Genomic DNA, 57,293 nt, shown 5'->3' with positions numbered 1-57,293 from the left:
CGCTCAGGCGTTCGCGAAGGTCCATTCGATACTGCAGGCCGACCCGTCCTGCGAATTCGATCTCTGAATGGTCGACGTTGCCTGGCTGTAGCCGGATTTCCTCCAGATCGTGGTTCATGGAGAAGGATATGGAGTAGTAGTACCAGGCATCTCCAGAGGGCCCATCCCAGCTGCAGATCTGCCAGCCCGGCGTTGTCAGTCCGTTGCCCGCTCCAGCGCTTCGCGTTGCAGGATCTAGACCGGCCGCGGCGATGGCGTCGTCGGGGATGCTGCAGGGGTCGAATTGCTTTGCTGCCGTCGAAGGTTCGCGGTTTGCTGTGCCGTCGGCGGGTTGATTGCATCCGACGACAAGGGTGAGTGCGGCCATCCAGGTACCGAGCTGCCTGGCTCGCATGGGGCTCCCGTCGTCGGAAATTTCGGGTCGACAGGTTAGACGCGGGCGGCAACCGATCGGTTCCGTCTGGAGCAGCGCCGTATTCCTGTCTGGCCGATTGTCGATGGAACCGTTCGAGTTCCGTTCTCGTCCAATCGATTGACGGAACGCCACGTCGATTAACCGGGCTGGTCGATACGCATTGAGGTAACTTTGAGCCATGACGATGATTCGAGCGATAGGTCGCGGTTACAGCACGATCGCTCTGAACAACGGCGCAGTCAGGACCAAGCAAGCCGCAGCCGTGGCGAGGCGCAACTCTCCGACGCGGACCGCGAGAGGGTGGGCGACGGTCGGCCAGGCCTTGCGCAGCGAGATGTCCAAGCGTCCGAGGTAACACGAACCGAGGTTGTGCCACCAGAGCAGATGGAGCTGCCGTTCGATGGTGGTTCCCTCTCATTCGCTACTTCGTATAGAAGCGCACCTCTGCCCTCGCCGTCGGAACTTGCTGAATACGACAGGGTGCTTCCCGGGCTAGCGCGCGAAATTGTCGAACAGGCGCATGCCAACATGGACTCCGACCGACGGGTCAACGAGCTTGCCGTCGAGACCGCAGCGAGGCTCGATCGGAACGGGCAACGGTGGGCGGCGATTTTCGCGTTGTTGTGTCTGATCGGGGTGGCGTCCTCACTTTTCTTGGTCGACGACACCTGGTTGGCTGCGGCTGGAGCCGGAATATTCGGTCTGGGTGCGGCTGCGCCGGTGATCAACAGCTTCCTGCAGCGCCGGGGCGAACCCCACGGATGAGTACGGACCTGTGTGGGCCCGGCGCGTGGTGCGCGAATGACGCATTCGGTCACTTGGAGTGACCAAATGTCACCCTCGCTCCGAATTGGGGGTCGGTGGTCAGTTTCGGCTCTCGGCGCGTGGTGAGCGAATGACGCATTTGGTCACTTGGAGTGACTGAATGTCGCCCTCGCTCCGAATTGGGGGTCGGTGGTCAGTTTCGACTCTCGGCGCGTGGTGAGCGAATGACGCATTTGGTCACTTGGAGTGACCGAATGTCACCCTCGCTCCGGATTGGGGGGGGTCGGCGGAACGGGGGGTCGGCGGAAAGGGGGTCGGCGGAACGCCGAGGCTGCGAAGAGGGCGAACGGTCCGCTAGTGGCCCATTTCCTACAAAAGTGGTAGGAATTAAGCCACGCCCGTCGAAGGAGATCAGCTGTGCACATTACCGCCAAGGCGGACTATGCCGTGCGCACATTGCTCGAGCTTGCGTCCACGGAAGGTGCTCCGGGCAAGGCCGAGGCCCTGGCGGGCGCGCAGAACATTCCGCACAAGTTCCTGGAGTCGGTGTTGTCGGATCTCCGGCGGGCGGATCTGGTGCGCAGTCGACGCGGCCCCGATGGTGGATATTGGCTGGCCCGTCCGCCTGCGGAGATTTCGGTCGCGGATGTCGTGAGGGCGGTGGAAGGCCCGTTGGCCTCGGTGCGTGGCCAGCGTCCCGAAGATATCGACTATCCGGGTCCTGCTCAGCCGCTGCAGCTGGTCTGGCTCGCTGTGCGGGCGAACATGCGCGCTGTGCTGGAGGAAGTATCGCTGGCCGACATCGTCGACGAGCATCTGCCGACCTTCGTGCACGAGTTGACCAGCGACCCGGGTGCCTGGGCGCGTAGATGACCTGCGTCACAGTCGGACCTCGGCTGTGGCACACCAGTCATAAATGCACATTCCTGCAATATTGCAGAACTCTGCACATTCCGTACTTTGGAGTACGTGACTAATCCGGCACCCGGCCTTCGTGATCTGAAGAAGGCGGCCACGCGCGACGCTCTCGGCCTTGCCGCCGTGAACCTCGCGAAAGTTCGTGGTCTGGATGCCGTCACCGCCGACGCCATTGCCGCCGAGGCGGGGGTGTCCACGCGTACGTTCCACAACTATTTCGCCAACAAAGAAGAAGCCGTTCTGCATCACATCGAGGCTTCTGCGCTCGAGTGGTTCGAGATGCTGCGCGATCGACCGTCGGATGAGCCGCTCTGGGATTCGCTGAGGCACGTTGCCGTGTCGGTAGTGACCGATCCCGACAAGGACCTGGCCGAAACCTTCGCCGTCGCACAGCTCGTCGAGGCCAACCCCAGCGTGATGGCACGGAAGTTGGAAGTTCATCACTCGCTGACCCGGGTACTCGGGGAAGCGATTGCCGAACGCTCCGGGACCGATGTGGACCACGACCTCTATCCGAACCTGGTGCAAATGGCGGTAGGTGGAGCCGTCGCGGCAGCTCTGACCATCTGGACCAACAACCCCACAGGAGCTCTGTCGCCCAGACAGCTAGTCGAGGACGCATTCGACCAACTGCAGGCCGGACTCCCGGACCCGCGCGAACCGAAAACCAACTGAGGAGCCGTCACGTGGCCACCTATCTCTATCGAATCGGAAAGTTCGCCTACCGGCGAAAAGGCATCGTCCTTGCTCTGTGGCTCGCGATTCTCGTACTCGCGGGCGTCGGCGCAGCCACGCTGTCCGGGCCGACCGCCAACTCGTTCAACATCCCCGGCACGCCCGCCCAGGAAGCGCTCGACCTGCAGAGTGAGCGCTTCGGCCAGGCAGAGGACCCGCTGAGCGCGGTATCCGCCCAATACGTCTTCGCCGCTCCCGACGGCCAGTCGCTCGACACCCCCGAATACACCGCGGCGATGGATGCGACGATTGCCGAAATCGACAAGATCACCGAGGTCGACGCATCGGCCAAGCCCGATGGCCCTCAGCCGCTGGCCAATCCCGTCGTCGGAAACACGGGAATCGTCGAGCAGTACAACCAGCTCGCCGAGCAGGACGGAACACCTGCAGACGTCGCCGCAGCCAACGCCGCCGCGCTGTCGCCGCTCAGTCCGAACGGGCAGATCGGCACCCTCGACGTCCCGATCTCCGTCGAACTTGCCGACGTCACCGAGGAGTTGCGCACCGAACTCGACGAGGCAGCTCAGCCTGCACGCGATGCCGGATTGACCGTCGAGCTCGGCGGAACCGTCGCGCAGGACGCGTCGCCGCCGGGTGGGACGTCGGAGCTGGTCGGCCTGGCCGTCGCAGCCGTCGTACTGCTCATCATGTTCGGTTCGGCTGCAGCCGCAGGTCTTCCGCTCATCACCGCGATCGTCGGTATCGGCATCAGCAGCCTGACCATCACGACGGCCTCCGGCTTCGCGGATCTGTCGACGTTCACGCCGATCCTGGCGATCATGATCGGTCTCGCGGTCGCGATCGACTATTCGTTGTTCATCCTCGCTCGATACCGACACGAGCTGACGCTGACCGACAACCGCGAAGAAGCCGTCGGACGCTCGGTCGGAACCGCCGGTTCCGCTGTCGTGTTCGCCGGTGCCACCGTGCTCATCGCCCTCGTCGCGCTGCGCGTCGTCGGGATTCCGTTCCTGTCTCAGATGGGTTACGCGGCCGGCTTCGCAGTCTTCGTCGCAGTGCTCATCGCGCTGACGTTCCTGCCCGCGCTGCTGGGTCTGTTCAAGGGCAAGGCGTTCGCCGGCAGGATCAAGGGCGTCAACACTGCCGATCCCGAAGACCCGAACGCACCCGCGACCAACGGTTTGCGCTGGGCCCGCGCGCTGGTCAAGCGACCCGCGATCGGCCTCATCGGCGGCGTCGTACTGCTCGGTGTCATCGCCGGACCTGCAACCGGACTGTCGCTCGCACTGCCGAGCATCGCCACGTCCGACCCGTCGACGTCGGTCCGCAAGGCCTACGACCTCGTCGAGGAAGGCTTCGGTCCCGGCAAGAACGGCCCACTGCTCGTCATCGCCGACGCCAGCCAGGCGCCCGAGGCGGACCGGACAGCAGGGTTCGCGAAGGTCGTCGAGTCGATCTACGAAGAAGACGACGTCACCAACGCGCAGATCATCGCCGTCAACGAGGCCGGTGACACCGCACAGATCCTGGTGACGCCGTCCAGCGAACCGAACAGCGACGCCACCAAGGACCTCGTCGCCAACCTGCGTGCGGCAGAGCCCGGCTTCGCCGAATCCGACGGCGTCTCCTACGGCGTGACCGGTCAGACCGCACTCGAACTCGACGTGTCCGAGCGACTGCAGGATGCACTCGTGCCGTACCTCGCCGTCGTCGTGGGTCTCGCGTTCATCCTGTTGATGGTGGTGTTCCGGTCGATCCTCGTGCCACTGACCGCGACCATCGGCTTCCTGCTGAGCGTGCTCGCCACCTTCGGCGCGACCGTGTTCATCTTCCAGGAAGGTGGACTCGGGCTGATCAGCAATCCACAGCCCATCGTCAGCTTCATGCCGATCTTCCTCATCGGTGTGGTGTTCGGACTCGCGATGGACTACCAGGTGTTCCTGGTCTCGCGCATGCGTGAGGAATACGTGCACGGCACGCCTGCCAAGGAAGCCGTCGTCAACGGGTTCAAGTACGGCGCCCGCGTCGTGACGTCGGCCGCGGTCATCATGATCTCCGTGTTCGCCGCGTTCATGGCCGAGCCGGACTCGTTCATCAAGTCGATCGGATTCGCGCTCGCGGCCGCGGTGTTCTTCGACGCCTTCGTCGTGCGCATGATCATCATCCCGTCGGTCATGGCTCTCATGGGCGACAAGGCATGGTGGCTGCCGAAGTGGCTGGACAAGATCCTGCCCGACGTCGACATCGAAGGCGCCAAGCTCGCCAAGGCGGAACCGAAGCGGGACGAGGAAGAAGCGGTTCACGCTTAGAACGCGCGATGGCCGGGGATTCTCGTTCACCGACAAAAAAGTGGAGACTGTTGGATATGTGTACGAGTAATCTTCGGCCATCATGCTGATCCCGCTTCTGAAGACCTATCTGGCTCCCTACAAGCGGGCGATCGCAGCATTGATCGCACTGCAGTTGGTGGCCACCGCGGCGGCGTTGTATCTGCCGAGCCTCAACGCCGACATCATCGACAACGGTGTGACGCGCGGTGACACCAACTACATCCTGACCACCGGCGGCTGGATGCTTCTGGTGTCGCTCGTGCAGATCGTCTGCTCCGTCTCCGCGGTGCTGATCGGCGCCAAGTCCGCGATGGGGGCCGGGCGCGATCTGCGTAAGGCGATCCTGCACCGGGTCGGAACGTTCTCGGCGCGTGAAGTCGGACAATTCGGTGCGCCGTCGCTGATCACTCGAAACACCAACGACGTCCAACAGGTTCAGTTGCTGATCGTCATGGGCTTCACCATCGTCGTGATGGCGCCGATCATGTGCATCGGCGGAGTGGTCATGGCGCTGCGCGAGGACATCAACCTGTCCTGGATTCTCATTCTCGCGGTGCCCGGTCTCGCAATCGCCATGGGACTCATCATCGTTCGTATGGTCCCGGGGTTCCGCGCCATGCAGGTTCGTATCGACGCGGTCAACCGCGTTCTGCGCGAACAGATCACCGGCATCCGCGTCGTACGTGCTTTCGTTCGTGAGCGTTTCGAGATCGACCGCTTCGGCGTCGCGAATGCGTCGTTGACGGAAGCGGCGTTGCGCGTCGGTCGCCTGATGGCCCTGATGTTCCCGACGGTCATGCTCATCAGCAACGTGACCAGCGTGGCCGTGATCTGGTTCGGCGGGCATGCGATCAACAACGGCACGATGGAAATCGGTTCGCTCACGGCGCTTCTCAGCTACATCATGCTGATTCTGATGTCGGTGATGATGGCGTCGTTCATCGCGATGATGGTTCCGCGTGCGTCGGTCTGCGCCGACCGTATCAGCCAGGTGCTGGCCACCGAGTCGTCGGTGGTGCTGCCGTCGTCGCCCAAGTCCTTCGTGACGACGCCCGGAATCGTCGAGCTTCGCGACGCCGAATTTTCGTTCCCCGGAGCCGAATTCCCGGTGCTGCGCGGTGTGAACTTCCGTGCGGAGCCGGGCAAGGTCACCGCCATCATCGGCGGTACCGGATCCGGAAAGTCGACACTGATCAACCTGATTCCTCGGTTGATCGACGTCACCGCCGGCCAGGTGCTCGTCGGCGGTACGGACATCCGCGATCTCGACATCGAGGAACTTCGACGGAACATCGGGCTCATCCCGCAGAAGCCGTACTTGTTCTCCGGCACCATCGCCAGCAACCTGCGCTACGGCAAGACCGACGCAACCGACGACGAACTCTGGGAGGCGCTCGAGATCGCCCAAGCTGCGGACTTCGTGCGCAAGATGCCCGACGGCCTGGACACGGCTGTCTCGCAGGGCGGTACGACGGTATCGGGAGGCCAGCGTCAGCGTCTGTCCATCGCGCGGGCACTTGTTAGGCGTCCGAGCATCTACCTGTTCGACGACTCCTTCTCCGCGCTCGACCTGACCACCGACGCCCGACTCCGCGCGGCGCTGAGGCCCGTCATCGAGGAATCCTGCATGATCGTTGTTGCTCAACGTGTTTCGACCATCGTCGACGCCGATCAGATTCTCGTCCTCGACGACGGTGAACCCGTCGGGCTCGGGACGCACGACTATCTGGTCGCGACGTGCCCGACGTACGCCGAGATCGTCGACTCCCAGCACGCGGTGGCCGCATCATGACCAAGGCCGTAACCAAACCGTCGGACACTCCCTCTGCACCAGCGGCACCCGGTCCCGCGGGCCGTCCCGGTGCCGTGGCACCGGGCACGAAAGCACTGAATTTCAAGGCGTCGTTCACGCGTTTGATCAAGATGTTGGCGCCCGAGCGTCTGCGCATCTCGATCGTGCTGGTTGCCGCAGTCGCGAGTGTGGTGCTGTCCGTGGCCGCGCCGAACATTCTCGGACACGCGACCAACCTGATCTTCAACGGCGTCGTGGGAAATCAGCTGCCGGAGGGTATCTCGAAGCAGCAGGCCGTCGACGGTCTCCGTTCGGACGGGCAGAACACCTTCGCGGACATGGTTGCCGGAATGGACGTCACCCCGGGAGTCGGGATCGACTTCTCGGCCGTCGGGAATGTGCTGTTGTTCGTCCTCGGGCTGTACGTGGTGTCGTCGTTGCTCGCGTGGGGGCAGGGCTACCTGCTGAACATCGCGCTGCAGCGATCCATTCGACGGTTGCGCGGCGAGATCGAAGGCAAGATCCATCGACTTCCGTTGAGCTACTTCGACTCTCGCACACGAGGTGAGCTGCTGTCCCGCGTCACCAACGACGTCGACAACGTCTCGACGAGCTTGCAGCAGACGCTGAGCCAGCTCGTCACAGGCGTTCTGACGGTGCTCGGCATTCTCGGCATGATGATCTGGATCTCACCGCTGCTCGCGTTGGTCGCAGTGCTGACGGTTCCGGCGTCGCTGCTCGTCACGGCATTGATCGCCAAGAGGTCTCAGCCGCACTTCATCAACCAGTGGAAGCACACCGGCCGACTCAACGGGCAGATCGAAGAGGCATACACCGGGCACGAGATCGTCAAGGCATTCGGACGCCAAGCCGAGGTCGAGCGTGAGTTCGGCGAACGGAACGACAGCTTGTTCGAGTCCAGCTTCCGCGCGCAGTTCATCTCCGGCATGATCATGCCCACCATTCAGTTCCTGGGGAACATCAACTACGTGATCATCGCGGTCGTCGGTGGTCTGCGGGTTGCGTCGGGCACACTGAGTCTCGGTGAGGTGCAGGCGTTCATCCAGTACTCGCGTCAGTTCACGCAACCGCTGACTCAGGTCGGGTCGATGGTCAACCTCGTGCAATCCGGCGTCGCGTCGGCCGAGCGGATCTTCGAGCTGCTCGACGCGGACGAGGAGGATCCGGATCCAGCGAAGCCGATTCTGCCCGTCGCCAACCTCGGTCGCGTGGAGTTCGAGAACGTCTCGTTCCGATACCGCGAGGGCCAACCGCTGATCGAGAACCTGTCGCTCGTCGCCAAGCCCGGCCACCTCGTCGCCATCGTCGGACCCACCGGCGCAGGCAAGACGACGCTGGTGAACCTCATCATGCGGTTCTACGACATCGATTCCGGGCGAATCACCGTCGACAACGAGGACATCCGGGACATGACGCGCGACGAACTGCGCGAACGCACCGGCATGGTGCTGCAGGACACCTGGCTGTTCGGCGGCACGATTCGCGACAACATCGCGTACGGCGACCCGGAGGCGACCGAGGAGGAGATCCACGAAGCCGCCCGCGTCAGCTACGTCGACAAGTTCGTGCACTCGCTGCCCGACGGCTACGACACCATCATCGACGAGGAAGGCAACAACGTCAGCGCCGGTGAGAAGCAGCTCATCACCATTGCGCGCGCGTTCCTCGCGAAGCCGTTGATCCTGATCCTCGACGAGGCGACCAGTTCCGTCGACACCCGTACCGAGCTGCTGGTTCAGCAGGCCACTGCGGCCTTGCGCAGCGACCGGACGAGTTTCGTCATCGCTCACCGACTCTCGACCATCCGCGATGCCGACCTGATCGTCGTCATGGAGGAGGGCCACATCGTCGAGCAGGGCGATCACGATTCGCTCGTCGCAGCGGGTGGGGCGTACCACCGGCTGTACGCGTCGCAGTTCAGTTAGGCGCATGTGTCTGGAAATACATAGCAGGCTATGTATTTCCGGACACATGGGGGGAGCGCCTAAGGTTGGGCCGGTGAGCGCTCCGAACGACCCCTTCTTCACCATCGGCACCCGGCTCGACGATCGCCTGGGCCGCACGGGCACCATCCACACCCCGCACGGCGACATCGCCACCCCGGCGTTCATCGCCGTCGGAACCAAGGCGACGGTCAAAGCGGTGCTGCCCGAGGCGATGAAGGAACTCGGCGCCCAGGCCGTTCTCGCCAACGCCTATCACCTGTACCTGCAGCCCGGCCCCGACATCGTCGACGAGGCCGGTGGCCTCGGCAAGTTCATGAACTGGGACGGCCCGACGTTCACCGACAGCGGCGGCTTTCAGGTGATGTCGCTCGGAGTCGGGTTCAAGAAAGTCATCTCGATGGACGCCACCCGCGTCGAATCCGACGACGTCATCGCCGAGGGCAAGGAAAGACTCGCGCATGTCGACGACGACGGGGTCACCTTCAAATCGCATCTCGACGGCTCTCGCCATCGCTTCACCCCCGAGGTGTCGATGCAGATCCAGCATCAGCTCGGCGCCGACATCATGTTCGCGTTCGACGAGTTGACGACACTCATGAACACCCGCGGCTACCAGGAGCTGTCGGTCGATCGGACACAGGCATGGGCGAGGAGGTGCGTGCTCGAGCACGAGCGGCTCACGGCAGAACGCGTCGGGAAGCCGTATCAGGCTCTTTTCGGAGTCGTTCAGGGTGCGCAGTACGAGGATCTACGGCGCAAGGCCGCACACGACCTCGAGACGATCGAAGGCGAGACCGGACGGGGATTCGACGGCTACGGCATCGGCGGGGCGCTCGAGAAGCAGAACCTCGGCACGATCACACGGTGGGTGAACGAGGAACTGCCGGAACACAAGCCGCGTCACATGCTCGGTATCAGTGAGCCCGACGACTTCTTCACGGCCATCGAGAACGGCGCCGACACGTTCGACTGTGTCAATCCCTCACGCGTGGCACGTAATGCGGCGATCTACGTCCCGACGGGACGATTCAACATCAACACTGCCAAGCATCGGCGGGACTTCACACCGATCGACGAGAACTGCGATTGCTACACGTGCGCGAACTACACCCGGGCGTACATCCATCACCTGTTCAAGGCGAAAGAGATGCTCGCGTCGACGCTGTGCACCATCCACAACGAACGGTTCACCGTGAAACTCGTCGACGATATTCGTGCGTCGATCGAGCAGCACAGGTTCCACGAGTTCAAGGAAGAGTTTCTGGGGCGCTTCTATTCCGCACAGCGGTCGTGAGGTAGTCACCGAGTTCCCGTTGCAGATTGTCGTCCAGTGTCCGCGCGAGTACGGCATTGACCGAATGGACCGCAAGAGAGCGCATTTCGGTCAACATCGCAGCCGTCGAGGAGACTTCGTCGGCACCCGGAAGCCAGCCTTCGCCGTGTCGGTCGACGATGTGCCGCTCGGCCGTACGGATCATGTCCTTGGCGATACCGTCGACAGCGGCGTGAATACGCTCGTGGACATCGAGAAGCTGCCCGACGCTGAATCCGTGACCCGTCAGCGACGAAAAGCCGCGTAGCAGTTCGGGATCCGTGAAGACACACGTGTCACCCTCGATGCGTGCAAGACCCAGTGACTGCAGCCTGGGCAGCTCGCCACCGATGTGCTCGTCGACGAGGGACAAAGGGATCTCCACTGCGTCGCTCGTCGCCCATTGCTCGGTGACGGCGTTCTGCAGTCCGAGAACTTCGGCGAGATCCTTGCCGTTCTCCCAGCCGGAGATGAAGTCGCCTATGTGCGACGTCGTGAAGCCACGTTGCAGCAGAAGATCGATCAACCTCAGCCGCGCGAGATGCGAGTCGTCGTAGATCCCGACGCGTCCGCGCTTCTCCGGTGGAGGAAGCAGGCCGCGTTCGCGATAGGCGCGAACATTGCGCGTGGTGGTCCCGGCGGCGTGCGCTAGCTCGTCGATCCGATACTCCACCTCGCCGCGCCCCTTTCGTCGTTGGCTACACCGTAACGGGTGAGCGTGAACGACTGGTGGAGTAGTCATCGAGGTCGACCGATTTCAGTTGGCGGACGTATTGCGTAGCGAAGCCGGGAAACATGGTGGCGTTGAATCCGTCCTCGGTGAGATACCAGCTCGAACATCCGGAATTCCACGTCGTCTTCTGCAGGCGGCGCTGAATGTCCTCGTTGTACACACGCTGCCGGTCGGCCCTGACGTCCAGGACGACGTCCCGCGACAGGGAGTAGGAGATCGCGTCGACGAGATAGTCGATCTGCGCTTCCATGTAGACGAGCGCCGAGCTGTGGCCCGGCCCGGAATTGGGGCCGAACGTGAAGAACATGTTCGGGTACCCCGAGACCGTGATGGACTTGTATGCCTGTGCGCCGCTGCGCCATTCGTCGGCCAGAACACGTCCGCAGCGACCGGTGATCGGCACGGGGGTGCCGGTCTTGGAGACGTCGAAACCGGTGGCGAACACGATCACGTCGACCTGATGTTCGATGCCCTCCACCGTTCGAATCCCCTTGGGCGACAGGGTTGCGATCGGCCACGTGACCAGCGTGCAGTTGTCCTTCTGCAACGCTGGATAGAAGTCGCTCGTCATCAACAGACGCTTGCAGCCGGCCCTGAAATTCGGGGTGAGTTGGCGTCGTAACCTGGGGTCGGCGACCTGGCGTCGTAGATGGAGCTTGCCGACGGCTTCGACGACGCGAGTGAGCGGCGAGTTCCACACCACGCCGAGCGCGACGGACTCGTGTCCCCAGAACCAGGCGTTGCGCGCGAGTGTCTGCGCGGCCGGCAGTCGACGGTACAACTCCTTGGTGGTCTTGCTCGTCGCGACGTTGGCGCGGGGGAGCACCCAGCCCGGCGTTCGTTGAAAGACTTTGACAGACTTGGCCTTCTCGACCAACTCTGGCACTATCTGCACGCCCGACGCGCCTGTTCCGATGACGGCGACCTTCTTGCCGGTGAAGTCGTACCCGTGGTCCCAGCGAGCGCTGTGGATCTTGCGCCCCTCATACGTGTCGAGTCCGCGGATCGCCGGAAAGCTGACATTGGCAAGGGGTCCCGACGCCATCACGACGGACCTGGCGGTGACCGAAGGCTGGTCGTCGAACGTGATCTCCCACAACGACGTTGCGTCGTTCCACGTGATTCCGGTGACGTTGTGGCCGAACCGGAAGAAGGGGCGGATGCCGAAGTCGTCGACCATGCGTTGGATGTAGCCGAGGATCTCGACGCTGCCCGAGTAGGTGTGAGACCACTCGGGATTCGGGGCGAAGCTGTACGAGTACAAGCGGGACGGGATGTCGCACGCGGCACCGGGGTAGGTGTTGTCGCGCCACGTCCCGCCGGGTTCGGTGCCGCGTTCGAAGATTGCGATGTTGCGTATTCGCCTCTGCTTCAGACGAATTGCCGCACCGATGCCGGCGAACCCGCCACCGATGATCGCTACGCTCAGGCTCATGCGACGGGCTCGTACGTGAGTTCCTTGGACCATGCAGGCTGCGGCCGGAGAAGCTTCCTGGGGTACTTGGCAGTGATCTTCACGAGGGTGTCGGCGAGCTTGTGGTACGGATGCGCCCGGTTGATCACGACGCTCGCGTGCCAGCTGATGAAGCGGTACATGGGAAGGCGTTTCGCGAATTCGCTTCTCTCGCCTACCTTGTCGAATCGACGCATCGCTGTGTACAGCTTCTGCTCGTCGACGCCCATCGCGACGATGTTGTCGCGCATCTTGTTCAGCAGCGGAATGTAGCGCAAGGTTCCGATGATCAGCGACGGCTTCAGCCATGCCCCGACGGTCTCGACGAGGATCCTGCGCATCGTCGCGTGGCCGAGCAGTTCGATGACCTGGAAGTCGACTGCCAGGTGCCGTGACTCGTCGGAGTTGATGCGTTTGAACGCTTCCTGGCACACCGGGTCGTCGATCTCGTCGACGATGAATTTGACGAGCGCACCGTCGAGCGCGACCTCGAGCATCGGGATGACCGTGCCGAGTACGGACAGCGACGTCTGATCGGAGTACTTGTCCAGCCAGTCGATGACGAGTTTGACGTTGACGTTGGGCTCGGGGATCTCGTCGCCGTCGAGCATGCCCCACCTGCGCATCAGGGCGAGTTCGGCATTGGCGTGCTTCTGTTCCTCGGCGTGGAAGTAGGTGTAGATCTCCGCGAGCGTGTCCGTCGGAGCCTTCTTCGCCATGGCGGCGAAACCGCGGGCTCCGACGTTCTCGATCCACACCAGGTCGGACATGAACGGTTTGAGTCTCGTCCACAGCTCGGGCCCGATCGTGTCGGCGCCCGGCGCATCCCAGTCGATGTCGGCCAGCGCCCACTGCTTGTCCTTGATCTTGACGAGCATCTCGTCGAAATCGAATGCCATGTCGAAGTCCCGTCGTCGGCGTGCAATCAGACTCACGCGCATTGAGCCATTTGTCAATGGCTCGATTGAAGCAAGAAGAAAGGCCCGGTCGACGATGTCGGCCGGGCCTTCGGGCGTGAGGGGTCTAGGCGGAGACGGGTTCCTGGTAGCTGGGCTCGCGCTTCTTGATGTACGCGATGACCCGGTAGGTGATCGGCATGACCAGAATCTCGACGAGCGTCTTCCAGATGAAGCCGACGATGACGTAGTTGATGAAGTCCTCCCACGTCGAGATGCCGATGACTCCGGCGGCGATCGAGCAGAAGATCAGCGTGTCGAAGAATTCACCGACGATCGTCGACCCGATCAGACGGGCCCACAGGTGCTTCTCCTTCGTGCGTTCCTTGATGGCAACCAGCACGAGCGAGTTGAGCATCTGCCCGACGAAGTAGCCGGCAAGACCTGCGATGACCAGGCGAGGAACGACACCGACGACGGTTTCGAGCGACTCCTGATTCTCGTAGAAACTCGCCGCAGGCAGTTCGATCGCGATCCAGAAGCACACGGCCGCGAGGATTATCGAGCCGAAGCCGAGGTAGATCGCGCGCCTGGTGGCCTTGAAGCCGTACACCTCGCTGAGCACGTCGCCGAGGATGTACGCGAGCGGGAAGAGGAAGAATGCGCCGTCGGTATTGATCGGTAGCACCTGGAAGGGGCCGATGAAAAGATCGCTCCCACCGAAGAAGGCGACGCCTTTGCTCGCCGTCACATTCGAGATGATCAGGGTCGCGGCGAACAGGGCCACGATAGTCGGATAGTAACCACGGCTGACGTGCGCGAACTGCGCCACGGCGTCGGGTCTGTCTTCGGAATTCTGAGCTGTCACGTGGTTCATCCAAACACGGGAAATGTCCAGGTCCGAATTGTCGTGGCCGGTAAATCCCTTATGTCTCGAATATCCACGGGGTGGTGGGTAGTCTCGCCGGGTCGAAGTTGCTCAGCAGGTCCTTCGCCGTGACGTGGTCGTTCGGGCCCACGAGTTCCAGAGATCGGGCGAGTAGGTCGAGGACATCGTGGGGTCCGAGTCCCATCGCAGCCTGGTCCTCCAGCGTCACCGCTCCGTCTCGTTTCGCGAGCCGCTTGCCCTGCGCGTTGAGTGCCAGCGGCACGTGTGCGTAAGTGGGAGTGGGTAATTCGAGCAACGATGCGAGGTACGCCTGTCGAGGTGCCGACGTCAGTAGATCGTCTCCGCGGATCACCTGGTCGATTCCCTGTTCGCCGTCGTCGACGACTACTGCGAGGTTGTACGCCGCCACACCGTCGACGCGTCGCAGCACGAAATCGTCGACCTGACCGTGGAACCGTCCGTGCAGAACGTCGTCGACAGAGAAATCGGTCACGTCGGCGCGTAGTCGGAGCGCAGGCGGCCTTGTTTTCGACGCCTTCTCCTCGGCCGACAGGTTCCGGCAGGTCCCTGGGTATGCGCCGTCGGGTGCGTGTGGGGCGGAGGCAGCCTCGAGGATTTCCCGACGCGTGCAGAAACACTCGTAGGTCATTCCGGCTGCGGTGAGGCGGGCGATGGCGTCGTCGTACAGGGCGGTGCGCTGCGATTGCCTGGTGACAGGACCGTCCCAGTCGAGGCCGATGGCCTGCAGGTCGGCAAGTTGCCTGGCCTCGGCGCCCTCGCGGACACGGTCCAGGTCCTCGACGCGCATCAGGAAGCGTCGACCGGAGGATCGAGCGAACAGCCAGGCGAGCAGAGCAGTCCGGAGATTCCCTAGATGCAGGTCGCCCGACGGGCTGGGTGCGAATCGGCCGGCGCTCATCGAAAGAAGCCTATACAGATCAGGTCCTCGTTGTGATCCCGTCGAGAATGATGTCGATTCCGGCGAGGAACTGCGTACGGTCGTCGTGGTCGGTCAGCTGTGTCGAAACCCGGTGCACGAAGGGGTATTCGCCGGGATCGGTGTGCGTCCACTGGCCTGCGATCGTGGCCAGGAAATCCGACCGATCCGTTTCGCGGGCCAGCAGCCGCGCACCGGCCGCATACTGAGCGGCGAGGCCGAGGATGTAGCTCAACAGCGCTGTCGCCGAATCGAATTGATCCTCCTCTGGAACGCCGAGAGCATCGAGTTGGCCGCCGATCCCCTCGAAGATCCGCATGATCGCCATCTGCCACGGCTGACGCGACAGCTGCGTCCCGACCCACGGATGCGCGTCGATCGCGTCGAACACTCCCATCGCAACCGCCCGCACTGTTTCACGTGGTTCGGAGCTGTCGACGGCCACGCCTCGGGCGATGACGTCGTCGGCCGCCGTCGTGAGTAGTTCGTCCTTGTTCGCGACGTGGTGGTAGATCGCACCACTGCCCGTGTCGAGTCGTGTGGCGAGGGCGCGGAAGGTCAGCGCTGCTTCGCCGTCGGCGTCGAGGATGTCGATCGCCGCTTCGACGATGCGTTCCTTCGACAGTGCGTCGGCCCTTCTCTTCGTTGCCATGACAGACATCTTGACATATTTGGAACGTTGTTCCAAACTAGTGGAACAACGTTCCAATGCTCAGAAGGAGATCGACATGACACCCCACATCACCATCATCGGAGCAGGCCTCGGCGGCCTCGTCCTTGCTCGCGTTCTGCACGTCAACGGCATCGAATCCACGATCTACGAGGCGGAGGCGTCGCCGATGGCCCGCACGCAGGGCGGGCAGCTCGACATTCACGAGGGCGACGGCCAGGTCGCACTGGAACTGGCAGGCCTCACCGAGGAGTTCCGCGCGATCATTCACGAGGGGGCCGAGGCGTCGCGCATCCTCGATCCGCAGGGCGAGATGCTGCACGACGTGCCCGACGACGGCACATCGCGTCGCCCGGAGGTGCTTCGTGGCGATCTGCGACGGATCCTCATCGAGTCGCTGCCCGACGGCACGATCGAGTGGGGCCGCAAGGTCAGCGGCGTCGAGGCCTTGGGCGACGGCCGTAGCAGGATCGACTTCGCCGACGGTTCGGCTGTCACCACCGACCTTCTCGTCGGCGCGGACGGTGCGTGGTCGAAGGTTCGCCCGCTGCTGTCCGACGCGAAGCCCGAGTACTTCGGCACCGTCTTCGTCGAGACGTACCTGCACGACGTGGACAATCGCCATTCCGCGACGGCAGACCTCGTCGGACCCGGCGGAATGTTCGCGCTCACTCCGGGTAAAGGCATCACCGCGCACCGCGAGGCCGGCGAAATTCTGCATACCTACGTGCAGCTGAACCGTCCCGCAGATTTCGACATCACGAAGACTGCGGCCGAATTCGACGGCTGGGCACCGGAACTCGTCGCTTTGATCACAGACAGTGACACCGAACCCGTCGCGCGTCTGATTCATTCGTTGCCCGCCGGGCATCGATGGGACCGGGTCGCCGGGGTGACGCTCGTCGGCGATGCAGCTCATCTCATGCCGCCTGCAGGGGACGGTGCCAACCTCGCGATGCTCGACGGCGCCGAGCTCGGGCGGGCAATCGTCGCACATCCCGGCGACATCGAAGCAGCGCTGAAGGAGTACGAGGACGCCCTGTTTCCGCGCAGCGCGACTGCTGCGGTGGAAGCGCAGGAGCTGATCGACCTGTGCCTCGGTGATCGCGCGCCGTACGGTCTGATCGACTTCTTCGCGGGTATGGCCTAGGCCCCAGCGCATGCGACGTTATCTCTCCGTGACCATGTTGTGTCCCGTACGTGATGAAAGCGTCGGTCGATCGGAGATATTGCGCTGAAAGAGTTGCCTTCGTCGGAGCAGTAACGAAGGGGCTCGTGCGTGTCGTCAGAGTTGGATGCAGTGATCGAATCGATGCGCGAAAGGCATTCGTACACAGTCGAAGTGGAGCTCTACTCGGACGAGTACGTCATCGTCCGGTGCTCCGGTGAACTCGAGGTGAGTTCACGCGCGGAGCTCAGCAGCACTCTCGATCGTTTCTTGCGGCCAGGAACTGCCATCGACGTGGACTTCTCCGCAGTGACCTTCATCTATTCGGGTGCTGCGAACGTGGTGATCGACGCGGCCGAACGTGCAGACGGAAGACTGCGTGTGCTGGCAACCACTCGACCGGTCCGGATGGTCTTCCACGCGCTGGGTGCCGACGGCCTACTCGTCGACGACCTGCAGACGCTGTGACTGTCGGTACTTGCTGATAGACAGAAGCAATGCCCACTCGTGCACCGTTGCTGCAGGTCGAGCGCATCTGGGCTGAGCCCGACGCTATCGCAGACCTGCGTGGGCAGCAGATTCTCGCCCGGTTCCCCGATGCCGAGGTCATCGACGTCGCGTCGCACTGGCAGATTCCGGAACTGCACGGCAACGAGGGAAACATCGACCGCTGGGTTCGCGTCAAGACCGAGGATCTGGTCCTCGGTGTCAAGAAGTCGCTCAGTGCTCGGCCGAACGGCAGGTCGGCCGACTGGATCGCGCCGTCCACCGCGAACGGGTGCGCCATGGCGTGTGCGTACTGCTACGTTCCGCGGCGTAAGGGGTACGCAAATCCGATCACGGTGTTCACCAACATCGACCAGATCATCGGATACCTCGGGCGACACATCCGGCGTCAAGGACCGAAACTCGAAGCCAATCAATGCGATCCGTTCGACTGGGTGTACGACATCGGGGAGAACAGCGACTGCAGCGTCGATGCAACCGTGAGCGACAACGTCAGCGATCTGATCGGCGCGTTCGCGGGGTGGGACGGCGCCAAGGCGTCGTTCGCGACCAAGTACGTCAACCGTGAACTGCTCGAATTGAATCCCCGTGGCGGCACACGAATTCGGTTCTCGCTCATGCCGAAACCGGAGGCGAGGTTGCTCGACATCAGAACGTCGTCCATCGACGAGCGTCTTGCCGCGCTCGACGACTTCGTCGAGGCCGGGTACGAAGTGCACCTCAACTTCTCGCCCGTCGTCATCTCCGACGGGTGGCTCGGCCGGTGGAGCGAATTACTCGACCTACTCGACGCGACAGCCGGCGAGGCGTTCAAGAAGCAGGCTGCCGTCGAGATCATCATGCTGACGCACAACGAGGGTCTGCACGAGGTCAACCTCGGCTGGCATCCGCGCGCTGAACGTGTGCTGTGGACGCCCGAGATCCAGCAGCCGAAGCGTTCGCAGAACGGCGGCATCAACGTGCGCTATCGCAACGGTGTCAAAGCCCAGGCCGTGGCGGAACTGACCGATCTCGTCGCGACGAAGACACCGTGGCTCACGGTCAGATACGCGTTCTAACGCTTGCCCAGCAATGCGTCCTTCTGCTCGACGACCGACGTACGGATCGCGTCGACGACGCGGGCCACCTCGGGGCGTCGGAGAGTCTCGGCGCGGGAGACGAGCCAGTAGTCGAGCCTGATGGAGACGTCGTCAGGAAGAAGTCGGACCAGGTCCTCGTGACGGTCGGCCATGAAGCAGGGGAGTAGCCCGATGCCTGCGTCGGCGCGTGTGGCCTCGACGTGGACGAACACGTTGGTCGACGTGACCGATTCACGCATCAGGGGAGCGAATCCGGGTGCGATGTCCAGGTCGTCGACCTGCAGCATCGAGTCGATGAAGTAGACGAGCGGATGCGCCTGAAGATCGGGGACGGACGTGGGTTCCCCGTGTTCCTGCAGGTAGGACCGTGATGCGTACAGCCCGAGGTGGTAGTCGCTGAGTTTGATCGCCTCCGCGCGATGCACCTGGGGTTCGCCGACGACGATTTCGACATCCATCCCGGAACGCTGCTGCGACGCCCGCCTCGTCGTCGCGACGATCTCGACGGCAATGCCCGGGTGACGTCGCCTCACCTGCGCGACGGCAGGTGCGACGACGTATGCGCTGAATCCGTCGGTCGCCGAGACCCGGACGACGCCCTCGGCTTCGTCGTCGGGACCGATCAATGATCGGACCGCAGCCTCGATGTTCTCCGCAGCGGCCAGTGCGTCCTTACCGCGCGCGGTGAGTTCCCAACCGCTGCCGGACTTCGTCAACACCCGCCCGCCCAAGGTGGCCTCGAGCGCGGCGATGCGCCTGGAGATCGTGGTGTGGTTGACGCCCAGGTCGTCGGCCGCGGTGTTGTACCGGCCGGTTCGGCCGACCGCGAGAAGGATCAACAGGTCGTCGGCGCTGGGCAGTCGACCGTGTTCGGGATGACCGAGTGGCACGTCTGCATTCTTGCAGATCACAGTTGCGTACTTGGTCATTGCGGGCGCAACTTTCTGCATCGATACTCAGCCGTACCAAGTATGTGTGGGAGCGGTCACAATCTGCCTTCCACACGTGCCGTCTCACACGAGGAGAAGCAATGAGCGTCGAAGAACGCACACAGCCCGATCCGGACGCGACGCCGTCGGGCCTGAAGAAGGTCGTCGGCGCGTCGATGGCAGGCACGATCGTCGAGTGGTACGAGTTCTTCCTCTACGGAACCGCCGCGACCCTGGTCTTCTCCAAGATCTTCTTCGCCGCCGGAACGAGCGAACTCGACGCCATCCTCGCCGCGTTCGTCACCTATGCGGTCGGCTTCGTGGCTCGTCCGCTCGGTGGCATCGTGTTCGGTCACTTCGGCGACAAGTACGGCCGAAAGAAGTTGCTGCAGTTCAGCCTCGTGCTCGTCGGTGGTGCGACGTTCCTGATGGGATGTCTGCCGACGTTCAACCAGATCGGCTACTGGGCGCCCGCATTGCTGGTTGCCCTCCGCTTCATCCAGGGCTTCGCCGTCGGCGGTGAGTGGGGCGGCGCAGTTCTCCTCGTCGCAGAACACAGCCCCAACAAGAGCCGTGGCTTCTGGGCCAGCTGGCCGCAGGCAGGTGTGCCCGCCGGTAACCTGCTCGCGACCGTCGTGCTGCTCATCCTGACGACCGTGCTGAACGAGGACGACTTCCTCAGCTGGGGCTGGCGAATCGCGTTCTGGCTCTCCGCCGTCATCGTCTTCGTCGGCTACTACATCCGCACCAAGGTCACCGATGCCCCGATCTTCGTCGAGGCGCAGAAGCAGGCCGAGGTCATCAAGGCCGCGTCGTACGGTGTGTTCGAGGTTCTGAAGCGTTACCCGCGTGGCGTGTTCACCGCCATGGGACTTCGCTTCGGTGAGAACGTCATGTACTACCTCGTCGTCACGTTCACCATCACGTACTTGAAGGTCGAGGTCGGCACCGACACTCAGACCATCCTGTGGTGGATGCTCGCCGCGCACGCCGTGCACTTCTGCGTCATTCCGTTGGTGGGCAAGCTCGCCGACCGCATCGGCCGTCGTCCGGTCTATTTGATCGGTGCCGTCACCGCAGGCACATGGGGCTTCTTCGCCTTCCCGATGTTCAACAGCGGGCACAATGCCGTCATCATGCTCGCGATCATCATCGGCCTGGTGTTCCACGCGTTCATGTACGCCACACAGCCGGCGATCATGGCAGAGATGTTCCCGACGCGTATGCGCTACTCCGGCGTGTCCCTCGGCTACCAGGTCACGTCGATCGTCGCCGGTTCGCTCGCCCCGATCATCGCGGTTGCGCTGCTGGACAATTTCGGTTCCAGCGTGCCGATCGCCTGGTACCTCGCCGCGTCGTGTGCCGTCACCCTGGTGGCCGTGATCGCCGCACGTGAGACCAAGGGCCTCGCACTGGAGACCATCGACATCGCCGACGCCAAGAACCTCGCCACCGAGGCGGAGCTGCTGAAGGCGGGTCTGAAGTGAGTGGCCTGACCGGACGCACAGCCCTGGTCACGGGTGGTGCATCCGGAATCGGCGCGGCATGTGCTCGTTCCCTTGCTGCCAGCGGTGCGTCGGTAACCATTGCCGACGTCGACGAGGTCGCCGCGAAGGAGTTGGCCGCCGAACTTCACGGCGAGGCGTGGGCGGTCGATCTGCTCGATGTTTCCGCGCTGGAGAACCTGCAGTTGGACGTGGACATCCTCGTCAACAATGCGGGAATCCAAACCGTCGCTCCCATCGTCGATTTCGATCCCGCAGCGTTCCGGCGTATCCAGACGCTGATGGTGGAAGCGCCGTTCCTGCTGATCCGAGCGGCGTTGCCGGGCATGTACTCCCGCTCGTTCGGCCGGATCGTGAACATCTCGTCGGTCCACGGTATCCGGGCATCGGAGTACAAGGTGGCATACGTCACCGCGAAACATGCGTTGGAGGGTCTGTCGAAGGTGACAGCGCTCGAAGGTGGCGCGCACGGCGTGACCAGCAACTGCGTCAACCCGGGATATGTACGAACCCCGTTGGTGGAGAAGCAGATCGCCGACCAGGCGGCAGCGCACGGCATCGCCGAGAACGAGGTGCTCGAGAAGGTCATGCTGACCGAGAGCGCCGTCAAACGGCTCGTCGAACCGGCCGAAGTGGGATCTCTGGTGGGATGGCTCGCTTCGGCCGACGCCGGCATGGTCACGGGGGCGTCGTACCTCATGGACGGTGGTTGGTCGGCGAGTTAGTTTCGGTGTCTCCCTTCACCGCTTGAATGGTCCATTCATGTTGTCTGCCAACATGAATGGACCATACAAGCGATGGGGGGTTCACGCTTGAATGTGACCGTCACGCTATCTGTTCGTATGAATGGACCATTCAAGCGATAGGGGTCAGACCGCTGGGTAAGGATGCCTGCGAGTCGACGGCAGCCGCGGAGGTTCTTACAACAGAAATATCTGTTTACAACGCACGAGCGTGCTGTGAACGAACGGTGGTGTTGTAAGAGTCCTCGGGTACCGTCCTGCCAGATGTCAGCGAGCAACGGCGGGGGCCTGAAAATGTCAGCGAGCACGGCTGCGAATCGCGTCGCGAAGGTTGCGTTCCTGCTGATTGCCGCGCAGCTGGTGGTTCGCGGGTATGTACTGGCGTCGGGGAACTTCTACTGGGACGACCTGATTCTCATCGGGCGCGGTAGTGCCTTCCCTCTCTTCTCGACCGACCTGTTGTTCTACGACCACGACGGTCACTTCATGCCGGGTGCATTCTTCGTCGCCGGAATCACGACCGCCCTCGCGCCGCTGCAGTGGTGGCTACCGGCCGTGACTGTGCTCGTCATGCAGGCGGCAGCGTCGTACGCGGTGTTGCGGTTGTTGCGCACGATCCTGGGATCGAACCCGATCCTGTTGCTGCCGTTGACCTTCTACCTGTTCTCGCCCTTGACGTTGCCGTCGTTCGCGTGGTGGGCGGCGGCGCTCAATTCGCTGCCCCTGCAGTTCGCGCTTGCCTGGGTCGCGGGTGATGCGCTCCACTACGCACGGACGGGGCGTCGGCGATATGTCGTGACGGGCACGGTCGTCACGGCGGTCGCGCTGTTGTTCTTCGAGAAGTCGGTCCTCGTTCCGCTCTTCGCGTTCGGTGTCGTCGCGGTGATGTTCGGTGTGCGTGAAGCATGGAAACAGGCTGCTGCTCTGTGGCTTTCGTGCGCTGGCGTCGGGGTCGTCTGGGCTGTTGCTTTTCTGCTCGTCACGCAGACCGGCTTCGCGTTCCACGGTTGGCGGACGACGGCGGAACTGGTGAACCACGGGGTGTCACTCGGGTTGATCCCGACGCTGGTGGGCGGTCCGTGGGCGTGGGAACGCTGGCCGCCGTCGGGGCCGTGGGCTGCGCCGCCGATCGTGCTCGTCGTCGCAGCTTGGGTAGTAGTGCTTGCGGCACTGTACTTTTCGATCAGGCGGCATCGCATGGTCTGGGCGGGACTCCTAGGCTACGTCGCCTTGTCGGTCGCGGTCATGGTGCTGTCCAGGTCAGGCCCGGATACTGCGAACGAATTGGCGCAGACTTTGAGGTACGTCGCGGACAGTTCCGTAGTCATCGCCGTCGGAGCCGCGCTGATCTTGCGGAGCGCGACTCCGAGTCGCGGATGGATCGCTGTAGCAACGGTATTCGTCGTCAGCTGCCTCGTGTCCACGTACACGTTTGTCTCGACGTGGCAGGACGATCCGGCCGGGGACTACCTCGCGAATGCCACGGCGTCGCTCGCAGACCGCGACGTACCGCTGCTGGACCAGCCCGTCTCACCCTGGGTTCTGACGCCCCTGGCCTATCCCGAGAACTCGGCCGCACGGATATTCGGCAGCCTCGACCCGAACTTCGCGCCGTCGACGCCCGTGCTGCGGTACCTCGACGACGCCGGGCACGTGCGGCCTGCCGTCGTCAGCCCGTCGCGCAGCATCACGCAGGGGCCGGAACCGGACTGCGGCTTTTCCGTCGGGAATCGGACGCGCATGCCACTCGACGCCGCTGTCCCCGAATGGGACTGGACCGTGCAGCTGAACTATTTCTCCGACGGCGACAGCGTCGTGGATCTCGAGCTCGATACCGGAGATGCAGTGTCCGTGCCGCTGAGGAGCTGACTGAACACCGTCTACGTCCGACTCAGCGGATCGGGCAGTGCGGTGACGGCGACGACTGCCGGGCGGGTGTGCATCGGAAGCGGCCCGCTGGGCGTCGTGATGCTCGAATGACGGAAAAAGCCCCCGCACACGAGGTGCGGGGGCTTTCCCTTCGGCGGAGGATAGGGGATTTGAACCCCTGAGGGCGTTAACCCAACCCGCGTTCCAGGCGAGCGCCATAGGCCACTAGGCGAATCCTCCGTGGGGAAGCATACCGGGTAACCCCCCGCAGATCCCAAACGGGCCGGTCCGGCCCTACGCGGACCGTTGATCGACGTCGTCGACGAGGCTTGGATGGCGCACCGAAGCTGTCTGTTCGTATGAAAGGACCATTCAAGCGATCGCGGGGGCATGCACAGTGCGGTCCGCAGTACGGCTACACTCTTCACTGGATCCCGCGCGGCGCGCATCCTGTGAACTCCCCCAGGGCCGGAAGGCAGCAAGGGTCAACGGGCTCTGCCGGGTGCGCGGGGTCCCCTTAACTTCTGAGGACCAGCACCACGAGAGGCCGCTCCACATGTCAGCGCAGACCCAGTTCGGGTTGATGAACCATGAGGAGCTCGTTTCCGAGCACGACCGGCAGAGCGCCAGGTACGAGCAGCTCAAGGCTGAGAACCTCGCCCTCGATCTGACCCGAGGCAAGCCGTCGCCCGCGCAGCTCGATCTGTCTGCAGCGCTGCTGACCCTTCCCGGAGACGATTTTCGCGACGGTAACGGCACGGACTGCCGCAACTACGGCGGCCTCGCGGGCCTGCCCGAGCTGCGTGCCATCTTCGGTGAGCTGCTGAACATTCCGGTATCGAATCTTCTCGCCGGCAACAACGCGAGCCTCGAGATCATGCAGGACCTCGTCGTATGGTCGCTGTTGCACGGGCTTCCCGACTCGCCGCGTCCCTGGTCCGCCGAGCCGAACATCCGGTTCCTGTGCCCGGCCCCCGGCTACGACCGGCATTTCGCGATCACCGAGAGCTTCGGCATCGACATGATCCCGATCCCGATGCTCGACGACGGTCCCGACGTTGCAGAGATCGCCAGGCTGGTCGCGTCGGATCCCCAGATCAAGGGCATGTGGGCGGTTCCGAACTACTCGAACCCCACGGGCGCCGTCTTCTCCGAAGAGGTCGTCAGGGCATTGGCCTCGATGCCGACGGCGGCTCCCGACTTCCGACTGTTCTGGGACAACGCCTACGCCGTGCACCCGCTCGTCGAGGAATTCGCGCCGTCGCACGACATCCTCGGTTGGGCTGCGGAAGCCGGCAATCCGAATCGGCCGTTCGTGTTCGCGTCGACGTCGAAGATCACGTTCGCCGGGGCAGGTGTCAGCTTCTTCGGCAGCTCGACGACCAACCTCGACTGGTACCAGAAGCACCTCGGCACCAAGAGCATCGGCCCGGACAAGCTGAACCAGTTGCGCCATCTGCGTTTCTTCGGTGACGCCGAGGGTGTTCGCGCTCACATGGCCAAGCATCGCGAGATCCTGGCGCCGAAGTTCGCGCTCGTCCGGCAGATTCTCGACGACCGTCTCGGCGCGTCGAAGATCGCGTCCTGGACCGAACCGAAGGGCGGATACTTCATCTCGCTCGACGTGCTCGAAGGAACAGCAGCCCGGGCCATCTCGCTGGCGAAGGACGCGGGTATCGCGTTGACGGGGGCAGGTTCGGCCTTCCCGTACAAGAAGGATCCAGAGGATCGCAACATCCGTCTGGCCCCGAGTTTCCCGTCGCTCGATGAGCTCGAGAAGTCGATGGACGGCGTCGCGACCTGCGTTCTGCTGGCCGCGACGGAGAAGCTCCTACGTACCTCGTAAAACGCCTACGTGCACGGAAATACATACGGGAGTATGTATTTCCGTGCACATGCGCAGCGCCTAGTGGCCTAGTGGCCTAGTGGCCTACGACTACCGCACCCTCGGGAGCAGCGGGAAGCAGTCCCGGCTTGACCACGATCGCCGAGATGACCGCGCCGAGCAGGAAGATGCCGGTCGCCCACCAGAACGTCGTGGTGTAGCTGGCGATCTCCGCGTGTGCCTGCAGTGACAGCGGATCCGTCGCGGACGCCATGTTGTCGGTGACGTAGCTGGTCGCTGCGGTGGCGGCGATCGTGCTCAGCAGCGCGGTTCCGATCGAACCACCCACCTGCTGCATCGTGTTGACCGTCGCCGACGCGACACCCGAATCGTCGGGGTTCACACCCGAGATCGCCCCTTGCATGGCCGGGGCCATCGTGGCGCCGAGGCCGAGGCCCATGACGATCAGGCCGGGCAAGATGTGCGTGACGTAGCTGGAGTCGACGTCGATCTGCGTGAGTAGACCCATGCCGACCGCCGCGACGAGGAGTCCGGTGGTCATGAGGACACGCGGCCCGAAGCGGGGCAGCACGATGGCGGTCGACAGCGTCGCGGTGACGATGAGCGAGGCGATCATCGGCATGAACGCGAATCCGGTGGTGATCGGGGTGAAGCCGAGTGTGTTCTGCAAGTAGTAGGTCAGGAACAGGAACACTGCGAACATGCCCGCGCCCGTGACGAAGACTGCGAGGAACGATCCGGCCCGAGTGCGGTCGAGGATGATGCGCAGCGGCAGCAACGGGTGCGCGACGCGCTGCTGAATGCTGAAGAACACTCCGAGCAGACCGACGCCCGCGACCAGGAAAGCGATCGTGACGGTGTTGCCCCAGCCGTCGGACTCTGCATGTGCGAAGCCGTAGACGATGGCGAACAGTGCAGCCGACACCGTCAATGTGCCGGGGATGTCGAGGCGAGGACGGACATCTGCCTTGTGCTTGGCCAGAAGGATGAATCCTGCGACGAACGCCAGCGCGGCGAAGACGAGGTTGATGTAGAGGCTCCAGCGCCAGTTGGCCCACTCGGTCAACATGCCACCGAGCAGCAGGCCGAGAGCGCCGCCGCCGCCTGCGATCGCGCCGAAGATGCCGAACGCCTTGGCGCGTTCCTTCGGATCGGTGAATGTGGTGGCGAGAAGTGACAGGGCAGCCGGTGCGAGCAGAGCCCCGAAGACACCCTGACCTGCACGTGCGGCGACCAGCATGCCGAAGTTCACGGCAGCGCCTCCGACGGCCGACATGACGGCGAAGCCGACGAGGCCGACCAAGAAGGTGTTGCGACGGCCGAACAAGTCACTCAATCGGCCACCGAGCAACAGCAAGCTGCCGAATGCGAGGGCGTAGGACGTGACGACCCACGAGCGGTTCGCGTTGTCGAAGCCCAAGTCGAGCTGGGCGGCGGGGAGAGCGATGTTCACGACGGTGGCGTCGAGCACCACCATGAGCTGGGCGAGACCCAGCGTGGCCAGAATCAGCCAGCGATTGCGATGGGCCTTGGCATCGGTGACTTCCTCCGTTGCCAGCCCCGACGACGAGACGTCGTCCGAAGACAGTGCAGTCATGGTGTTCCTCTGATCGACTATGCGGAGGTGTATCCTCCGGTTATTGGAACAAGGTAGCAGCTAAGTGGAGGAATGTCCTCCGCTTATCGGGTGAAACGGACATCGAATGAGTGTGAGAGCCGACACAGCGGCCAAGAAGCCGCTGCGTGCCGACGCCGAACGGAATCGTCGACGCATCATCGACGCAGCTCGAGAGTTGTTCGCGTCGCGCGGTATCGACATCACGCTCGACGACGTCGCCGCCCACGCCAAGGTGGGCGTCGGCACCGTCTACAGGCGGTTCTCGTGCAAGGAAGAATTGATCGACGGCGTATTCGAGCAGCGTCTCGAAGAGATGCTCGGGCATGCGGAAGAAGCTCTGAAGGCGGACGACGCGTGGGACGGGCTCGTCATGTTCCTCGAAAGTCTCTGTGAGGGCATCTCCGCCGACCGAGGGCTGAACGATGTCGTCATGGGTACCGACGAGGGCTGCAACGGAATCGCCCAGGTGCGCGAGAAGATCGATCCGTTCGTGGACGAGATCGTTCGGCGCGCACGTGACTCGGGTCAACTGCGCGCGGACGTCGAGGTCAACGACTTCTTTCCGCTGATCGGAATGGTCGGAGCCGCATCGGAATTCACCTGTGCGGTCGAGCCGGCGAACTGGAAGCGATACTTCGCACTCGTGCTCGACGGCCTACGCGCCGAGCCCGGCGCCGCGACCGCTCTTCCGGGTCGAGCCTTCACGTCCGACGAGATTCTCGCTGCGAAAACGGCCATGCATCGACGTCGTCGGTGACTGTTACTCGACACCAACGCCGCCGATTTCTCGCTGGCCCCACCTGATCGCGCGTTGTGACGTCTCATAGTCGTAGTGACGTTGCAGAACTCATGCTTCCGAAATGTGTCCCCCATCACGTACTGTCCGTCGGGAGTGTTACTACCGCTGAGTAAGAAGCGGTCGGCACAGAAACCTACGGGGGTAGTTACATGCGTGTGTCACGGTTGTTCGGATCGGCTGTCGGCCTGGCCGTCGTGGCTGCCGCGGCGTTGACGCCGCTGGCGACGGCGGCGCCTTCCACCGGGTCGACGGTGGAATCCGACTTCTACGTACCGCCCAACCCGCTGCCCGACGGCTCTCCTGGCGACCTGATTCGCACGGAACCGTCGCACCTCGCGTTGTCCGTTCCCGGTATCGGCGGCACACTTCCAGGGGAGGCCACGCGAATCCTGTACCGCAGCACCGATTCCAACGGCGACGCGAACGCGGTGTCCGGCACGTACATCGATCCCGCAGCCGAGTGGACCGGCCCCGGTGAGCGTCCGCTCGTCGTACTCGCTCCCGGTACGCAGGGCCAGGGTGATCAGTGTGCCCCGTCGAAGATGTTGAACAACGTCATCACGTACACGCCTCCGCTCGGGTTCATGGTCGAATACGAAGTGCTGGCGGCGTATTCGCTGCTGTCGCAGGGTTACGGCGTCGTCATCACCGATTACGAGGGCCTCGGTACACCGGGAGCGCACACGTACGTCAACCGCGCGGCCGAGGCGCATGCGGTGCTCGACGCGGCCCGCGCGGCCCGAAAGATCCAGGGCACCAAGCTTTCCGCCGAAGGCCCGGTCGGCCTGTACGGCTACTCGCAAGGTGGAGGCGCGGCCGCGGCCGGTGCCGAACTCGCCGAGGAGTATGCACCCGAGTTGAACATCGTCGGGACGTACGCAGGCGCGCCACCGGCCGATCTGAAGCAGACGCTCGATCAGGTCGACGGCACGGTTCTCACCGGTGTCATCGGCTACACGCTCAACGGCCTACTCGAATCCGATCCGGGTCTGCGGCCGATCATCGACGAGAACATCAACGACGCAGGCAAGGCGATGCTGAATCTGGTCGCGAATCAGTGTGTCGGAGAGACGATTCTGACCGTCGGACTGCACCGGACGCAGGAGTACACCAAGACCGGTGAGCCGATGTCGGTAGTGCTGAACAGGTTGCCTGTGGCGCAGGAGATTCTGGCCAAGAACAAGATCGGCGAGCGTACGCCGAACGCGCCGGTACTCATTCAATCGGGTACGTCGGACGACATCGTGCCGCACGGCCAGGCCGTCGAATTGGCAGGCAACTGGTGTGGCAAGGGTGCGACGGTTCAGCTGAGCAGTGCACAGCTACCGGCCGTCGTTCCGGGTTCTGCTGCAGGGCATGTCATTCCGGACCTTCTCGGCCTGGGTGAAGCACAGAACTGGATCAAGGACCGCTTCTACGGCGTTCCGGCTCCGACCAACTGCTGATCGGCACTCAGCGTGGGCCGTACATGATCACCGCGACACCGACGAGACAGACCACGGCGCCCGTCACATCCCAACGATCGGGTCGGAAACCGTCGGCGATCATGGCCCACGCAAGTGATCCTGCGACGAAGACGCCGCCGTACGCCGCGAGAATGCGTCCGAAATTCGCGTCCGGCTGCATCGTCGCGACAAAACCGTAGGCGCCGAGCGCGACGACGCCCGCACCGATCCAGATCCAGCCGCGGTGTTCGCGCACTCCTTGCCATATGAGCCACGCACCGCCGATCTCGAACAACGCAGCAATACCGAACAGAAGAACCGACTTCACGACCGTCACAGACCAGACAATTCCATACATGTGCCAGGGTGTAGGAAGATCGGTTCCGTCCAGGGAAGGGCACAGAGAACCGCGACGGTGAGGACACGGGACATGAATCTGGTTTCGGAGCACGACGGTGCGTGAAAATTACAACAATCGACTCGACACGTTGTCGGCCGATCTCGCGGAGATCTGCAGGCTGGCGGAAGACGCGATGGCGTCGGCGACCAAGGCGCTTCTGACCGCCGACCTGGGACTTGCAGAGACGACCATCAGCAGCCGCGAGCAGATCGATGCGCTCGCTGCGCAGTGGGAGCAGAACGCGTTCTCGGTGCTCGCGTTGCAATCACCTGTGGCGCTCGACCTGCGGATCATGGTCAGCGGAATCCACATCGTCGCGGATCTGCAGCGAATGGGCGGCTTGGCGATTCACATCGCCGAACTCGTGCGCAGGCGTCATCCGGCGCACGTCCTTCCGGCCGAGGTGGAAGGCGTTTTTGCCGACATGGGCCGCGTCGCGGTCGAACAAGCAGATGCGACGCGTGAGGTATTGCTGACGCGCGATGCCGACCTCGCGTCGGAGCTTCGACTCAAGGACGAGGCGATGGACGAGCTCCATCGCAGCCTGTTCACGCTGACGGCCGCACCGGACTGGCCGCACGGCGTGCCGACGGCTGTCGACGTCACGCTGCTCGGGCGGTTCTACGAGCGCTTCTCCGACCACACCGTCGAGGTCGCCAAGCGTGTGATCTTCCTCGTCACCGGAGAATTCCGACGCGACGAAGCTTGATCTGCAGAAGTCCGCCGACGGTGGCAGGATCAGCACGATGAAACGTGACGTCTCTGCCTACCTCGACGTGGATGTCACCGAGGCCAGCACCCTCGAATTCCAGATCGCCGTCGCGCCGCACCCCGGAACCGATGTGTGGGAAGCGCTGTCGTTCACTCTGGACGGGCAACCCGTCGAGGTCCAGGAGATCAGCGGCGCGCACGGCACCCGAATTCACAAGCTGCACGCGGGCGTCGGAAAGCTGGAGGTGTCGTACTCGGCGACCATCTACGGCAACACCGAGCCTGCTCCGGTGTCCGATTACGATCTGTCGCTGTATCTCCGCCCCAGCCGCTACGCCGAGGCCGACAAGTTCTTCGGGTTCGCTGCAACGGAATTCGGCTCGTTCGAACCGTCGGAGAAGTTGCTCGCGGCGGTGTCGTCGTGGGTCGGTTCACGGCTGAGTTACGTCCCGGGCAGCAGCGACCCGATCGACGGTGCAGCCGACACGCTGCTCGCGGGCGCAGGCGTCTGCCGCGACTACACCCACCTCGTGGTGGCGCTGCTCCGCGCGGTGAACGTGCCCGCCCGGCTCGTCGCGGTGTACGCCCCTGGCTGTGAACCGATGGATTTTCACGCGGTGGCCGAAGCCTTCGTCGACGGGAGTTGGCGCGTCGTCGACGCGACGTGTCTGGCACCGAGATCGACGCTCGTGCGAATCGCAACGGGTCGAGATGCGGCGGACACCGCCTTCCTCGACAATCACGGCGGATCGATCACCCTGAACAACACGATCGTCGGCGCAATCGTGGACGGACCGCTGCCGTTCGACGACATCACGCAGTTGGTCTCCATCACCTAGCGGCTGCGTGAGAAGATCGAGGTCATGTCTCCCACGTTGCACCTGACCGGCGATGCCGACGCCGATGCATTGCTGGCCGAGGATCCTTTTGCGTTGCTCATCGGGATGCTTCTCGATCAGCAGGTCCCGATGGAGTCCGCGTTCGCCGGACCGAAGAAGCTCGTAGACCGCCTCGGTGACCTGAAGGTCGACGCCATCGCCCAGGCCGATCCCGACGAGTTCGCTGCGGTGTGCGCGACAACACCTGCAGTACACCGCTTTCCGGGATCGATGGCCGAGCGAATCCAAGGGCTGGCCGAGTACATCGTCGAGAATTACGATGGCAAGCCAGACGAGATCTGGCGTCGCGACGACCCCAACGGCGCCGAGGTACTGAAGCGGCTGAAGGCACTCCCCGGATACGGCGATCAGAAGGCGCGAATCTTCCTGGCGTTGCTCGGGAAACAGATGGGTGTCACTCCCGACGGGTGGCGCAAGGCCGCGGGTGCCTATGGCGACGAGGGGTCGCGCAGGTCGATTGCCGACGTCGTCGACGAGAAGTCACTGCTCGAGGTGCGTGAATTCAAGAAGGCCGCGAAGGCGGCAGCGAAGAAGAAATGACCACTCAGGAGGAGTGGCTTGCGGGTCTCGACGGTGATCGGCTGACGCGGCTGCTCGACGTCCGTTCCGACATCGCGACCGACCTTCCTCCTCGCACATTCGCCGCGCTGTCCCAGTTGTTGCAGACGTCCCGGTCGGTGGCGCGGGCTGTGACCGAACTCGACGCAAGTGCACTGAGCGTGCTCGCGGCGATGAACGGGCACAGAACGAGAGCCGAGCTCGCGGAGCATTTCGCTAGCGCCGCCGCGGAAGATATCGATCGAGCGCTCGACGTGCTCGTCGGCTTCGGTCTGGTCTGGCCGAGCGGTGACGGATATCGGCCTTCGGCGCTGCACGGTCACGTCTCCGAGGCGGAAGCGAAGCCGAGTCTGGCGCGACCGTGGCCGGGTGAGGCCACGAGCATCGACGTCGGGGTGCAGCAACTTGCCGCGGCTCGATTCTGCGAGACCGCCGATGGGGTGCTGAAAGCTGTCGACTCGGGGTCGATCAAGACGCTCGCATCCGGTGGTGTCGGTGTACGTGAGCTCACTATCGTTTCCAAAACTGTTGGCGCGGAAAATGTTCTGGTCGTGGAGCTGATTCTGGAGCTCGCCCGCGCGATGGGACTGGTCGATCCTTACGGTAAAGAGCTGCGCGGTACGACGACGCTTCCGAAGTTCCTGAAGCTCGGCAGAGCGGAGAAACTGAGCAGGTTCGTCGCGACGTGGTGGTGTATCGAGGCTTCACCGACACACAGACCACCGTTCAAAGGGAAACCGTCTGCGTTGCTGCGGTTTTCGCCGCACGCCACGTACTACCCGGGGTTCAGGAAGAAGTTTCTCGCCTCGATCCCGGACCGAGGAATCGTCGACGACTCCCGCGCCGTCGACTACCTCGAATGGTCATGTCCGCGATTCGTTTTCATCTCCGAGCCGGGCGCAGTGCTCGCATTGTGGCGCGAAGCGACGTGGCTCGGACTGCTTGCCGGGAACGCTCCGTCGGCCCTGACGCGCGCACTCGTCGAGGTAGGCTTGGCCGGGCCCGAAGCCACCCAGGCCGCGATCGATCCGATTGTCGCGGAACTCGTCGAAAGCTCCTCCTGCACAGTTCATCTGCTTCCCGACCTGACGGCGGTGGTGTCCGGCCCTGTCTCGGAGAGCGTGTGGTCGGTTCTGGCGGCTGCGGCGGAGTCCGAAACGAAGGATGCGGCGTCGACGTGGCGGTTCACGCCGACGTCCATCAGGCGATATCTCGACGACGGCGGCTCGACCGATCGGTTGATCTCCGATCTCGCCGACATCTCGGACACCGAGATCCCGCAGAATCTGCAGTACCTCATCGAGGACTGCGGGCGTAGACACGGCCATCTCGCGGTGCATTCGGCGTCGAGCATCGTCGTCAGCGAGGACGAATCGCTGGTTCGGGAGATCGCCACCATCGCGGAGTTGAAGGGCCGTGTCGTCGCGCCGACGGTGCTGGCGTCCTCGGTCGGGCCGAAGCGAGTCCTCGACATTCTGCGCGGTGCCGGCTATTCGCCCCGAGACGACGGCGGGCACAGTCAGGTGAAAGTGTCCCGAACGAAAGCCGACGAGACCGGTGACGTGCCGCTGTTCCGTCAGCGGCTCAGGACGCCTGCTGCAGTATTGGCCCGGGCATTGGCGTCGGGAGACCCGGTGCCGATCGATCCGGAGGCCGCGGCGGCGAAAATCGGTGCGTGGTGCAGGCTGCCCGCGCGCGACGTCGCGGAGTTGGCATCGGCCGTCGTGAACGGGCGCACAGTGCACATCCATGCGGTGAACAAGAAACGTGTGGCCACGCTGGACGAAATGAGTGATCTGGTGCTGCACGCCGACGAGGTCCACGGGTGGTCGGTGCAGGCGAACGGTCGCAAGACCATCGAACTCGCGAAGATCCAGATGGTGAGGCTGGTGTAGAAGCGGTACGCGGTCGGGGCATCGATGCCCGTGTCGGTCCTCGCCGGTACCCTTCTGGGCGTGGCTCTCTACCGAAAGTACCGTCCTGCGACGTTCGCCGAGGTCGTCGGGCAGGAGCATGTCACCGAGCCGTTGAGCGTTGCGCTCAACTCCAATCGCATCAACCACGCGTACCTCTTCTCGGGCCCCCGCGGCTGCGGTAAGACGTCGTCCGCGCGCATTCTCGCGCGGTCGCTCAACTGCGTCGAAGGCCCGACGTCGACGCCGTGCGGCGTCTGCAATTCCTGCGTCGCTCTCGCGCCCGGTGGTCCGGGCAATCTCGACGTCGTCGAGATGGACGCGGCCAGCCACGGTGGCGTCGACGACGCTCGTGATCTCCGAGACAAAGCCGTGTACGCCCCGGCCGAGTCGCGCTACGTCATCTTCATCATCGACGAGGCGCACATGGTCACCACGGCAGGCTTCAACGCCCTGCTGAAGGTCGTCGAGGAACCGCCGGAGCACCTGGTCTTCATCTTCGCCACCACCGAACCGGAGAAGGTTCTGCCGACCATCAGGTCGAGGACGCACCACTATCCGTTCCGGCTGCTACCGCCGTCGACCATGCGCGGTTTGCTCGAGAAGATCACCGCGCAGGAGTCCGTCCCGGTCGAAGACCCGGTGTACCCGCTGGTCATCCGAGCCGGTGGCGGATCGCCGCGTGACTCGCTCAGCGTGCTCGACCAGCTCCTGGCCGGTGCCGGCTCCGAAGGCGTCACGTACGCGCGTGCGTTGTCTCTACTCGGCGTCACCGACGTCGCGTTGATCGACGAAGCAGTCGACGCCTTGGCCGTAGGCGACGGTGGCTCGCTGTTCGGGACGATCGACAAGGTCGTCGACGCCGGACATGATCCACGACGGTTCGCCACCGACCTCCTCGAGCGTCTACGCGACCTCATCCTCATGCGAGCGGTTCCCGACGCGGGGGAGCGCGGTCTGGTCGACGTGCCCGGCGACGTGTTGGAGCGCCTGCGCGACGAGTCCGAGCGCATCGGCTCGGCGACGTTGGCACGTTACGCGGAGATCGTGCACTCCGGACTCGGTGAGATGCGCGGTGCCACGGCACCTCGCCTGCTCCTCGAAGTCATGTGTGCGCGGATGCTTCTTCCGTCGGCATCCGACGCGGAATCGGCTGTGCTGCAACGGTTGGAACGTCTCGAGCGTCGCCTCGACGTGACCCTGCCCGCAGGTGAGCAGGCCGCTGTCGATCAAGTAGCCCCGCGTCGTCCGATCGAGTCCGCGCCCGCCCCGGCTGCACCGCAGGCGGACGATGTTCCGCCGAAGTTCGTCCGGCCTTCCCAACGAGCTGCGGCCGCCACTCCGGCCCCGGCCGCACCTACACCTGCTCCCGCCGCCGAGCCCGTTGCCGCACCTCCCATGCAGGCGCCTCCGGCCGCAACGATCCCGACGCCCGAGCCGGCGCCGGTCCCCGAGCCGGAGCCCACGCCTCAGCCGGAACCCCAGCCGACGCCTCAGCCGGAACCCGAGCCGACGCCTCAGCCGGAACCGCAGCCCGAGCCGGAACCCCACCCCGAACCTCAGCCGACCCCGACACCCGACCCGGTCCCGGAACCGCTGTCCGCGCCGGAGCCGGAACCAGAGCCTGTGCCCGAGCCGGAACCAGAGCCTGCGCCCGAGCCGGAACCAGAGCCCGAGCCGGTTCCCGTCGCGTCGAACGCGCCCGACGCGGCCGCGGTGCGTGCGGTCTGGTCCGAGGTCAGGGCCAAGGTGCGCGAACGAAGCCGCACGGTCGAGGTCATGCTGTCCGGGGCCTCGGTGCGTGCGGTCGACGCGGACTCCATCACGCTGGGCCACGACTCGGCGCCGCTGGCGAAGCGACTGCAGGAGCCCCGCAACGCCGACGTCATTCGCGATGCGTTGCGCGACGTGTTCGGCGTCGATTGGGCGGTGACGTGCGTCGTCGGAGCGGCTGTTCCTGTCGACGAAGCACCTGTGACCAGGGGTGCCGTGGAAGCTCCGAAGGCGCCGGCTACCAAGTTCTCTCGGCCCAGCCAGAGCAACAAGCCTGCGCGCACCACCGACGATGCGTTCGGTTCGGCCGGCGACGGGTCGAGTTACGACGACATCCCGCCCCCCGAGGCGCCGGACTACCCGGACGATCCCGAGCCTGCCGGGCCGCCACCCCCGGAGACCCCGGAGGACGAGGAAGAGCTGCTCAAGGCTGCGGCCGAACCGGCCGATCCGTCGGTACGCAGAGATCCGGAGACGGTTGCGATGCAGCTGCTGGAGGCGGAACTGGGTGCCACACCTCTGAAAGAGGGGTAGCGGCGCCCGACGCTCTCCGCGTCAGAGACTCCGACGGCCCCGCGCCGTCAGGCAGGTTCGATGTCGTCCGGATCGGCGAACACGAGACGGCCGTCGTCGAGGGCGACGGCATAACGATGCGCGACGGCCCAGGTGCGGTCCGTCGCGAATCCCGACTGGTCGCCGAAGTCTTCCCGGATGACGCCGGATTCCTTCGGCCACTGGTCGCGCGGCAGTTCCGACCCCGAGCTGTAGCGCACCTTGACGTGCGCGCCGACTGCGAACGGCTTCTGGGTGTCCATGGACATCTTTGTCTCCCGCATTTCTCGATGCCCCCCGTCACGAATCCTAGTGCTACCCGGTGCCGATCCTCGCCAAACGAACGCACCGGTCACGGACGACGCTCGTTTCGGTCCTTCATCGTTGTATGACACACGTTCTAGTCTGGAATCAGCCGAGGTGTACGCCTCGAGTCCTGCGGTGCCCTGAGCGCCGCCGCCGATTCACCACGTGGAAGGAACGACCGCGCTGTGACTACAGAAGCGTTCATTTACGAAGCAATCAGAACCCCGCGCGGTAAGGGCAAGAACGGCTCGCTGCATTCGGTGAAGCCGATTTCGCTCGTTACCGGATTGATCGACGAACTTCGACGCCGATTCCCCGATCTCGACGAGAACCGGATCTCCGATCTGATTCTCGGCGTCGTCTCGCCCGTCGGCGATCAGGGAGCAGACATCGCGCGTACCGCAGTTCTCGCGGCGAAGATGCCCGACACGGTCGGTGGATTCCAGTTGAACCGCTTCTGCGCGTCGGGCCTCGAAGCAGTCAACCTGGCCGCGCAGAAGGTGCGTTCGGGCTGGGACGAGGTCGTCATCGCAGGCGGTGTCGAGTCGATGTCGCGTGTGCCGATGGGCAGCGACGGCGGCGCCTGGGCCATGGACCCCGCCACGAACTACGACACCTACTTCGCACCTCAGGGCATCGGTGCAGATCTCATCGCGACGATCGAGGGGTTCAGCCGCGAGGACGTCGACGCCTATGCCGTGCAGTCGCAGGAACGTGCGGCCGCGGCCTGGTCGGGTGGGTACTTCGCCAAGTCGGTCGTTCCGGTGACGGACCAGAACGGGCTGCTGATCCTCGATCACGACGAGCACATGCGTCCCGGCTCGACCGTCGAGTCGCTCGGCAAGCTCAACCCCGCGTTCACCGGGGTCGCCGCGATGGGCGGATTCGACGACGTCGCGCTGCAGAAGTACCACTGGATCGAGAAGATCGACCACGTCCACACCGGTGGAAACAGCTCCGGCATCGTCGATGGCGCCGCGCTCGTCCTCGTCGGTAGCGAGCAGGCGGGCAAGGATCTGAACCTCGTGCCGCGTGCGCGCATCGTCGCGACCGCCACGTCGGGTGCCGACACGACGATCATGCTGACGGGCCCGACCCCGGCGTCGAAGAAGGTTCTCGCAACCGCAGGATTGACCGTCGACGACATCGATCTGTTCGAGCTGAACGAGGCATTCGCGTCCGTCGTGCTGCGGTTCCAGAAGGACCTGCAGATCCCGAACGAGAAACTCAACGTCAACGGTGGTGCCATCGCGATGGGCCACCCACTCGGCGCGACGGGCGCCATGATCACCGGAACCGTGCTCGACGAGCTCGAGCGCCGCGGCGGCCGGTACGCCCTCATCACCCTGTGCATCGGCGGCGGCATGGGCGTCGCGACCATCATCGAGCGAGTCTGAGGAATTATCTATGTCTGACAACATGATTCAGTGGGAACAGGACTCCGACGGCATCGTCGTGCTCACGATGGACGACCCGAACCAGGGCGCCAACACGATGAACCAGCTGTACAAGGATTCGATGGGTGCGACCGTCGACCGGCTCGAGAAGGAACTCGACTCGATCACCGGCGTCGTCATCACGTCGGCCAAGAAGACGTTCTTCGCCGGAGGCGATCTCAACAACCTGATCAAGGCACGTCCCGAAGACGCCCAGCAGGTGTTCGACGAGGTCCAGAGCGTCAAGGCGCAGCTGCGTCGGCTCGAGAAGCTGGGCAAGCCGGTCGTGTCGGCGATCAACGGCGCCGCGCTCGGCGGCGGACTCGAAATCACGCTCGCGACGCATCACCGCATCGCGGCCAGCGTGTCGGGCGTGCAGCTCGGACTCCCGGAGGTGTCGCTCGGCCTGCTGCCCGGCGGCGGTGGCGTCACCCGCATCACGCGTTTGCTCGGTATCCAGAACGGTTTCATGACCGTCCTCGCTCAGGGCACGCGGTTCCGTCCGGAGAAGGCGCTCGAGATCGGGCTGATTCACGAGCTCGTCGACAGCGTCGACGCCCTGGTGCCCGCCGCGAAGGCCTGGATCAAGGCCAACCCCGAGGGCGGCGTCGCGCCCTGGGACGTGAAGGGCTACAAGATCCCCGGCGGCACGCCGTCGAATCCGAAGCTCGCTGCGATTCTGCCCGCGTTCCCGTCGAACCTGCGCAAGCAGATCAAGGGCGCGCCGATGCCTGCGCCGCGCGCGATCCTCGCAGCCGCAGTCGAAGGCTCCCAGGTGGACTTCGACAACGCGTCGACGATCGAGTCCCGCTACTTCACCGAACTCGTCACCGGCCCGGTGTCGAAGAACATGATCCAGGCGTTCTTCTTCGACCTGCAGGCCATCAACTCGGGTAAGTCGCGTCCGGACGGCATCGAGAAGACGACGTTCTCCAAGGTCGCCGTGCTCGGCGCAGGCATGATGGGCGCGGGCATCGCATACGTGTGTGCGAAGGCCGGCATCGACGTCGTGCTCAAGGATGTTGCGCTGGAATCAGCGCAGAAGGGCAAGGCGTACTCCGAGGCCATCGAAGCCAAGGCACTCTCGCGTGGCAAGACCACTCAGGAGAAGTCCGACGCTCTGCTCGCACGGATCCATCCCACTGCGGACGCTAAGGACGTCGACGGCGCAGACCTCGTCATCGAGGCAGTCTTCGAATCCGAGGAACTGAAGCAGAAGGTGTTCCAAGAGATCGAGGACCTGGTCGCTCCGACGGCACTGCTCGGATCCAACACCTCGACGCTGCCGATCACGTCCCTCGCGACCGGTGTGAAGCGTCAGGAAGACTTCATCGGAATCCACTTCTTCTCGCCCGTCGACAAGATGCCACTCGTGGAGATCATTCGCGGTGAGAAGACGTCGGACGCGGCGTTGGCCAAAGCGTTCGATCTGGTCCAGGCCATCAAGAAGACTCCGATCGTCGTCAACGACAGCCGCGGCTTCTTCACCTCCCGCGTCATCGGCACGTTCATCAACGAGGCCATCGCGATGCTCGGTGAGGGCGTCGAACCGTCGACCATCGAGCAGGCCGGACTGCAGGCCGGCTACCCGGCTGCACCGCTACAGCTGTCCGACGAGCTGACGCTCACGCTCATGCAGAAGATCCGGAAAGAGACGTACGACGCGCTCGTCGCCGCCGGTCAGACGCCGCCCGAGGATCCCGCGGGTGCCGTCATCGACAAGATGGTCGACGAGTTCGAGCGGCCGTCGAAGGCCAAGGGCGCCGGGTTCTACGAGTACGCCGACGGCAAGCGCACCGGTCTGTGGCCCGGCCTGCGTGACGCGTTCAAGTCCGGCACGTCCGAGACACCGTTCGAAGACCTCATCGAGCGCATGCTGTTCATCGAGGCGATCGAGACGCAGAAGTGCTTCGACGAGGGCGTGCTGACGACGACCGCCGACGCCAACATCGGCTCGATCTTCGGCATCGGCTACCCGGCCTGGACCGGTGGTGTTCACCAGTACATCGTCGGCTACGAAGGTGGTCAGGCCGGATTCGTCCGGCGCGCGGACGAGCTGGCGGCGAAGTATGGGGAGCGCTTCCAGGCGCCGTCGTCGCTACGCTCCTAGGCGCTCGTGAGTGTTTATGTATAGCCCTCTATACATAAACACTCACGAGTCGCGGAACGCGATCAGCCTCTCGGCACCATCGGTGAACTGCTGCTGCATCAACCGGCATGCCTCGTCGACGTCGGAGGCTTTCAGCGCGGCGATCAGCTGCTCGTGATTGCGGACCGCGGCGCGGCCCCAGTCCGGGTTCGACGCGTACAACCGGGTCGGGGTGTAGCGCGTCGCATTGTTCAGAAACCAGGCGAGCTTGCTGGCCTCGGCGAGCCGGTTGAGCACGCGGTGGAACTCGAACTCCGCGATCTCGACTTCCTCGGCCTGGCCCTTCTCGACTGCGGCGGACAGTGACGCGTTGAACCACTCCAAGTCGGCGAGAACGGCATCGGTGATCTTCGGCGCAGCACGTCTCACCAGCTCGACCGCGATCTGACCCTGCAGCCAGAAGATGTCGACGATGTCGTCGGCCGTCAGAGGTGAGACGACGTACCCACGATGTGGGACGAGCTCTACCATTCCCTCGCCGCGCAGAGTCAGCAATGCCTCGCGGACCGGGGTCACGCTGACACCGAGTTCGGCAGCCGTCTCGTCGAGTCGAATGAAGTCACCCGGCCGGACCTCGCCGGACATCACGACGTGACGCACGTGATTCGCGACGTCCTCGGACAGCTGCGGCCGTCGGCGCAACGCCTCCGACTTCGGTGGTTGTCTCTGCGACATGCGGGAAAGCCTATGACTAGGCGCGCACAGGCGCCGTAGGCGCACTGCCCACGAGCCGCGCGACGACGGGTCCCAACACGGCCATGAGCAACACATAGGCCGTCGCGAGTGCCGCGAGTTCGCCTTCGACCGCCCCGGCTGCCACGGCGAGTCCCGCGATGACGATCGAGAATTCCCCCCGCGCGACCAGCGCGGCACCGGCGCGCAGACGTCCCGGCCTTCCGATGCCCTGACGTCCCGCAGCCCATGCGCCGGTCATCATCTTGGTGACGGTGGTCGCCACGGCCAGCAGAATCGCCCACCCGAGCACCGGGGGAATGGTCGTCGGGTCGGTGCTGAGCCCGAACACGACGAAGAACATCGCAGCGAACAGGTCTCGCAGCGGTTCGAGGATGCGGGCCGCGTTGTCGGCCGTCGACCCCGAGATCGCGATGCCGAGCAGAAACGCGCCGACGGCAGCCGACACCTGCAGTTCCGACGCGATGCCCGCGACGAGCAACGCCGATCCGAGGACCTTGAGCAGTACCACTTCACGGTCGGGACTGTCGACGATGGCAGACACGACGCTGCCGTACCGCAGTGCGACGACCAGCACGAACGTGAGAACGAGCAGCGAGACCCCGAGTGCTTCGAGGCCGCCGAGGAAACTGACGCCGCTGAGTACGGCTGTCAGGATCGGCAGGTAGACCGCCATCGCGAGGTCCTCGAACACGAGGATCGACAGCACGACGGGCGTCTCGCGGTTACCGAGTCTGCCCAGGTCGGTGAGGACTTTTGCAACGATGCCCGACGACGAGATGTACGTGACGCCGCCGAGCACGAGCGCGCCGACGCCACCCCACCCGAGCAACAGCGCGGCGACGGCTCCCGGCAGGAAGTTGAGGACGAGGTCGACGAGCCCGGCAAGCCACGAGCGTCGAAGGCCGGTGACGAGCTCGGTCGCGGTGTATTCGAGTCCGAGCAGCAGGAGCAGCAGGATGACGCCGATTTCGCTGGCGATCTCGCTGAACTCGTCTATGCCGCCGAGGTTGAAGAATCCGCCGTTGCCGAAGCACAGGCCTCCGAGCAGATAGAACGGGATGGGAGAGACGCCGATCTTCCCTGCGAGTCTGGCCAGCAGGCCGAGCGCGAAGAACACTGCGCCGAGCTCCGTCAGAGCGAGCGCGCTCTCCGCCATGGCCCTAGTTGCCGAGCAATCTGGACGCTGCGTCGAGCCCGTCCGACGTTCCGACGGCGACGAGAAGGTCGCCGGAAGTCAGGGTGAAGTCAGGTGTGGGCGACGGTTGAACCTGGCCCGCGCGCATGACCGCGACGATGGACACACCGGTTCTGGTGCGCATCGTGGTGTCGCCGAGAGTTCGGCCGTCGAATCGCGAGCCCTCCCGAATAGGGAGTTGGCGAGTGTTGATGCCGGGGAGGTCGCGATGGTCTTCCCCGAGCTGAGCAATGAGTTGCGGCGTGCCGAGCAGATTGCCCAGCGCCGCCGCTTCCTCATTGCTCAGGGTGATGGACGCCTGTGTTGCGTCGGGGTCATCCTTGCGCGAGACGATCAGCTCGTTCGCGCCGTCCTTACGAGTGATGACTCCGATGCGGCGCCCGGATGCGAGGGCGAAATCTTTTCGCACCCCGATCCCGGGCAGCAGGGTCACTTCGACGTTCATGGGGAAATGCTAACCCCGCCGGATGTGACCTGCCGCACTACATCCGTCAGGACGCGACAGCAGCCAGCAGTGCTTCACGCTGGTTGGCGCCGAGGCCGCCGATGCGGCGGGTGTCGGCGATGGACAGCTGCTCGAGCAGCTGTGCGGCGCGCACCGAACCGACGCCGGGGAGCGCCTTGATCAGGGCAGACACCTTGGTCTTCTTCACGATTTCGTCGTTCTCGGCCTTCGCGAGAACGTCAGCAACGCTGAGCTCGCCGGACTTGACGGCGGCCAGCAGCTTCGACCGGGCGGTGCGTGCCTCGGCCGCCTTGGCCAACGCCGCGGTGCGCTGTTCCGGAGTCAATACTGGTAAAGCCATGGCCTTATCTCCTCGATAGTGGTGACCCGTCGCTTTGGTGACATGGTCTTCGACCCTCTTGCATCGTGCCTGGTGGCTCCGACAATCTATCGGAACAACACGGATGTCATTCGATGTGAGCCACCGTTCCTTCCCCGTCAGGCTACGTCCTTTGCGAATCGGGGTGTGCCCCGACCAGCAGTTCGGCGCGCGCGAGGGGGCTGCCATCATGTCACCGCGGTTCCGCCGACGCCAACAACCACCGGTCACCGTCGCGCTCCAGGGAGACGAGCATGCGCGACGAATCGGTGCGACCGCCCGGCACGGTGAGATTGCGCACGGACTGGTCGAGGAACAGCGCGACGACGGCGCGCTCCGAACTCAGTTCGACCACTCCGGCGCTGGTCACGTGGCCTGTCGCCTGGCCTTGGCCCTGGCTCAGCAGCCCGGTCAGTTTGTCCGACACGTCGCGGTAGGAGGCTGCGAAATCTGCAGTCGACGACGCGGTCACCCGGTCGAGATTTCCGGACGGATCGGTGTAGTCGTACGTGGCGAGTTCCTCGACGTACTGCGTCGCCGACGCCACCGCAATCGTGCGTAGGTCGTCCATCTCACGGTTCTGAACGACGAGATATCCGAGCACGGCCACCGAAGCAGCGAGTACGGCGACGAGCAGTGCGACCGCGGATCTGCGCAGTGTCATTTCTGGACTCCTTCGAGCAGTGTCTTCCAGTAGTCGAGCGCCTCGACGCCCGTCGGGACGAGAAGCGGGTCGTCGGCCATCGGCGGTCCGGTGACGTTGCCGGGTTCGGTCGCGTCGGACAGGCCGAGGTCGTTCGGACGCGGCGCGTTCGCGGATCCACGCTGGGCGAGATCCGGTCCTGGCGGGCAGTAGAGGTTCAGATTCGGCTGACGCGCGGACTCGTCGCCGACGGTTCGGCGCGGTGTGTCGTACCAGCAGACCGGTCCCTGAGTGGCGACGAGAGTGAAGTCACCCCGATCGCCGTGCACGATCGACGTCAGTTTGCCCAGAGTCTCGGGCAACGCGTCCAGGAGCGCCGATGTCGCAGGCGTGCGGTCACCGAGCACGCCCGTGACCGAGACGAGGTTCGTCAACAGCGCGCCGACGGTTCCGCGTGTGTCGTCGAGCAGCACCTGCGTTCGGGCGAGTGCGTCGGGCGAGCGGTCCAGAAGATAGATCAACGACGGTTCCTGCGCCGTCAGTTGCCCGGTGATGTCTCGGACCGCGGCGGCGGATCCCGCCAGGCCGTCGGCGCGGGAGGCGACGGCGTCGAGCATGGGCAGACCGGTGTCGACGAGGTTCGCGAGAGCCGGGGCCTGCGCGTCGAGCATGCGGGAGAGGGTGTCGGCGTCGTCGAGGAGTTGCGCGAGCGCGGGCCCGGTGCCGTCGAGTGCGGTGCCGACGGTGTCGCTCAGCGTCGTGATCGAATTCGGATCGATGGATTCGGCGAGACTCGACATCTGCACCAGCAGTTCGTCGAGTTGCCGAGGCTGGTCCTCGGGGCGGACGACGAGGGTGCCGCCGTCGTCGAGGTAGGGGCCGCTGTCGGTCGTCGGCACGATGTCGAGTGTCTGGATGCCGAGCGCGCTGCTGTCGGTCACCTTCGCCGCCGAGCCGACGGGGACGCGTGTGTCCGGATCGAGCCGGATGCCGACCTCGACAGCAGAGCCGGCGACCGAAATGTCGGTGATCGATCCGACGGCGACTCCGCGATACGTGACGCCTGCACCGACGCCGAGGTTCATTCCGTCGTCCATCGTTGCCGTGACGGCGATCGACCCGCGGAAGCTCTGCGGTCCGAGAACGTACTGAGTACTGACGATGACCGCCACCACAGCCGTGACGACGAACAGCACCAACTGAATTCGGCCGTTCATCGGGTTGCCCCCGGAACGAGGAGCTGTTCGAGCGTCGCGGGCACATCGGCGACGCGGCCCCCGGTCATGAGTTCGCCGACGGTTTCCGGCAGGTCGAGGGCGCCGTCGAACACGAGGTAGTCGCCATGCACGGCGCCGTTGAATCCGGCGATGAACTGGTTCATGTTGTTCAGCGTCGGCGTGACCGAGTCGTTGAATCCTTGGATCGAGTCGAGGATGTGCGCGAGGTCGTCGATGCCGCCGGAGAGCTGACTGTCGTTGTCGACGAGCGGCTCTCGCGCAGTCACGGACAACGACGACGTCGACGCGATCAACGACGCGATGTGGTCACGCTGGCGGACGAGGAGCTCGATCGTCGGCGCGGCGACGGTCAGGCCCTCGTCGAGTGTGGCGCGGTTGTCCGCGAGCGCAGCGGAGACTTCGGCGGCTGCGTTCACCACACGGTCGAACTCCGATTGCTGTGCATCGGCTTTCGCCAGCAGTGCGTCCGCACTGTGCATCAGGTCGCGAATCTCGGGCCCACGCCCGGCGAACGCGTCGTTCATCTCGGTCATGACGGTATGCATCTGGTCGAGACCGCTACCGTTCAAGACCATTCCCAGTGTGGCGAGGGAGTTTTCGAGTTCCGGACCGATCTCGGTGTTGCGAACCACCTCACCGCCCGAGAGCATGTTCGTCGACGGGTCGGCGGGCACCGTCAGTCGGACGTAGGGTTCGCCGAGTGCGGAGGGGAGTTCGAGTGATGCGGTGACGTTGTCGGGCAGGGGAGTCGACGCGGCCAGACTCAGACCGACCTGGGCGCTGAGTCCGTTCGTCGACAGATCGTGCACACGTCCGACGAGATGTTGCCCGACGCGCACCTCGGTGCCGAGCCGAATGCGATCTGCGCGAGCGAATTCCGCTATGACGCGGTAGTTGTCACCGTCGGCGGAACGCCCGATGGGGAGCTGACCGAGACCGAGACTGCATCCCGACAGCATGACGACGCAGGCGAGCAGGACGAGGAGTTTCATCGTCCTCCCATCATGAGCTGCGCGAGTCCGAGCGGGTCGGACGTACCGATGGGCACCGGAACCGGATTGGTCAGTCCCGCACCGGTACAGATCGGCAGTGCGAGATCCCGGCACAGGGGAACGGCGGTGGCGAACTGGTCCAGGTCGGTGGAGATGTTCAGTCGGATCCGGGCGCGCTGGTCGTCGCCGATCGTGTTGCCGATGTTCTGCATCGTCAGCGGCAGTAGATCCACGAACTCGGCGAACTGTGCCTCGTGCTCCGCGAACCGTCCGGTGAGGTCGCGCGCGTTCGCGAGAACGGCCACCAGGTCGCCCCCTCGATCGGTGAGGAGCCTGTCGAGCTGATCGAACATGGTGCGCAGCTGCGCGATCGGAGTTCCGACATCGATGTCCTGGGTGGCGATCTCTCGGCCGAGCGCGTCGAGCGAGTCCGTCACGCCCGTCACCGCTCCCTCGCGTGCCGCGATGGCACCGACAAGCGTGTTCAGATTCTGGATCAGCGCACCGATCTGTTCGCTGTTGCCACCGACCACCGCCGTGGCCTGCGAGATGTTCCTGATCGCGTCGTTCATCGCGGGACCGAGACCTGCCGTGCCGTCGGCGACGATGTCGAGGGCGGAACCGATGTCGCCACCATCCGGTCCGAGGGCGCCGGCGAGGGTCGTCACGCTGCCCATCAGCTGGTCCCAATTGATCGGAGAGTGACTGCGTTCGACGGGAATGACGTTGTCGCCCAGCACAGGTCCGTCGCGGTATGCCGGCCCGAGTTCGACGAACCTGTCGCTGACGACCGATGGATTCATGACGAATGCTTCGGCGTCGGCGGGAATGTCGATGTCCGACGTCACCGACATCGTGACGCGAACCGAACTGCCCTGCGGGTCGACGGCGTCGACCGTTCCGACGGGCACTCCGAGTACCCGCACCGGGCTGCCGGGGTAGATACCGTCGATGTAGGCGAAATCTGCTGTTACGGTGAGGGAGTCGTTCGTGGAGAACACGAACCAGCCGCCGGCGATCGACGCGACGGCGATGAGGGCGACCATGATTCTCATCCGGTGCACCCCTGCATGACGCCGAGCGCGCACAACAGATTGTCGGGCACCGGGCCTGCCGGGGCTGAGACGTCGACCCAGTTGCCGTTGCCGGTGGCGTCGGTGACCGCGCGCAGACCGGCGGGCAGCGTGGACATCAGGGCGTCGATGTTCTGCCCGTTCCGGTCGAGTGTGTCGGTGACCGAGCGCATGTTCACGAGAAGGTGGTCGAGTTCGTCGGTGTTGTCACCCAGGAACGTCGACGCCGTGTCGATCAGTGTGCGTAGATCGGCGACCAAGCGAGACAACGCAGTTCGGCGGTCGGCCAAGATGCCGAGAACGGTCTGTGCATTGCCGAGAAGGTCTGCGAGCGACGCGCTTTCGGCGGCAATGGCCGTCGACAATGAGCGGGACGCGTCGAGCAAGCCGGATATCTGTTCGTCATTGCGGGCCAGCATCGCCGACGCGGCGCTGACACCGGTCAGTGCATCGCCGAAGACCGAGGAGTCCGTCGGGGTGGTCTCTCGCAGCGTCGCCACCATCTGTTCGAGTGCGGGTACGTCCAGTTCCTCTGCGGCAGTGACCGTTTCGGTACCGATCTCGTCGAGCGTGTACGGAACGGTGGTTCGGGCCAGCGGTATGACCCGATCGGCTGAGGCATTCCCGTCGGGCACGATCTCGAGGTAGCGCTTGCCGAGGATCGTGCGCAGCTTGACCGCGGCCCGCGTTCGATCACCGAGAGGACGATCGCGATCGAGGCGGAAGTGGACATCGACGTGGTCTCCTGCCAGTTCGACACTGTCCACCCTGCCTGCAGGCACGCCGGCGAGATAGACCGGATCTGCATCGGTGAGACCTCCTGCGTTCTCGAACTGTGCTGTGTACGAAGTAGTTCGAAGGATGTACCACCCGTGCGGAACGGTCACCGCTGCAACCAGAAGGACCGCGACGAGCGCGATGCCGGTGATGCCGAGCTTGGCCGTCGTCATCGGCAGATCTCTGTGTGTGTGCCGCCGAAGATGTTGGCCTCCTGCTCGCCGGCTTTCAGTGTGAAGTTGCAGGTGTAGAGATTGAGCCAGCTGCCGTAGTCGCCGAGGTGATTGATCGATCCGGCGAGCTGAGGCAGCAGGGTCATCGTGCGGTCGAAGTTGACGGTGTTCGGTATCCACGCGTCGGTCATCGCAGTGGCGTCGGCGACAGCCGCGTCGAGTGGCTGCGCGGCATGGGTCACGATCTCGGTGAGGGCATGGACGGCGACCGAGCCGTCGTCGAGCAGGGTGATCAGTCGATCGCTCTGCTGTGCGACGGTCGTGCTCATCTCGGTCAGGCCGGTGATCAAGCGTCTGATGTCACCGCGACGCGAATCCATGGTCTCGACAACCGAACTCAGATCTGTGATCAGGTCGGTCAGCACCTGCTCGTTGTCCGTCACCCCTCGTGTCACGGTTGCCACATGCCGCAGCAGCGACTCGATCGTCCCTGCTTCACCTTGGAACGCCGCGACGATGGAGCGAGCCAGGGCATTCACCTGGCCGGGGTCGATGGCGTCGAACAAGGGCTCGAAACCGTTGACGAGCGCGGTGAGATCGACGGGAGGCGTCGTGCGTTCGAGTGGGATGGTGTCGCCGTCGGACATGCTTCCGGTCGGTTGCGTCGGAGGATCGAGGGCAAGGTACCGGGCGCCGAGCATGTCTCCGTACCGAATTGCCGCAGTGATGTTGCCAGGGACCGACACGGCGTTCTGGACCGAGAAGCGGACGACGGCGCTGGTGCGAGCCGAGTCGGTGGTGAAGTCGACGTCGTCGACTTTGCCGACGCGCACCCCGGCCAGTGTGACGTCGTTTCCGGCTCGTAGGCCTTCGATGCCACTGAATTCAGCTGTGTATGAGTCGGTCTCGCCTGGTACCGGGACACTGAGGGTATCGACGACGACGAGGGCCGACAGCAGCCCTGCCGTGGCGAATCCGCCGAGCTGCAGCAGAGGACGGCGTAGGGAACTCATCGGATCGTCACCTCGGTGCCCTGCAGGATCGGGGCGAGAAGCATCGTGCTCGCCGGGTTCAGCGGCAGCGCAGTGCCGACCGCCGCATCCTGCACCTCGGCGAGGGCGCAGTGTCGACCGTCGAGGCCGGGATACCGAGGGCAGTCCGCGGCGGTGTACGGCAGCGGATCGGAGAAGTCGGGCACCGCAGTGATGTCGAAACGGCCGCTCGCGAAGATTCGAGCTCCTGCGGCACCGAACGGTTCGAACATGTCGAGGGTCTCGGCCAGGCCGACCGAGTTCTCGGACACCGTGTCCAGAACCGTTGCGCCACGATGGATCACGGTGATCATGGCGTCGGTGTTTTCCTGGGTCACCGTGTCGGCCGACCCGGTGAGGCCCGCGGCAGTGGCCATCAGCGCTTCGACACCGCCGGCGCGATCCAGCGCAGTCCGCGACAACGTCGTCGCTGCGTCGACGGTGGCCAGGACGTCGGGTGTGGCGTCGGCGAGGGCCTCGGTGACCTGGCGGAAAGACGTCGTGTGGTCGAGCGCCGCGCCGATGTGTGGTTCCAGCTGCGCGCTCACCGAGGCCAGTCGGTCGATGGTCTCACCCAGATCGGCGCCTCGGCCGTGGAGTGCCGTGCTGATCGCCGTCAGTGCAGTCTGCGCCTTCGCAGGCTCGAGGCGATCGAGCAGGTCGGTCACGCGGCGGTAGACGTCGGCGAGCTGGACGGCATCCTCGGACGTGTCCACCGCGAGAGTCGTTCCTGCGGAAAGGCGTCGCGACGGGGTGTCGGCATCGACGAGGCCGAGGTAGACGTCACCGAACAACGTGCGTGGGACGACGCGGACGAGTGCCGAGGCGGGGACGGTCCCCATCTCGTCGGGATCCATCTGCATCGTGACGCGTGACCGGTCGACGCCACTGTCGATGTCGACGACCTTGCCCACCTGCACACCTCGGTACAGAACACCGATTTCGCCGACCAGCAGGCCGGCCGATGCGGGGATATCGGCGTACACCTCGGGTGCGCGGTCGAACGCACCGCTGCCGTACGCGACCGAGGCGACGGCTGCTGTCGTCAGTACCGCGGCCGCGGCGACGCCGCGCATCACGAAGCCCGTGCGACTCGGCCCCATCCGACGGGGTGGCGGGGCCGTCACGAGACACCGAGGCCGGGGACCGTCGGGACGATGCCCCACAGCACGAACGTGAGAAACACATCGGTGATTCCGATGGCGAGAATCGACGTACGCAGCGCGCGTCCGGCCGCCTGTCCGACGCCTTCCGGACCACCAGATGCGTGAAAACCGTAGGCGCAGTGCACGAGTGCGACGACGATGGCGAACACGACAGCCTTGACGACGGAATACACCATGTCGCCCGGGGTCAGCGCGAGGTGGAAGTAGTAGTCGTACGTGCCGGCAGAGCTGCTGCCGAACGTGACGACGACGAGGCGCGTGGCGACGAACGTCGCGATGAGTCCGACGAGATAGATCGGGACGATGCACACGACGGCCGCGATGAGTCGCGTCGTCGCGAGGAACGGAATGGGCCGCACGGCCATCGAGTCGAGGGCGTCGATCTCGTCGGAGATTCTCATCGCTCCGAGTTGCGCGGTGAATCCCGTGCCCACTTTCGCGGCCAGTGCGATGCTCGCGATGACAGGAGCCAGTTCACGCGTGTTGGCGGTTGCGGAGAGAAGCCCCGACAGCGACGTCAGCCCGATCAGGTCCAAGCCGCGGTACGTTTCGACGCCGACCATCATGGCCGCGACGGCGGACATCGCGAACACGATGCCGATGGTTCCGCCACCCGCCAGCAACGACGCGTACCCGAAGCTCACCTCGCCGATATGTTGTGCGACATGCTTCCGGTATCGGCGGAGAGTGAACGGTACGGCCGCGATCGCTTCGGCGTAGAAGCTCACGTGTCGACCGAGGACGGCGATGCCGCCTGTCGCCTTGATTCCTCCGCGCCTGAGTCCGACCAGTGCGTCGTACGGCATCAGTACGTCCCGACGGCAGGAACGACGACCGAGTAGAGCTGCGACAGAACGGTATTGACGACGAATACGACGACGAACGCCAGTACGACAGCCTCGTTGACGGCGTCGGCGACCCCGCTCGGCCCGCCCTTGGCGTGCAGACCTTTGAACGACGCGACGAGCGTCGACGTCACCGCGAAGCACACCGACTTGATCATCGCCATCACGAAATCGGACACGCGGCCGTATTCGCTGAACGTCGCCAGGAATGCGCCGGCGGACTGATCCGCGACGAACACCTGGTAGAAAAAGCACGCGCCGACGCCGACGACGGTGACCATGCCGCAGATGGCCAGTGCGACTGCCATGGACGCGACGAGCCGTGGCACGACGAGCCTTTCGACGACGTCGAGCCCCATGACCTCCATCGCGGCGATCTCTTCCCGAATGGTGCGGGAGCCGAGGTCGGCGCAGATCGCGGAACCCGCGACGCCCGCGAGCATCAGGGCGCAGACGAGTGCAGCGGCCTGCCCGACGACGACGAACGCGACGACCGCGCCGGAATACGCTCCGGCGCCGAGCCTTCCGGCCAGAGAGCCGACCGACACCGCGATCAACACTCCGATGGGAAGCATCAACAGCAGAGCAGGCACCGTGCAGACGCGTGCGACGAACACTGCCTGAGTGACGGTCTCCACGAGTGACAGTCGCCCGCGGAGAACGGTCACGATGGTGCGGTGCACCGCGGTGACGGAGAATGCGACGAGGCCACCGATCTGGTTGGCGAGATCGTGCCCGGGACCCCGCGCGACGGGGAGTTCGAAGCTCACGGTCTACGCGGGCGTCGGCGAATACGTCGTGCGCAGAGCAACTTTGACGACCTTGCCACTTGCGTTGCGTGGCAACGCGTCGACGATCACAAGTTCCTTGGGGTGCTTGTAGCGCGCCAGGTGATCGCCGAGCCATGTGGACAGCTCGTCCAGCGCGAGATCAGGACCGTCGTCGTTCAGTGCGACGATGGCGACGGGTACTTCGCCCCACTTGTCGTCGAGGCGTCCGATGACCGCAGCTTCCAGGATGCGTGGGTGTCCGAACAGGACGTTCTCCACCTCGGCGCAGTAGATGTTCTCTCCGCCCGAGATGATCATGTCCTTCTTGCGGTCGACGACGAACACGAATCCTTCCTCGTCCTGCCGCACCAGATCACCGGAGTGGAACCAGCCGCCGTGGAACGCGTCGGCGGTCGCGTCGGGATTCTGCCAGTAGTCACGCATCAAAGTCGGTCCACGATAGACGATTTCGCCGACCGTTCCTGGTTCGACGTCGTTCATGTCGTCGTCGACGATGCGTGCGGCGATGGTGGGAATGACGCGTCCGACCGATCCCAGCTTGCGCAGCGCGTCCTCGCCGTCGAGAACGCACGTGATGGGCGACATCTCGGTCTGACCGAACACGGCGACGTTGAGCGCATCGGGGAACGTCGCGGCCATCGCTTTCAAGATCGTGTCCGACGCGGGTGCTGCTCCCCACGAAATGACCCGCAGATTAAGCTTTCTCGGGTTGCGTGACTGTTCGGCACACATTGCCTGCCATTGAACCGGGACGAGGAAGAGCGTCGTGACCCCCTCCGCGGAAAGCACGTCGAGCAGAGTGGCAGGATCGAATGCACCGACCGGGTAGACGACCGTCGGGATCCCGAGAGCGAGGCTGGGCGCCAGACTTCCGAGGGCGGCGATGTGGAACATCGGGGATGCACAGAACCCGACCTCGTCGACGCCGTGCATCTGCAATGCGCGAATACAGGTGAGGGCTTGCGCCTGCATGTTGGAATGCGTCAGCACAGCGCCTTTCGGGCGTCCCGTGGTACCGGACGTGTACATGATCAGGGCGGGTGCGTCGTCGGGCACGTCGACGGGTTCTGCGGGTCGGGTTGCCTGCAGCAGGCTTTCGTAGTCCTCGCCTGCCGTGATCTTTCGCACCAGCGAATCGACCTGTGCTACAACCGCGTCCGCCAAGGGCGACAGGGTGTCGTCGGTGACGACGACCGTCGCGCCGCTGTTCTCGGCGAGGTATGCGACCTCGGGTGGCGTCATACGGAAGTTGACCGGAACCGCAAGCGCGCCCAGTGCATTGATCGCCAGAACCGTTTCGAGGTACTCGGGCCGGTTGAGCATGAGGATCAGAACTCTGTCGCCGTAGTCGATTCCGCTGTCGGACAACACCTGTGCCAATCGAGCGACGCGATCGTTCAGTGTGGCCCACGAGACCGACTGCCCCTGGAACCGCAGCGCGACGGCGTCGGGCTGCATGAGGGCATGGCGTCGTACCTGGTTGTTCCAGTTGTTGCGAATGGATCGATGGAGTTCGTCCGAGTGGGCGGCCATCGCTCTTCCTCTCCGTCGAGGGTGGGATGTCGATGATGAGCGTACATGCGGCATGGTCGGTCCGAGGGGGAATCGCTATCGGCATTTCTGCACTGTGTAGCGCCTCTAAGTTTGTGGTGATTCGCGTTCGAAGCTCGGTCGTCGATGGTCGAGCACGGCGTTGATTCCCTCCCTGAATTCCGGGGCAGTGAGCAGTTCGGTCTGTCCTTGTCTCTCGCGCTCGAACGCGTCGTCGAGAAGTGCGAGAGTCGACGCCGTCAGCGCGCGTTTGGTGAGTTCGAGGGCACGTCGCGGGCCGCGGGCCAGCCGTCGCGCAATTTTTTCGACGTGACTACCGAGATCGTCGGGCGGCAGAACGCGATTGATCAACCCGGCCGATTCGGCGTCGGCGGCCGTCATCGGCTCGGCCAGCAGCGCCATCGCCGACGCGCGGACACGCCCGATCGCGGCGGGAACGAGCAGGCTGCTGCCGCCGTCGGGCATCAGTGCGACGGTGGTGAACGCGAGTAGAAACGATGCGTCCTCCGAGGCGTAGACGAGGTCCGACGCGAGTGCCATCGATGCGCCTATGCCCGCAGCAATGCCGTTGACCTGCGCGATCACCGGAACCGGTGCGTCGATGACGGCACGGACGAGTGTCGACGCCGTCTGCATCGTCTCCTCGGCGGCCATACGATGTTCCTCCGGCGTACGCGGCTGAGATGCGGCCATCTCGGCGATGTCGGCGCCGGTGCTGAAGGCGTTGCCGGTGCCGGTGAGGACGACGACGCGAACGTCTCTTTCGATCGCTCCGAGGGCGTCGATCAGCGCGGTGGCGGTCGGGCCGTCGAGTGCGTTCATGCGGTCTTGTCGATCGATGCGCAGTGTCAGTACTCCTGCGTCCAGCGCGTGGTGCAAGGTCATCGAATGCTCCTGCCGTGCGAATTGCCGCTAACTTAACTCGCTGATTCGGCTGGCTGTCAAGGGTTGACGGGGACGGTCGTTAGGATGAAGATCGACGGGCAACGAGACGAGGCCACCGATGACGGACACCCCGACCACACCGCGACGTCGCCCGAGGAATCGCAAAGCGCAGATTCTCGCGGCTGCCGCGGAGGCGTTCAGTGAGCGCGGGTATCACCCGGTCGGTATCGACGACATCGCCGCGACGGTCGGCATTTCCGGACCGGCTCTCTATCGTCATTTCCCGACGAAATACGCGTTGTTCCTGCACAGCGTCATGCGGCTTGCCGATCTGCTGACGGTGGCAACGGATTCGGACGCGGTTCAGGCTCCTGATGCGGAAGGCCGATTGGATGCAGTGATGACCGCCGTCATTCGCACGACGATCGACAACCGTCGCACGGGCGGGTTGTATCGGTGGGAGGGGCGGTACCTCGTCGGCGACGACAAAACCGTGCTGCGCGAGAAGATATACGTGCTGCACGATCGTGTGAAGACGCCCCTGCAGGACGTGCGACCATCGCTGTCGGACGCCGATGCGGCACTCCTCGCGACGGCGGCCATCAGCGTCGTCGCCAGTATCACGGCGCATCGAACAGCGTTGTCCGCCAAGCAGATCGAAACGATGATTCTCGACGCGGCGTGGTCGGTGTTGCGGGTCGATCTACCCGAGTCGGGACCCGCGGAGCCTCGAGGCACGCGCGAGGTGGACGATTCGAAACGTGAACTGCTGCTGCGGGAATCGATCCTGTTGTTCTATCGGCACGGATACCACGACGTGAGCATCGAGGACATCGGTGCCGCAGCGAGTATCAACGCGTCGAGTGTGTATCGGTATTTTCCCAGCAAGTCGGAAGTGTTGGCAGCGGCGTTCCACCGTGCCAACGAGCGGCTCATCGACACACTGCAGGAGGCCTTTGCGCAGTCGAGCGATCCAGTCAGCGCGGTCGGTGTTCTCTGTCGGCTGTACACCGAGCTGACCTTCGGGCAGAGCGAACTGGTTGCCGTCTACTTCGCGGAGATCGGCAATCTGCCTACAGACCAGAGATCCGGCCTCCGAAACGTGCAGCGGCAGAACATCGAACGGTGGGCGGAGTTGCTCAGGGAAGCGCGCCCCGAACTGTCCGTCGTCACGTCGCGGTTCCTGGTGCACGCGGCGTTGGGCATCGTCTTCGACGTCGGGCGGACCGTGCGTTTCGACCGTTCCGACGCGACCGTGGCCCGTATTCAGGCAGTGATGACGGCGGTGCTGTTGGGTTGAGTGTCTGGGGCTACTTCGTGGCCGGACGCTCCTGGCGACGCTTGGCGAGAACCTTCGATACCCCGAGCTGTGCGGCGACGATGATCGTACCGACGACCAGTCCCAGCAGCGCCGAGGCGAGGGTGTTGACGATCCACGCGAGCACGGGTCCGATACCGGCGATGTCGTGCACCGCGTCCTCGCCGTGGTGCACCAATTCGTACAGTGGGTGGAAGCCGAGTTCGTCGATACCGACCAGCAGGATGTGCCCGCCGACCCACAGCATGGCGGCCGTGCCGACGACGCCGAGGAAGGACATGACCTTCGGCATCGCTTTGACGAGTCCGCGGCCGAACTTCTCGACGAATCCCGACGACTTCTCGGCCAGCCGGAGCCCGATGTCGTCCATCTTCACGATCAGCCCGACGACGCCGTACACGACGACGGTGATGACCACGGCGACGACTGCGAGGATGATCAGTCGGCTCCAAAAGCCTTCGGATGCAATGGTGTCGAGCGCGATGACCATGATCTCGGCGGACAGAATGAGATCGGTCCGCACTGCGCCGGACACGACACTGTCCTCGTCACGCGGTCCGTCGTCCTCCTCGTGATGATCTCCGTGGCCGAACAGTGCGCCCCAGATCTTGTGCACGGCCTCGTATGCGAGGTAACAGCCGCCGAGCATCAGGATCGGTGTCAGCAGCCACGGGAGGAACTGGCTGAGCAACAATGCGATCGGCAGGATGATCAGCAGCTTGTTGCGTAGTGAGCCGATCGCGATCTTCTTGATGATCGGAAGTTCACGCTCGGCGGCGAGGCCGCGTACGTACTGGGGCGTCACTGCCGCATCGTCGATGACGACGCCTGCTGCCTTGGCTGTCGCCCTGCCGGTTGCTGCCCCGACGTCGTCGATCGAGGCCGCAGCCAGACGCGCGAGCGCGGCAACGTCGTCGAGAAGTGCGACGAGTCCACCCGCCATCGTGGGCCTCCTGAATTCGTTCGGAAAGTACCCACCATCCTATGTGAGTGAAAATGTATAGAGGGCTATACATAAACACTCACGAGGGGGTTTGCTAACGTGCCCCATATGTCTGTTTCTCGGGGGCTCGTGGCCGGTTTGTCCGCATCTCTTCTGCTGTTCGCCGGGGGCGCCACCGCGACCGCGGCCCCGATCGACGTCCCGTGGTCACCGGACGCGGCCGTCGACACCGAGGTCGAATTCGTCTCCGACGGCATCACCTTCTACGGCAGCCTCCGGCCCGCCATCGGGGAAAGCCGCGGGGCCGCACTGCTTCTGCCCGGCAGCGGACCCATCGATCGCAACGGAAACGCCGCCGCAGGCAACATCACTCCCAACACCATCTCCTACATCGCCGACGCGTTGGCCCAGCGTGGCATCACGACGCTGCGGTTCGACAAGATCGGCACCGGTCGCACCGGGACCGAGGGGCTCGACCCGGCGAACCTTCCGGGCTTCACCGAGCAGGTCGACGCGGCCGAGGCGGCTGCGGCTCTGCTGTCCGACAAGACAGGCGCCACCGGCGACAATTTCGCGGTCCTGGGCCACAGCGAGGGCGGTCTGACGGCTTTGGCCCTGGCTGACCGGGGTGTGGACGTCGGGAATCTCGGTCTGCTGGCGCCGCTGTCCATCCGCTACTTCGACCTGCTGCATGCCCAGCTGAACCGGAACCTCGATCTCGCGGTGTCCACCGGGCAGGCGACTCCCGCCGACGCGGACCAGGTGCGTGCGCGCCTCGACGAGACCATCACCGCGCTGCGGGCGGGTGAGCCGCTGCCGTATCCCGACGACGAGTTCCTGGCGCCGGTCGGCTTCGACGACGCGAGCGCGGAGTTCCTCACCGAAGCCGACGCCCTGGACCCGGCCGTGCTGGCTGGCGCGTTGCCGTCCAGCACCGACGTTCTTCTGACCTGCTCCGACAAGGACCTCAACGTCTCGTGCGGGCAGACCGACGTGCTGGCAGAGGCGCTCGCAGGCACCGACGTCGACTATGCGCGGTTCGCCAACAGCTCGCACATGCTGAGCGAGCTGGGCCCGCTGCCCGCGACGGGCTTCGACATCTACGCGCCGCTACCGCAGTCGTCAGAGTTTCGCGGGGCTCTCGATGCGTGGGCTGACAGCGCCTTCGCGTGAA

General features: G+C 64.3%; 54 protein-coding genes, 1 tRNA gene and 1 other RNA gene (2 of these 56 only partly in view). 27 read left to right on the top strand and 29 right to left on the bottom strand.

Annotated features, from left to right (window positions below; all coding sequences use genetic code 11):
• Positions 1-367 carry the 5' portion of a DUF3558 domain-containing protein gene (locus CHB96_RS06580; RefSeq protein WP_176444177.1) on the bottom strand. The gene continues 143 nt to the left of window position 1, outside the view, so the window shows 367 of its 510 coding nt (coding positions 1-367); it begins with the start codon at positions 365-367; its stop codon lies off the left edge, out of view.
• Between the two features lie 226 nt (positions 368-593).
• Between CHB96_RS06580 and CHB96_RS29590 the strand changes: the two genes are divergently transcribed.
• From CHB96_RS29590 to tgt, 8 genes are all read left to right on the top strand, one after another.
• A complete protein-coding gene (locus tag CHB96_RS29590) occupies positions 594-770 on the top strand; it encodes a hypothetical protein (RefSeq protein WP_176444176.1) in 177 nt (58 codons plus the stop codon).
• A gap of 29 nt (positions 771-799) precedes the next feature.
• Positions 800-1,180, top strand: a complete 381-nt coding sequence (locus CHB96_RS06575; RefSeq protein WP_089244290.1) for a DUF2335 domain-containing protein — start codon at positions 800-802, stop codon at positions 1,178-1,180.
• A gap of 417 nt (positions 1,181-1,597) precedes the next feature.
• Positions 1,598-2,053: an RrF2 family transcriptional regulator gene (locus tag CHB96_RS06570; protein ID WP_089244288.1), complete on the top strand. Its 456-nt coding sequence runs from the start codon at positions 1,598-1,600 to the stop codon at positions 2,051-2,053.
• Positions 2,054-2,140: 87 nt separating this feature from the next.
• Positions 2,141-2,773, top strand: coding sequence for a TetR/AcrR family transcriptional regulator (locus CHB96_RS06565; RefSeq protein WP_089244286.1), 633 nt, complete (start codon positions 2,141-2,143; stop codon positions 2,771-2,773).
• 11 nt (positions 2,774-2,784) lie between these two features.
• On the top strand, positions 2,785-5,103 hold the full coding sequence (locus CHB96_RS06560) for an MMPL family transporter (RefSeq protein WP_089244284.1): 2,319 nt from the start codon (positions 2,785-2,787) through the stop codon (positions 5,101-5,103).
• A gap of 82 nt (positions 5,104-5,185) precedes the next feature.
• Positions 5,186-6,916, top strand: a complete 1,731-nt coding sequence (locus CHB96_RS06555) for an ABC transporter ATP-binding protein (protein WP_089244282.1) — start codon at positions 5,186-5,188, stop codon at positions 6,914-6,916.
• Positions 6,913-8,862: an ABC transporter ATP-binding protein gene (locus tag CHB96_RS06550; protein ID WP_089244280.1), complete on the top strand. Its 1,950-nt coding sequence runs from the start codon at positions 6,913-6,915 to the stop codon at positions 8,860-8,862. Before CHB96_RS06555 ends, CHB96_RS06550 begins: the two co-directional genes overlap by 4 nt.
• 46 nt (positions 8,863-8,908) lie before the next feature.
• Complete coding sequence (tgt, locus tag CHB96_RS06545) at positions 8,909-10,177, top strand: tRNA guanosine(34) transglycosylase Tgt (RefSeq protein ID WP_176444174.1); 1,269 nt, start codon at positions 8,909-8,911, stop codon at positions 10,175-10,177.
• Here the strand turns inward: tgt and CHB96_RS06540 are convergent.
• The 6 genes from CHB96_RS06540 to CHB96_RS06515 all read right to left on the bottom strand — a co-directional run bounded on the left by CHB96_RS06540 (position 10,131) and on the right by CHB96_RS06515 (position 15,755).
• Entirely contained in the window at positions 10,131-10,868 is a 738-nt protein-coding gene (locus tag CHB96_RS06540; protein ID WP_089244276.1) for a MerR family transcriptional regulator, read from the bottom strand. The genes tgt and CHB96_RS06540 overlap by 47 nt on opposite strands.
• 25 nt (positions 10,869-10,893) lie before the next feature.
• Positions 10,894-12,363: a flavin-containing monooxygenase gene (locus CHB96_RS06535; protein ID WP_089244274.1), complete on the bottom strand. Its 1,470-nt coding sequence runs from the start codon at positions 12,361-12,363 to the stop codon at positions 10,894-10,896.
• Positions 12,360-13,280 carry a reductase gene (locus CHB96_RS06530; protein WP_089244742.1) on the bottom strand — a complete coding sequence of 307 codons (921 nt, stop codon included), beginning with the start codon at positions 13,278-13,280 and terminating at the stop codon, positions 12,360-12,362. Before CHB96_RS06530 ends, CHB96_RS06535 begins: the two co-directional genes overlap by 4 nt.
• Before the next feature lie 124 nt (positions 13,281-13,404).
• Positions 13,405-14,154, bottom strand: coding sequence for a queuosine precursor transporter (locus tag CHB96_RS06525; protein WP_371828987.1), 750 nt, complete (start codon positions 14,152-14,154; stop codon positions 13,405-13,407).
• 49 nt (positions 14,155-14,203) lie between these two features.
• Complete coding sequence (gene gluQRS, locus CHB96_RS06520) at positions 14,204-15,085, bottom strand: tRNA glutamyl-Q(34) synthetase GluQRS (protein ID WP_089244272.1); 882 nt, start codon at positions 15,083-15,085, stop codon at positions 14,204-14,206.
• Between the two features lie 19 nt (positions 15,086-15,104).
• Positions 15,105-15,755 carry a TetR/AcrR family transcriptional regulator gene (locus tag CHB96_RS06515; protein ID WP_089244738.1) on the bottom strand — a complete coding sequence of 217 codons (651 nt, stop codon included), beginning with the start codon at positions 15,753-15,755 and terminating at the stop codon, positions 15,105-15,107.
• Between the two features lie 76 nt (positions 15,756-15,831).
• Here CHB96_RS06515 and CHB96_RS06510 point away from each other — a divergent pair, with 76 nt between their 5' ends.
• The 3 genes from CHB96_RS06510 (at position 15,832) to CHB96_RS06500 (ending at position 18,506) form a co-directional block, all read left to right on the top strand.
• Positions 15,832-16,923, top strand: a complete 1,092-nt coding sequence (locus tag CHB96_RS06510) for an FAD-dependent oxidoreductase (protein ID WP_089244736.1) — start codon at positions 15,832-15,834, stop codon at positions 16,921-16,923.
• Positions 16,924-17,052: 129 nt separating this feature from the next.
• Positions 17,053-17,409, top strand: coding sequence for an STAS domain-containing protein (locus tag CHB96_RS06505; protein ID WP_089244270.1), 357 nt, complete (start codon positions 17,053-17,055; stop codon positions 17,407-17,409).
• Between the two features lie 29 nt (positions 17,410-17,438).
• Positions 17,439-18,506, top strand: a complete 1,068-nt coding sequence (locus CHB96_RS06500) for a spore photoproduct lyase family protein (protein ID WP_089244268.1) — start codon at positions 17,439-17,441, stop codon at positions 18,504-18,506.
• Here CHB96_RS06500 and CHB96_RS06495 read toward each other — a convergent pair.
• Positions 18,503-19,477, bottom strand: coding sequence for a LysR family transcriptional regulator (locus CHB96_RS06495; protein ID WP_176444173.1), 975 nt, complete (start codon positions 19,475-19,477; stop codon positions 18,503-18,505). The two genes, CHB96_RS06500 and CHB96_RS06495, sit on opposite strands and share 4 nt — an antisense overlap.
• Positions 19,478-19,557: 80 nt before the next feature.
• Here CHB96_RS06495 and CHB96_RS06490 point away from each other — a divergent pair, with 80 nt between their 5' ends.
• From CHB96_RS06490 to CHB96_RS06480, 3 genes are all read left to right on the top strand, one after another.
• Positions 19,558-20,943, top strand: a complete 1,386-nt coding sequence (locus CHB96_RS06490; RefSeq protein WP_089244264.1) for an MFS transporter — start codon at positions 19,558-19,560, stop codon at positions 20,941-20,943.
• The gene (locus tag CHB96_RS06485) at positions 20,940-21,686 is read left to right on the top strand and encodes a 3-hydroxybutyrate dehydrogenase (RefSeq protein WP_089244262.1); all 747 of its coding nucleotides are present in this window, start codon (positions 20,940-20,942) and stop codon (positions 21,684-21,686) included. Before CHB96_RS06490 ends, CHB96_RS06485 begins: the two co-directional genes overlap by 4 nt.
• A 282-nt stretch (positions 21,687-21,968) precedes the next feature.
• Entirely contained in the window at positions 21,969-23,573 is a 1,605-nt protein-coding gene (locus CHB96_RS06480) for a hypothetical protein (RefSeq protein WP_245865312.1), read from the top strand.
• A gap of 155 nt (positions 23,574-23,728) precedes the next feature.
• Here the strand turns inward: CHB96_RS06480 and CHB96_RS06475 are convergent.
• Positions 23,729-23,813 (bottom strand) — tRNA-Ser (locus CHB96_RS06475).
• A 186-nt stretch (positions 23,814-23,999) separates the two neighbouring features.
• Here CHB96_RS06475 and ffs point away from each other — a divergent pair.
• Together ffs and CHB96_RS06465 are read left to right on the top strand one after the other, a co-directional pair.
• Positions 24,000-24,094, top strand: an RNA gene (gene ffs / locus CHB96_RS06470) — signal recognition particle sRNA small type.
• 35 nt (positions 24,095-24,129) lie between these two features.
• Positions 24,130-25,419, top strand: a complete 1,290-nt coding sequence (locus CHB96_RS06465) for an aspartate aminotransferase type Ic (protein WP_089244260.1) — start codon at positions 24,130-24,132, stop codon at positions 25,417-25,419.
• Between the two features lie 76 nt (positions 25,420-25,495).
• Here CHB96_RS06465 and CHB96_RS06460 read toward each other — a convergent pair whose 3' ends face one another.
• Positions 25,496-27,016, bottom strand: coding sequence for a DHA2 family efflux MFS transporter permease subunit (locus CHB96_RS06460; protein ID WP_089244258.1), 1,521 nt, complete (start codon positions 27,014-27,016; stop codon positions 25,496-25,498).
• Positions 27,017-27,122: 106 nt separating this feature from the next.
• On the opposite strand from CHB96_RS06460, the gene CHB96_RS06455 reads away from it, so the two are divergent.
• Together CHB96_RS06455 and CHB96_RS06450 are read left to right on the top strand one after the other, a co-directional pair.
• On the top strand, positions 27,123-27,794 hold the full coding sequence (locus CHB96_RS06455; protein ID WP_089244256.1) for a TetR/AcrR family transcriptional regulator: 672 nt from the start codon (positions 27,123-27,125) through the stop codon (positions 27,792-27,794).
• Between the two features lie 191 nt (positions 27,795-27,985).
• Complete coding sequence (locus CHB96_RS06450; protein ID WP_089244254.1) at positions 27,986-29,281, top strand: lipase family protein; 1,296 nt, start codon at positions 27,986-27,988, stop codon at positions 29,279-29,281.
• Positions 29,282-29,288: 7 nt separating this feature from the next.
• Here the strand turns inward: CHB96_RS06450 and CHB96_RS06445 are convergent, their stop codons facing one another.
• Positions 29,289-29,618 (bottom strand): YnfA family protein, encoded by a 330-nt coding sequence (locus CHB96_RS06445; protein ID WP_089244734.1) that lies wholly within the window; start codon positions 29,616-29,618, stop codon positions 29,289-29,291.
• A gap of 118 nt (positions 29,619-29,736) precedes the next feature.
• On the opposite strand from CHB96_RS06445, the gene phoU reads away from it, so the two are divergent.
• The 5 genes from phoU to CHB96_RS06420 are packed head-to-tail and all read left to right on the top strand — an operon-like array spanning position 29,737 to position 36,069.
• Positions 29,737-30,390: a phosphate signaling complex protein PhoU gene (phoU, locus tag CHB96_RS06440; protein ID WP_089244252.1), complete on the top strand. Its 654-nt coding sequence runs from the start codon at positions 29,737-29,739 to the stop codon at positions 30,388-30,390.
• A gap of 37 nt (positions 30,391-30,427) precedes the next feature.
• Positions 30,428-31,231 (top strand): transglutaminase-like domain-containing protein, encoded by an 804-nt coding sequence (locus CHB96_RS06435; RefSeq protein WP_089244250.1) that lies wholly within the window; start codon positions 30,428-30,430, stop codon positions 31,229-31,231.
• Between the two features lie 24 nt (positions 31,232-31,255).
• A complete protein-coding gene (locus CHB96_RS06430; protein WP_089244248.1) occupies positions 31,256-31,831 on the top strand; it encodes an HhH-GPD-type base excision DNA repair protein in 576 nt (191 codons plus the stop codon).
• Entirely contained in the window at positions 31,828-33,744 is a 1,917-nt protein-coding gene (locus tag CHB96_RS06425) for a helicase-associated domain-containing protein (RefSeq protein ID WP_089244246.1), read from the top strand. Before CHB96_RS06430 ends, CHB96_RS06425 begins: the two co-directional genes overlap by 4 nt.
• A gap of 60 nt (positions 33,745-33,804) precedes the next feature.
• The gene (locus CHB96_RS06420) at positions 33,805-36,069 is read left to right on the top strand and encodes a DNA polymerase III subunit gamma and tau (RefSeq protein ID WP_089244732.1); all 2,265 of its coding nucleotides are present in this window, start codon (positions 33,805-33,807) and stop codon (positions 36,067-36,069) included.
• A 47-nt stretch (positions 36,070-36,116) separates the two neighbouring features.
• Here CHB96_RS06420 and CHB96_RS06415 read toward each other — a convergent pair whose 3' ends face one another.
• A complete protein-coding gene (locus CHB96_RS06415; protein ID WP_089244730.1) occupies positions 36,117-36,356 on the bottom strand; it encodes a hypothetical protein in 240 nt (79 codons plus the stop codon).
• A gap of 222 nt (positions 36,357-36,578) precedes the next feature.
• Between CHB96_RS06415 and CHB96_RS06410 the strand changes: the two genes are divergently transcribed.
• Both CHB96_RS06410 and CHB96_RS06405 read left to right on the top strand, forming a co-directional pair.
• Positions 36,579-37,790 carry an acetyl-CoA C-acetyltransferase gene (locus CHB96_RS06410; protein ID WP_020111033.1) on the top strand — a complete coding sequence of 404 codons (1,212 nt, stop codon included), beginning with the start codon at positions 36,579-36,581 and terminating at the stop codon, positions 37,788-37,790.
• 10 nt (positions 37,791-37,800) lie between these two features.
• Positions 37,801-39,939, top strand: coding sequence for a 3-hydroxyacyl-CoA dehydrogenase NAD-binding domain-containing protein (locus CHB96_RS06405; RefSeq protein WP_089244244.1), 2,139 nt, complete (start codon positions 37,801-37,803; stop codon positions 39,937-39,939).
• A 42-nt stretch (positions 39,940-39,981) separates the two neighbouring features.
• Here the strand turns inward: CHB96_RS06405 and CHB96_RS06400 are convergent, their stop codons facing one another.
• The 15 genes from CHB96_RS06400 to CHB96_RS06330 all read right to left on the bottom strand — a co-directional run bounded on the left by CHB96_RS06400 (position 39,982) and on the right by CHB96_RS06330 (position 53,858).
• A complete protein-coding gene (locus tag CHB96_RS06400) occupies positions 39,982-40,653 on the bottom strand; it encodes a GntR family transcriptional regulator (protein WP_176444172.1) in 672 nt (223 codons plus the stop codon).
• 16 nt (positions 40,654-40,669) lie between these two features.
• On the bottom strand, positions 40,670-41,830 hold the full coding sequence (locus CHB96_RS06395; RefSeq protein WP_089244242.1) for a cation:proton antiporter: 1,161 nt from the start codon (positions 41,828-41,830) through the stop codon (positions 40,670-40,672).
• A gap of 4 nt (positions 41,831-41,834) precedes the next feature.
• Positions 41,835-42,314: a cation:proton antiporter regulatory subunit gene (locus CHB96_RS06390; protein WP_089244240.1), complete on the bottom strand. Its 480-nt coding sequence runs from the start codon at positions 42,312-42,314 to the stop codon at positions 41,835-41,837.
• Between the two features lie 46 nt (positions 42,315-42,360).
• On the bottom strand, positions 42,361-42,675 hold the full coding sequence (mihF, locus tag CHB96_RS06385; protein ID WP_026347388.1) for an integration host factor, actinobacterial type: 315 nt from the start codon (positions 42,673-42,675) through the stop codon (positions 42,361-42,363).
• 211 nt (positions 42,676-42,886) lie between these two features.
• Positions 42,887-43,357, bottom strand: a complete 471-nt coding sequence (locus CHB96_RS06380; RefSeq protein WP_089244238.1) for an Rv1363c family protein — start codon at positions 43,355-43,357, stop codon at positions 42,887-42,889.
• Positions 43,354-44,553 (bottom strand): MCE family protein, encoded by a 1,200-nt coding sequence (locus CHB96_RS06375; protein ID WP_089244236.1) that lies wholly within the window; start codon positions 44,551-44,553, stop codon positions 43,354-43,356. Before CHB96_RS06375 ends, CHB96_RS06380 begins: the two co-directional genes overlap by 4 nt.
• On the bottom strand, positions 44,550-45,566 hold the full coding sequence (locus CHB96_RS06370) for an MCE family protein (RefSeq protein WP_245865310.1): 1,017 nt from the start codon (positions 45,564-45,566) through the stop codon (positions 44,550-44,552). The genes CHB96_RS06375 and CHB96_RS06370 overlap by 4 nt, the downstream gene beginning before the upstream one ends.
• Entirely contained in the window at positions 45,563-46,621 is a 1,059-nt protein-coding gene (locus CHB96_RS06365) for an MCE family protein (RefSeq protein WP_089244234.1), read from the bottom strand. Before CHB96_RS06365 ends, CHB96_RS06370 begins: the two co-directional genes overlap by 4 nt.
• On the bottom strand, positions 46,618-47,589 hold the full coding sequence (locus CHB96_RS06360; protein ID WP_089244232.1) for an MCE family protein: 972 nt from the start codon (positions 47,587-47,589) through the stop codon (positions 46,618-46,620). The genes CHB96_RS06365 and CHB96_RS06360 overlap by 4 nt, the downstream gene beginning before the upstream one ends.
• Positions 47,586-48,602 carry an MCE family protein gene (locus CHB96_RS06355; protein ID WP_089244230.1) on the bottom strand — a complete coding sequence of 339 codons (1,017 nt, stop codon included), beginning with the start codon at positions 48,600-48,602 and terminating at the stop codon, positions 47,586-47,588. Before CHB96_RS06355 ends, CHB96_RS06360 begins: the two co-directional genes overlap by 4 nt.
• The gene (locus CHB96_RS06350) at positions 48,599-49,747 is read right to left on the bottom strand and encodes an MCE family protein (protein ID WP_245865308.1); all 1,149 of its coding nucleotides are present in this window, start codon (positions 49,745-49,747) and stop codon (positions 48,599-48,601) included. The genes CHB96_RS06355 and CHB96_RS06350 overlap by 4 nt, the downstream gene beginning before the upstream one ends.
• Positions 49,744-50,592, bottom strand: coding sequence for an MlaE family ABC transporter permease (locus CHB96_RS06345; RefSeq protein WP_089244226.1), 849 nt, complete (start codon positions 50,590-50,592; stop codon positions 49,744-49,746). The genes CHB96_RS06350 and CHB96_RS06345 overlap by 4 nt, the downstream gene beginning before the upstream one ends.
• Positions 50,592-51,401, bottom strand: a complete 810-nt coding sequence (locus CHB96_RS06340) for an MlaE family ABC transporter permease (RefSeq protein ID WP_089244224.1) — start codon at positions 51,399-51,401, stop codon at positions 50,592-50,594. The genes CHB96_RS06345 and CHB96_RS06340 overlap by 1 nt, the downstream gene beginning before the upstream one ends.
• Before the next feature lie 3 nt (positions 51,402-51,404).
• A complete protein-coding gene (fadD5, locus tag CHB96_RS06335; RefSeq protein WP_089244222.1) occupies positions 51,405-52,955 on the bottom strand; it encodes a fatty-acid--CoA ligase FadD5 in 1,551 nt (516 codons plus the stop codon).
• 105 nt (positions 52,956-53,060) lie between these two features.
• Positions 53,061-53,858, bottom strand: coding sequence for an enoyl-CoA hydratase (locus tag CHB96_RS06330; RefSeq protein WP_089244220.1), 798 nt, complete (start codon positions 53,856-53,858; stop codon positions 53,061-53,063).
• Between the two features lie 118 nt (positions 53,859-53,976).
• Between CHB96_RS06330 and CHB96_RS06325 the strand changes: the two genes are divergently transcribed.
• Entirely contained in the window at positions 53,977-55,158 is a 1,182-nt protein-coding gene (locus CHB96_RS06325) for a TetR/AcrR family transcriptional regulator (RefSeq protein ID WP_089244218.1), read from the top strand.
• A gap of 10 nt (positions 55,159-55,168) precedes the next feature.
• Here the strand turns inward: CHB96_RS06325 and CHB96_RS06320 are convergent, their stop codons facing one another.
• Positions 55,169-56,119, bottom strand: a complete 951-nt coding sequence (locus CHB96_RS06320; RefSeq protein ID WP_089244216.1) for a DUF808 domain-containing protein — start codon at positions 56,117-56,119, stop codon at positions 55,169-55,171.
• Between the two features lie 108 nt (positions 56,120-56,227).
• Here CHB96_RS06320 and CHB96_RS06315 point away from each other — a divergent pair, with 108 nt between their 5' ends.
• Positions 56,228-57,292: an alpha/beta fold hydrolase gene (locus tag CHB96_RS06315; protein WP_089244214.1), complete on the top strand. Its 1,065-nt coding sequence runs from the start codon at positions 56,228-56,230 to the stop codon at positions 57,290-57,292.
• Here CHB96_RS06315 and CHB96_RS06310 read toward each other — a convergent pair.
• Positions 57,242-57,293 carry the final stretch of an oxygenase MpaB family protein gene (locus tag CHB96_RS06310; RefSeq protein WP_089244212.1) on the bottom strand. 872 nt of this gene lie beyond the right edge of the window, so only the last 52 of its 924 coding nucleotides appear in the window; its start codon lies off the right edge, out of view; it ends in the stop codon at positions 57,242-57,244. The two genes, CHB96_RS06315 and CHB96_RS06310, sit on opposite strands and share 51 nt — an antisense overlap.

It is taken from the genome of Rhodococcoides kyotonense, from assembly GCF_900188125.1.
Taxonomy (GTDB): Bacteria; Actinomycetota; Actinomycetes; order Mycobacteriales; family Mycobacteriaceae; genus Rhodococcoides; species Rhodococcoides kyotonense.
This window is presented reverse-complemented; position numbering and strand designations above follow the sequence as displayed.

Coding starts and splice junctions, on each gene's coding strand:
- CHB96_RS29590 (WP_176444176.1), top strand. CDS start 594: ATGACGATGATTCGAGCGATAGGTCGCGGTTACAGCACGATCGCTCTG.
- CHB96_RS06575 (WP_089244290.1), top strand. CDS start 800: ATGGAGCTGCCGTTCGATGGTGGTTCCCTCTCATTCGCTACTTCGTAT.
- CHB96_RS06555 (WP_089244282.1), top strand. CDS start 5,186: ATGCTGATCCCGCTTCTGAAGACCTATCTGGCTCCCTACAAGCGGGCG.
- CHB96_RS06550 (WP_089244280.1), top strand. CDS start 6,913: ATGACCAAGGCCGTAACCAAACCGTCGGACACTCCCTCTGCACCAGCG.
- tgt (WP_176444174.1), top strand. CDS start 8,909: ATGGGGGGAGCGCCTAAGGTTGGGCCGGTGAGCGCTCCGAACGACCCC.
- CHB96_RS06535 (WP_089244274.1), bottom strand. CDS start 12,363: ATGAGCCTGAGCGTAGCGATCATCGGTGGCGGGTTCGCCGGCATCGGT.
- CHB96_RS06530 (WP_089244742.1), bottom strand. CDS start 13,280: ATGGCATTCGATTTCGACGAGATGCTCGTCAAGATCAAGGACAAGCAG.
- CHB96_RS06525 (WP_371828987.1), bottom strand. CDS start 14,154: ATGAACCACGTGACAGCTCAGAATTCCGAAGACAGACCCGACGCCGTG.
- gluQRS (WP_089244272.1), bottom strand. CDS start 15,085: ATGAGCGCCGGCCGATTCGCACCCAGCCCGTCGGGCGACCTGCATCTA.
- CHB96_RS06515 (WP_089244738.1), bottom strand. CDS start 15,755: ATGGCAACGAAGAGAAGGGCCGACGCACTGTCGAAGGAACGCATCGTC.
- CHB96_RS06510 (WP_089244736.1), top strand. CDS start 15,832: ATGACACCCCACATCACCATCATCGGAGCAGGCCTCGGCGGCCTCGTC.
- CHB96_RS06500 (WP_089244268.1), top strand. CDS start 17,439: ATGCCCACTCGTGCACCGTTGCTGCAGGTCGAGCGCATCTGGGCTGAG.
- CHB96_RS06495 (WP_176444173.1), bottom strand. CDS start 19,477: ATGCAGAAAGTTGCGCCCGCAATGACCAAGTACGCAACTGTGATCTGC.
- CHB96_RS06490 (WP_089244264.1), top strand. CDS start 19,558: ATGAGCGTCGAAGAACGCACACAGCCCGATCCGGACGCGACGCCGTCG.
- CHB96_RS06480 (WP_245865312.1), top strand. CDS start 21,969: ATGTCAGCGAGCAACGGCGGGGGCCTGAAAATGTCAGCGAGCACGGCT.
- CHB96_RS06465 (WP_089244260.1), top strand. CDS start 24,130: ATGTCAGCGCAGACCCAGTTCGGGTTGATGAACCATGAGGAGCTCGTT.
- CHB96_RS06460 (WP_089244258.1), bottom strand. CDS start 27,016: ATGACTGCACTGTCTTCGGACGACGTCTCGTCGTCGGGGCTGGCAACG.
- CHB96_RS06455 (WP_089244256.1), top strand. CDS start 27,123: ATGAGTGTGAGAGCCGACACAGCGGCCAAGAAGCCGCTGCGTGCCGAC.
- CHB96_RS06450 (WP_089244254.1), top strand. CDS start 27,986: ATGCGTGTGTCACGGTTGTTCGGATCGGCTGTCGGCCTGGCCGTCGTG.
- CHB96_RS06435 (WP_089244250.1), top strand. CDS start 30,428: ATGAAACGTGACGTCTCTGCCTACCTCGACGTGGATGTCACCGAGGCC.
- CHB96_RS06430 (WP_089244248.1), top strand. CDS start 31,256: ATGTCTCCCACGTTGCACCTGACCGGCGATGCCGACGCCGATGCATTG.
- CHB96_RS06425 (WP_089244246.1), top strand. CDS start 31,828: ATGACCACTCAGGAGGAGTGGCTTGCGGGTCTCGACGGTGATCGGCTG.
- CHB96_RS06415 (WP_089244730.1), bottom strand. CDS start 36,356: ATGTCCATGGACACCCAGAAGCCGTTCGCAGTCGGCGCGCACGTCAAG.
- CHB96_RS06405 (WP_089244244.1), top strand. CDS start 37,801: ATGTCTGACAACATGATTCAGTGGGAACAGGACTCCGACGGCATCGTC.
- CHB96_RS06400 (WP_176444172.1), bottom strand. CDS start 40,653: ATGTCGCAGAGACAACCACCGAAGTCGGAGGCGTTGCGCCGACGGCCG.
- CHB96_RS06395 (WP_089244242.1), bottom strand. CDS start 41,830: ATGGCGGAGAGCGCGCTCGCTCTGACGGAGCTCGGCGCAGTGTTCTTC.
- CHB96_RS06390 (WP_089244240.1), bottom strand. CDS start 42,314: ATGAACGTCGAAGTGACCCTGCTGCCCGGGATCGGGGTGCGAAAAGAT.
- mihF (WP_026347388.1), bottom strand. CDS start 42,675: ATGGCTTTACCAGTATTGACTCCGGAACAGCGCACCGCGGCGTTGGCC.
- CHB96_RS06380 (WP_089244238.1), bottom strand. CDS start 43,357: ATGACACTGCGCAGATCCGCGGTCGCACTGCTCGTCGCCGTACTCGCT.
- CHB96_RS06375 (WP_089244236.1), bottom strand. CDS start 44,553: ATGAACGGCCGAATTCAGTTGGTGCTGTTCGTCGTCACGGCTGTGGTG.
- CHB96_RS06370 (WP_245865310.1), bottom strand. CDS start 45,566: ATGAAACTCCTCGTCCTGCTCGCCTGCGTCGTCATGCTGTCGGGATGC.
- CHB96_RS06365 (WP_089244234.1), bottom strand. CDS start 46,621: ATGAGAATCATGGTCGCCCTCATCGCCGTCGCGTCGATCGCCGGCGGC.
- CHB96_RS06360 (WP_089244232.1), bottom strand. CDS start 47,589: ATGACGACGGCCAAGCTCGGCATCACCGGCATCGCGCTCGTCGCGGTC.
- CHB96_RS06355 (WP_089244230.1), bottom strand. CDS start 48,602: ATGAGTTCCCTACGCCGTCCTCTGCTGCAGCTCGGCGGATTCGCCACG.
- CHB96_RS06345 (WP_089244226.1), bottom strand. CDS start 50,592: ATGCCGTACGACGCACTGGTCGGACTCAGGCGCGGAGGAATCAAGGCG.
- fadD5 (WP_089244222.1), bottom strand. CDS start 52,955: ATGGCCGCCCACTCGGACGAACTCCATCGATCCATTCGCAACAACTGG.
- CHB96_RS06330 (WP_089244220.1), bottom strand. CDS start 53,858: ATGACCTTGCACCACGCGCTGGACGCAGGAGTACTGACACTGCGCATC.
- CHB96_RS06325 (WP_089244218.1), top strand. CDS start 53,977: ATGACGGACACCCCGACCACACCGCGACGTCGCCCGAGGAATCGCAAA.
- CHB96_RS06320 (WP_089244216.1), bottom strand. CDS start 56,119: ATGGCGGGTGGACTCGTCGCACTTCTCGACGACGTTGCCGCGCTCGCG.
- CHB96_RS06315 (WP_089244214.1), top strand. CDS start 56,228: ATGTCTGTTTCTCGGGGGCTCGTGGCCGGTTTGTCCGCATCTCTTCTG.